Origin of the sequence: Erythrobacter sp., from assembly GCF_036351135.1 — a bacterium.
Classification (GTDB): Bacteria; Pseudomonadota; Alphaproteobacteria; order Sphingomonadales; family Sphingomonadaceae; genus Erythrobacter.
Genome location: NZ_JAZBON010000027.1, coordinates 282,121 through 334,310, shown reverse-complemented (window position 1 = coordinate 334,310; position 52,190 = coordinate 282,121). Strand labels below are relative to the sequence as shown.

65 protein-coding genes (1 of these 65 running past the window's edge) are annotated in these 52,190 nt (G+C 64.7%); 27 read left to right on the top strand and 38 right to left on the bottom strand.

Annotation, left to right across the window (positions count from 1 at the left end):
* Window positions 1-17 precede the first annotated feature (17 nt).
* Window positions 18-311 (top strand): 50S ribosomal protein L28, encoded by a 294-nt coding sequence (rpmB, locus tag V2I30_RS11285; RefSeq protein ID WP_330662256.1) that lies wholly within the window; start codon window positions 18-20, stop codon window positions 309-311.
* A 48-nt stretch (window positions 312-359) separates the two neighbouring features.
* On the opposite strand, the gene V2I30_RS11280 is transcribed toward rpmB, so the two are convergent.
* Genes V2I30_RS11280 through xseA form a run of 4 tightly spaced genes read right to left on the bottom strand, consistent with a single transcriptional unit; the run spans window position 360 to window position 4,169 of the window.
* Complete coding sequence (locus V2I30_RS11280; protein WP_330662255.1) at window positions 360-1,400, bottom strand: esterase-like activity of phytase family protein; 1,041 nt, start codon at window positions 1,398-1,400, stop codon at window positions 360-362.
* Window position 1,401: 1 nt separating this feature from the next.
* Window positions 1,402-2,340: a M23 family metallopeptidase gene (locus tag V2I30_RS11275; protein ID WP_330662254.1), complete on the bottom strand. Its 939-nt coding sequence runs from the start codon at window positions 2,338-2,340 to the stop codon at window positions 1,402-1,404.
* Between the two features lie 2 nt (window positions 2,341-2,342).
* Window positions 2,343-2,546, bottom strand: a complete 204-nt coding sequence (locus V2I30_RS11270; RefSeq protein WP_330662253.1) for a DUF2093 domain-containing protein — start codon at window positions 2,544-2,546, stop codon at window positions 2,343-2,345.
* Window positions 2,547-2,570: 24 nt separating this feature from the next.
* A complete protein-coding gene (gene xseA / locus V2I30_RS11265; protein ID WP_330662252.1) occupies window positions 2,571-4,169 on the bottom strand; it encodes an exodeoxyribonuclease VII large subunit in 1,599 nt (532 codons plus the stop codon).
* Between xseA and purD the strand changes: the two genes are divergently transcribed.
* The 3 genes from purD to V2I30_RS11250 all read left to right on the top strand — a co-directional run bounded on the left by purD (window position 4,168) and on the right by V2I30_RS11250 (window position 6,924).
* The gene (gene purD / locus V2I30_RS11260; RefSeq protein WP_330662251.1) at window positions 4,168-5,433 is read left to right on the top strand and encodes a phosphoribosylamine--glycine ligase; all 1,266 of its coding nucleotides are present in this window, start codon (window positions 4,168-4,170) and stop codon (window positions 5,431-5,433) included. The two genes, xseA and purD, sit on opposite strands and share 2 nt — an antisense overlap.
* Before the next feature lie 333 nt (window positions 5,434-5,766).
* Window positions 5,767-6,522, top strand: a complete 756-nt coding sequence (locus tag V2I30_RS11255) for a hypothetical protein (protein WP_330662250.1) — start codon at window positions 5,767-5,769, stop codon at window positions 6,520-6,522.
* 60 nt (window positions 6,523-6,582) lie between these two features.
* Complete coding sequence (locus V2I30_RS11250; RefSeq protein ID WP_330662249.1) at window positions 6,583-6,924, top strand: hypothetical protein; 342 nt, start codon at window positions 6,583-6,585, stop codon at window positions 6,922-6,924.
* A gap of 417 nt (window positions 6,925-7,341) precedes the next feature.
* On the opposite strand, the gene V2I30_RS11245 is transcribed toward V2I30_RS11250, so the two are convergent.
* The gene (locus V2I30_RS11245; protein WP_330662248.1) at window positions 7,342-8,346 is read right to left on the bottom strand and encodes an adenosine kinase; all 1,005 of its coding nucleotides are present in this window, start codon (window positions 8,344-8,346) and stop codon (window positions 7,342-7,344) included.
* A 156-nt stretch (window positions 8,347-8,502) separates the two neighbouring features.
* Here V2I30_RS11245 and V2I30_RS11240 point away from each other — a divergent pair, with 156 nt between their 5' ends.
* The 3 genes from V2I30_RS11240 (at window position 8,503) to V2I30_RS11230 (ending at window position 10,626) form a co-directional block, all read left to right on the top strand.
* Window positions 8,503-9,204 carry an EI24 domain-containing protein gene (locus V2I30_RS11240; RefSeq protein WP_330662247.1) on the top strand — a complete coding sequence of 234 codons (702 nt, stop codon included), beginning with the start codon at window positions 8,503-8,505 and terminating at the stop codon, window positions 9,202-9,204.
* A complete protein-coding gene (locus tag V2I30_RS11235; RefSeq protein WP_330662246.1) occupies window positions 9,201-9,599 on the top strand; it encodes a hypothetical protein in 399 nt (132 codons plus the stop codon). The genes V2I30_RS11240 and V2I30_RS11235 overlap by 4 nt, the downstream gene beginning before the upstream one ends.
* An 85-nt stretch (window positions 9,600-9,684) precedes the next feature.
* Window positions 9,685-10,626, top strand: coding sequence for a hypothetical protein (locus V2I30_RS11230; RefSeq protein WP_330662245.1), 942 nt, complete (start codon window positions 9,685-9,687; stop codon window positions 10,624-10,626).
* Window positions 10,627-10,629: 3 nt separating this feature from the next.
* Here the strand turns inward: V2I30_RS11230 and V2I30_RS11225 are convergent, their stop codons facing one another.
* From V2I30_RS11225 to V2I30_RS11165, 13 genes are all read right to left on the bottom strand, one after another.
* The gene (locus V2I30_RS11225; protein ID WP_330662244.1) at window positions 10,630-11,106 is read right to left on the bottom strand and encodes a hypothetical protein; all 477 of its coding nucleotides are present in this window, start codon (window positions 11,104-11,106) and stop codon (window positions 10,630-10,632) included.
* On the bottom strand, window positions 11,106-11,465 hold the full coding sequence (locus tag V2I30_RS11220) for a HesB/IscA family protein (protein ID WP_330662243.1): 360 nt from the start codon (window positions 11,463-11,465) through the stop codon (window positions 11,106-11,108). The genes V2I30_RS11225 and V2I30_RS11220 overlap by 1 nt, the downstream gene beginning before the upstream one ends.
* The gene (locus tag V2I30_RS11215) at window positions 11,465-11,959 is read right to left on the bottom strand and encodes an SUF system Fe-S cluster assembly protein (RefSeq protein ID WP_330662242.1); all 495 of its coding nucleotides are present in this window, start codon (window positions 11,957-11,959) and stop codon (window positions 11,465-11,467) included. The genes V2I30_RS11220 and V2I30_RS11215 overlap by 1 nt, the downstream gene beginning before the upstream one ends.
* Before the next feature lie 6 nt (window positions 11,960-11,965).
* The gene (locus V2I30_RS11210; protein WP_330662241.1) at window positions 11,966-13,213 is read right to left on the bottom strand and encodes a cysteine desulfurase; all 1,248 of its coding nucleotides are present in this window, start codon (window positions 13,211-13,213) and stop codon (window positions 11,966-11,968) included.
* Window positions 13,189-13,614 (bottom strand): hypothetical protein, encoded by a 426-nt coding sequence (locus tag V2I30_RS11205; protein ID WP_330662240.1) that lies wholly within the window; start codon window positions 13,612-13,614, stop codon window positions 13,189-13,191. Before V2I30_RS11205 ends, V2I30_RS11210 begins: the two co-directional genes overlap by 25 nt.
* A complete protein-coding gene (locus V2I30_RS11200) occupies window positions 13,611-14,366 on the bottom strand; it encodes a SufD family Fe-S cluster assembly protein (RefSeq protein WP_330662239.1) in 756 nt (251 codons plus the stop codon). The genes V2I30_RS11205 and V2I30_RS11200 overlap by 4 nt, the downstream gene beginning before the upstream one ends.
* Window positions 14,363-14,665 (bottom strand): hypothetical protein, encoded by a 303-nt coding sequence (locus V2I30_RS11195; RefSeq protein WP_330662238.1) that lies wholly within the window; start codon window positions 14,663-14,665, stop codon window positions 14,363-14,365. Before V2I30_RS11195 ends, V2I30_RS11200 begins: the two co-directional genes overlap by 4 nt.
* Window positions 14,662-15,417, bottom strand: coding sequence for a Fe-S cluster assembly ATPase SufC (sufC, locus tag V2I30_RS11190; protein ID WP_330662237.1), 756 nt, complete (start codon window positions 15,415-15,417; stop codon window positions 14,662-14,664). The genes V2I30_RS11195 and sufC overlap by 4 nt, the downstream gene beginning before the upstream one ends.
* Entirely contained in the window at window positions 15,410-15,943 is a 534-nt protein-coding gene (locus V2I30_RS11185) for an endonuclease domain-containing protein (RefSeq protein ID WP_330662236.1), read from the bottom strand. The genes sufC and V2I30_RS11185 overlap by 8 nt, the downstream gene beginning before the upstream one ends.
* Entirely contained in the window at window positions 15,940-16,167 is a 228-nt protein-coding gene (locus V2I30_RS11180) for a hypothetical protein (protein ID WP_330662235.1), read from the bottom strand. Before V2I30_RS11180 ends, V2I30_RS11185 begins: the two co-directional genes overlap by 4 nt.
* On the bottom strand, window positions 16,164-17,657 hold the full coding sequence (gene sufB / locus V2I30_RS11175) for a Fe-S cluster assembly protein SufB (protein WP_330662234.1): 1,494 nt from the start codon (window positions 17,655-17,657) through the stop codon (window positions 16,164-16,166). Before sufB ends, V2I30_RS11180 begins: the two co-directional genes overlap by 4 nt.
* On the bottom strand, window positions 17,654-18,088 hold the full coding sequence (locus tag V2I30_RS11170; RefSeq protein WP_330662233.1) for an SUF system Fe-S cluster assembly regulator: 435 nt from the start codon (window positions 18,086-18,088) through the stop codon (window positions 17,654-17,656). Before V2I30_RS11170 ends, sufB begins: the two co-directional genes overlap by 4 nt.
* Window positions 18,089-18,186: 98 nt before the next feature.
* Entirely contained in the window at window positions 18,187-19,113 is a 927-nt protein-coding gene (locus tag V2I30_RS11165; RefSeq protein ID WP_330662232.1) for a helix-turn-helix transcriptional regulator, read from the bottom strand.
* 317 nt (window positions 19,114-19,430) lie between these two features.
* Here V2I30_RS11165 and V2I30_RS11160 point away from each other — a divergent pair, with 317 nt between their 5' ends.
* The 5 genes from V2I30_RS11160 (at window position 19,431) to V2I30_RS11140 (ending at window position 25,402) form a co-directional block, all read left to right on the top strand.
* Window positions 19,431-20,498, top strand: coding sequence for a quinone-dependent dihydroorotate dehydrogenase (locus tag V2I30_RS11160; RefSeq protein ID WP_330662231.1), 1,068 nt, complete (start codon window positions 19,431-19,433; stop codon window positions 20,496-20,498).
* Between the two features lie 11 nt (window positions 20,499-20,509).
* The gene (gene ggt, locus V2I30_RS11155) at window positions 20,510-22,276 is read left to right on the top strand and encodes a gamma-glutamyltransferase (RefSeq protein WP_330662230.1); all 1,767 of its coding nucleotides are present in this window, start codon (window positions 20,510-20,512) and stop codon (window positions 22,274-22,276) included.
* A 232-nt stretch (window positions 22,277-22,508) separates the two neighbouring features.
* Window positions 22,509-24,308, top strand: coding sequence for an AMP-dependent synthetase/ligase (locus V2I30_RS11150; protein WP_442896932.1), 1,800 nt, complete (start codon window positions 22,509-22,511; stop codon window positions 24,306-24,308).
* Window positions 24,309-24,357: 49 nt separating this feature from the next.
* Window positions 24,358-24,681 carry a hypothetical protein gene (locus tag V2I30_RS11145; RefSeq protein ID WP_330662228.1) on the top strand — a complete coding sequence of 108 codons (324 nt, stop codon included), beginning with the start codon at window positions 24,358-24,360 and terminating at the stop codon, window positions 24,679-24,681.
* Between the two features lie 157 nt (window positions 24,682-24,838).
* Window positions 24,839-25,402, top strand: a complete 564-nt coding sequence (locus tag V2I30_RS11140; RefSeq protein ID WP_330662227.1) for a hypothetical protein — start codon at window positions 24,839-24,841, stop codon at window positions 25,400-25,402.
* A 9-nt stretch (window positions 25,403-25,411) separates the two neighbouring features.
* On the opposite strand, the gene V2I30_RS11135 is transcribed toward V2I30_RS11140, so the two are convergent.
* The 3 genes from V2I30_RS11135 to V2I30_RS11125 form a co-directional block, all read right to left on the bottom strand.
* Complete coding sequence (locus V2I30_RS11135) at window positions 25,412-25,921, bottom strand: hypothetical protein (protein WP_330662370.1); 510 nt, start codon at window positions 25,919-25,921, stop codon at window positions 25,412-25,414.
* A gap of 160 nt (window positions 25,922-26,081) precedes the next feature.
* Complete coding sequence (gene thiS / locus V2I30_RS11130) at window positions 26,082-27,068, bottom strand: sulfur carrier protein ThiS (RefSeq protein WP_330662226.1); 987 nt, start codon at window positions 27,066-27,068, stop codon at window positions 26,082-26,084.
* An 85-nt stretch (window positions 27,069-27,153) separates the two neighbouring features.
* Complete coding sequence (locus V2I30_RS11125; protein WP_330662225.1) at window positions 27,154-27,561, bottom strand: MerC domain-containing protein; 408 nt, start codon at window positions 27,559-27,561, stop codon at window positions 27,154-27,156.
* Between the two features lie 213 nt (window positions 27,562-27,774).
* Between V2I30_RS11125 and V2I30_RS11120 the strand changes: the two genes are divergently transcribed.
* The 4 genes from V2I30_RS11120 (at window position 27,775) to rpsI (ending at window position 30,330) form a co-directional block, all read left to right on the top strand.
* Window positions 27,775-28,803 (top strand): COX15/CtaA family protein, encoded by a 1,029-nt coding sequence (locus V2I30_RS11120; protein WP_330662369.1) that lies wholly within the window; start codon window positions 27,775-27,777, stop codon window positions 28,801-28,803.
* Window positions 28,800-29,132: a divalent-cation tolerance protein CutA gene (gene cutA / locus V2I30_RS11115; protein ID WP_330662224.1), complete on the top strand. Its 333-nt coding sequence runs from the start codon at window positions 28,800-28,802 to the stop codon at window positions 29,130-29,132. Before V2I30_RS11120 ends, cutA begins: the two co-directional genes overlap by 4 nt.
* 170 nt (window positions 29,133-29,302) lie before the next feature.
* Window positions 29,303-29,782, top strand: a complete 480-nt coding sequence (gene rplM, locus V2I30_RS11110; protein WP_330662223.1) for a 50S ribosomal protein L13 — start codon at window positions 29,303-29,305, stop codon at window positions 29,780-29,782.
* Entirely contained in the window at window positions 29,782-30,330 is a 549-nt protein-coding gene (rpsI, locus tag V2I30_RS11105; RefSeq protein ID WP_330662222.1) for a 30S ribosomal protein S9, read from the top strand. The genes rplM and rpsI overlap by 1 nt, the downstream gene beginning before the upstream one ends.
* 118 nt (window positions 30,331-30,448) lie before the next feature.
* Here rpsI and V2I30_RS11100 read toward each other — a convergent pair whose 3' ends face one another.
* The 3 genes from V2I30_RS11100 to V2I30_RS11090 all read right to left on the bottom strand — a co-directional run bounded on the left by V2I30_RS11100 (window position 30,449) and on the right by V2I30_RS11090 (window position 31,890).
* A complete protein-coding gene (locus tag V2I30_RS11100; protein WP_330662221.1) occupies window positions 30,449-30,646 on the bottom strand; it encodes a hypothetical protein in 198 nt (65 codons plus the stop codon).
* Between the two features lie 160 nt (window positions 30,647-30,806).
* Entirely contained in the window at window positions 30,807-31,553 is a 747-nt protein-coding gene (locus tag V2I30_RS11095; protein WP_330662220.1) for a metallophosphoesterase family protein, read from the bottom strand.
* Window positions 31,554-31,608: 55 nt separating this feature from the next.
* The gene (locus V2I30_RS11090; RefSeq protein ID WP_330662219.1) at window positions 31,609-31,890 is read right to left on the bottom strand and encodes a hypothetical protein; all 282 of its coding nucleotides are present in this window, start codon (window positions 31,888-31,890) and stop codon (window positions 31,609-31,611) included.
* Window positions 31,891-32,116: 226 nt separating this feature from the next.
* On the opposite strand from V2I30_RS11090, the gene V2I30_RS11085 reads away from it, so the two are divergent.
* Entirely contained in the window at window positions 32,117-32,425 is a 309-nt protein-coding gene (locus V2I30_RS11085; RefSeq protein ID WP_330662218.1) for a UrcA family protein, read from the top strand.
* Window positions 32,426-32,547: 122 nt separating this feature from the next.
* Here the strand turns inward: V2I30_RS11085 and V2I30_RS11080 are convergent, their stop codons facing one another.
* The 3 genes from V2I30_RS11080 to fumC all read right to left on the bottom strand — a co-directional run bounded on the left by V2I30_RS11080 (window position 32,548) and on the right by fumC (window position 36,131).
* Entirely contained in the window at window positions 32,548-33,315 is a 768-nt protein-coding gene (locus V2I30_RS11080; RefSeq protein ID WP_330662217.1) for a LytR/AlgR family response regulator transcription factor, read from the bottom strand.
* Window positions 33,316-33,322: 7 nt separating this feature from the next.
* Window positions 33,323-34,570: a sensor histidine kinase gene (locus V2I30_RS11075; protein ID WP_330662216.1), complete on the bottom strand. Its 1,248-nt coding sequence runs from the start codon at window positions 34,568-34,570 to the stop codon at window positions 33,323-33,325.
* Window positions 34,571-34,688: 118 nt separating this feature from the next.
* A complete protein-coding gene (fumC, locus tag V2I30_RS11070; RefSeq protein WP_330662368.1) occupies window positions 34,689-36,131 on the bottom strand; it encodes a class II fumarate hydratase in 1,443 nt (480 codons plus the stop codon).
* Between the two features lie 266 nt (window positions 36,132-36,397).
* On the opposite strand from fumC, the gene V2I30_RS11065 reads away from it, so the two are divergent.
* From V2I30_RS11065 to V2I30_RS11045, 5 genes are all read left to right on the top strand, one after another.
* Window positions 36,398-36,979, top strand: coding sequence for a protein-L-isoaspartate O-methyltransferase family protein (locus V2I30_RS11065; RefSeq protein ID WP_330662215.1), 582 nt, complete (start codon window positions 36,398-36,400; stop codon window positions 36,977-36,979).
* 47 nt (window positions 36,980-37,026) lie between these two features.
* Window positions 37,027-38,478: a TolC family outer membrane protein gene (locus tag V2I30_RS11060; RefSeq protein WP_330662214.1), complete on the top strand. Its 1,452-nt coding sequence runs from the start codon at window positions 37,027-37,029 to the stop codon at window positions 38,476-38,478.
* Window positions 38,479-38,524: 46 nt separating this feature from the next.
* Window positions 38,525-39,061: a DUF2497 domain-containing protein gene (locus tag V2I30_RS11055; protein WP_330662213.1), complete on the top strand. Its 537-nt coding sequence runs from the start codon at window positions 38,525-38,527 to the stop codon at window positions 39,059-39,061.
* An 85-nt stretch (window positions 39,062-39,146) separates the two neighbouring features.
* Window positions 39,147-41,315, top strand: a complete 2,169-nt coding sequence (locus tag V2I30_RS11050; RefSeq protein ID WP_330662212.1) for a dipeptidyl-peptidase 5 — start codon at window positions 39,147-39,149, stop codon at window positions 41,313-41,315.
* Window positions 41,312-41,737 (top strand): (2Fe-2S) ferredoxin domain-containing protein, encoded by a 426-nt coding sequence (locus tag V2I30_RS11045; protein ID WP_330662211.1) that lies wholly within the window; start codon window positions 41,312-41,314, stop codon window positions 41,735-41,737. Before V2I30_RS11050 ends, V2I30_RS11045 begins: the two co-directional genes overlap by 4 nt.
* Before the next feature lie 8 nt (window positions 41,738-41,745).
* Here the strand turns inward: V2I30_RS11045 and V2I30_RS11040 are convergent, their stop codons facing one another.
* Window positions 41,746-42,057, bottom strand: a complete 312-nt coding sequence (locus tag V2I30_RS11040; protein WP_330662367.1) for a hypothetical protein — start codon at window positions 42,055-42,057, stop codon at window positions 41,746-41,748.
* 155 nt (window positions 42,058-42,212) lie between these two features.
* On the opposite strand from V2I30_RS11040, the gene V2I30_RS11035 reads away from it, so the two are divergent.
* The 3 genes from V2I30_RS11035 to xth are packed head-to-tail and all read left to right on the top strand — an operon-like array spanning window position 42,213 to window position 43,869.
* Window positions 42,213-42,641, top strand: a complete 429-nt coding sequence (locus tag V2I30_RS11035; RefSeq protein ID WP_330662210.1) for a CBS domain-containing protein — start codon at window positions 42,213-42,215, stop codon at window positions 42,639-42,641.
* Window positions 42,642-42,687: 46 nt separating this feature from the next.
* Window positions 42,688-43,017, top strand: coding sequence for a HesB/IscA family protein (locus V2I30_RS11030; protein ID WP_330662209.1), 330 nt, complete (start codon window positions 42,688-42,690; stop codon window positions 43,015-43,017).
* A gap of 42 nt (window positions 43,018-43,059) precedes the next feature.
* Window positions 43,060-43,869: an exodeoxyribonuclease III gene (gene xth / locus V2I30_RS11025; protein WP_330662208.1), complete on the top strand. Its 810-nt coding sequence runs from the start codon at window positions 43,060-43,062 to the stop codon at window positions 43,867-43,869.
* A 43-nt stretch (window positions 43,870-43,912) separates the two neighbouring features.
* Here xth and V2I30_RS11020 read toward each other — a convergent pair whose 3' ends face one another.
* The 10 genes from V2I30_RS11020 to V2I30_RS10975 form a co-directional block, all read right to left on the bottom strand.
* Window positions 43,913-44,560 carry a cell wall hydrolase gene (locus tag V2I30_RS11020; RefSeq protein WP_330662207.1) on the bottom strand — a complete coding sequence of 216 codons (648 nt, stop codon included), beginning with the start codon at window positions 44,558-44,560 and terminating at the stop codon, window positions 43,913-43,915.
* A gap of 208 nt (window positions 44,561-44,768) precedes the next feature.
* Window positions 44,769-45,104, bottom strand: coding sequence for a DUF1491 family protein (locus V2I30_RS11015; RefSeq protein ID WP_330662206.1), 336 nt, complete (start codon window positions 45,102-45,104; stop codon window positions 44,769-44,771).
* 24 nt (window positions 45,105-45,128) lie between these two features.
* On the bottom strand, window positions 45,129-45,602 hold the full coding sequence (locus tag V2I30_RS11010) for a PaaI family thioesterase (protein ID WP_330662205.1): 474 nt from the start codon (window positions 45,600-45,602) through the stop codon (window positions 45,129-45,131).
* Window positions 45,592-46,053: a PTS sugar transporter subunit IIA gene (locus V2I30_RS11005; protein ID WP_330662204.1), complete on the bottom strand. Its 462-nt coding sequence runs from the start codon at window positions 46,051-46,053 to the stop codon at window positions 45,592-45,594. Before V2I30_RS11005 ends, V2I30_RS11010 begins: the two co-directional genes overlap by 11 nt.
* 184 nt (window positions 46,054-46,237) lie before the next feature.
* Window positions 46,238-46,828, bottom strand: coding sequence for a ribosome hibernation-promoting factor, HPF/YfiA family (gene hpf / locus V2I30_RS11000; RefSeq protein WP_330662203.1), 591 nt, complete (start codon window positions 46,826-46,828; stop codon window positions 46,238-46,240).
* Between the two features lie 52 nt (window positions 46,829-46,880).
* The gene (gene dnaQ, locus V2I30_RS10995) at window positions 46,881-47,579 is read right to left on the bottom strand and encodes a DNA polymerase III subunit epsilon (RefSeq protein ID WP_330662202.1); all 699 of its coding nucleotides are present in this window, start codon (window positions 47,577-47,579) and stop codon (window positions 46,881-46,883) included.
* A 47-nt stretch (window positions 47,580-47,626) separates the two neighbouring features.
* Window positions 47,627-48,229 (bottom strand): dephospho-CoA kinase, encoded by a 603-nt coding sequence (coaE, locus tag V2I30_RS10990; protein WP_330662201.1) that lies wholly within the window; start codon window positions 48,227-48,229, stop codon window positions 47,627-47,629.
* Window positions 48,226-49,092, bottom strand: a complete 867-nt coding sequence (aroE, locus tag V2I30_RS10985; RefSeq protein WP_330662200.1) for a shikimate dehydrogenase — start codon at window positions 49,090-49,092, stop codon at window positions 48,226-48,228. The genes coaE and aroE overlap by 4 nt, the downstream gene beginning before the upstream one ends.
* Window positions 49,089-49,712 (bottom strand): Maf family protein, encoded by a 624-nt coding sequence (locus V2I30_RS10980; protein WP_330662199.1) that lies wholly within the window; start codon window positions 49,710-49,712, stop codon window positions 49,089-49,091. The genes aroE and V2I30_RS10980 overlap by 4 nt, the downstream gene beginning before the upstream one ends.
* Window positions 49,709-50,554: a pyruvate, water dikinase regulatory protein gene (locus V2I30_RS10975; RefSeq protein ID WP_330662198.1), complete on the bottom strand. Its 846-nt coding sequence runs from the start codon at window positions 50,552-50,554 to the stop codon at window positions 49,709-49,711. The genes V2I30_RS10980 and V2I30_RS10975 overlap by 4 nt, the downstream gene beginning before the upstream one ends.
* Window positions 50,555-50,888: 334 nt before the next feature.
* On the opposite strand from V2I30_RS10975, the gene hemE reads away from it, so the two are divergent.
* On the top strand, window positions 50,889-51,908 hold the full coding sequence (hemE, locus tag V2I30_RS10970) for a uroporphyrinogen decarboxylase (protein WP_330662197.1): 1,020 nt from the start codon (window positions 50,889-50,891) through the stop codon (window positions 51,906-51,908).
* Between the two features lie 9 nt (window positions 51,909-51,917).
* On the top strand, window positions 51,918-52,190 hold the 5' portion of the coding sequence (locus tag V2I30_RS10965; RefSeq protein ID WP_330662196.1) for a CopD family protein. Its footprint extends 171 nt past the window's final position; only the first 273 of its 444 coding nucleotides appear in the window; it begins with the start codon at window positions 51,918-51,920; the stop codon falls past the right edge of the window.

The following is a 52,190-nucleotide window of genomic DNA, read 5'->3' as shown; positions in this document are numbered from 1 at the left end:
GAGCAGGATATATCGACATGTCGCGAGTTTGCGAACTGACTGGCAAGGGCCGCCAGGTCGGCAACAATGTGAGCCACGCCAACAACCGGACGAAGCGCGTCTTCCTGCCCAATCTGCAGAACGTGACGTTGCTGAGCGAAAAGCTCGATCGCAGCTTCAAGTTCCGCGTGTCGACGCAGGGCCTGCGCAGCGTCGAGCATAATGGCGGGCTCGACAATTGGCTGCTGAAGACGCGCGACGACAAGCTTTCGGCCCGCGCGCTCAAGGTGAAGCGCGAGTTGAAGAAGGCGGCGGCTGCGGCTGCGGCCTGACCGCGCTCGACTGGTGGGGCGGGCGGACGAGACCCGCGCCGCGATCCTTTACTGAACATGCAAAGGCGCGCCGGGCGATCGGCGCGCCTTTTTCATGGCTGCTCGGCCTCGCGGATCGAACACCAGCTTGGCCAGCAGCGTCCGCTGCAAGGCGGAAAAATTGTCGTCCGAGATCAGCCATATCGCGATCCGCCCGTCATCCTGCGGCGCGATCGCCAGCCCCTCGTAATTCTCGCGCGGGAGGATCGCATCGAGGTCGAGCAGGAGGCGCGCGCGCCAGACTGTCCGCTCAGCCGGGTCCGCAGGCGGCGGGTCGGCGATGGCCAGCGCGCTGGTAAAGGGCGGCAGCCCCCAGGCCGTGTCGCGCAGCAGCATCAGCAGGCGTCCATCGGGCAGCTGCGCCATATCGGTAACTGCGAAGCCGGCTGTCGGAACGGCGAAGGGCACGGGCTCCGGCGCGCCGCCCTCGACCGGATCGCCCGGATAGATCAGCGCTTCGTCGCGCCCTTCGGGAATGCCGACGAACCGCCCGTCGGCAAGCCGCACCAGCGCTTCGAGCCCGCCATTGTCGTACCAGTCGACCTCGTCCTCCAGCAGCCGCACCCCCTCCGGTTCGCTCGGCAGCGAGAAGCGGTGGATCGCATGGGTGTTTTCATAGGCGAGCCAGTAATCGCCATTCGCCGGATCGCGCGTCGCCGCCTCGATATCCCAGAGCTGCCATTGCAACCGATCCTCGCCCACGATCATGCGTGCAATGTCGGTGGTTTCCGGCGCGGATCCGGGGGCGAGCGGGGGCACATCGGGCAGCGTGAAGGTCAGGCGGAAGCCGCGATCGGAAAAGGCGCGCAGTCGCCGCTCGCCGAGCATGAACATCGCCGAATAGCCCCCGAATTTGAGCGAGGCCGGGGCTTCCAGATGCCATACGCTCGCGCGCTGCCAGGCGGGATCGGCTGTCGCAGCCGCGCCGGCGATGCGACGCATGTCGAGCTCGCGCGGGGCGTCGGCGGGGACGGGGGTGCGAAGGCAGGTGCCCGGCGCGCAGAGGAGGGCGAGGGCGCACGCCGCGGCGAGGCGCCGATAGCTGCGCATGTCAGTCCATGGGACCTGCAAGCAGGATGGGATCGAACCGCGCGTCGTTCCATTTGAGGCCCCAATGCAGATGCGGACCGGTCGATCGGCCCGTCGATCCGACATCGCCGATATGCTGGCCCTGACGCACCGCCTGCCCCTCTTCGACGACGATCCGGTTTGCATGCAGGAATGCGCTGTTCAGCCCATGCCCGTGATCGATGATGATAAGGCCGCCCTCCAGGCTGAAGCCGGTGCGCGCCAGCACGACGACGCCGTCTGCGGGCGCGACGAAAGGCGTGCCGGTGTCTTTCGCGATGTCGATCCCCGAATGGAAGCTGCCCGGTTCGCCGCGATAGATACGCTGCCGCCCGAAGCGGCCCGATATGCGCCCCTCAACCGGCCAGATGAAATCCTGTTTCCAGCCATCCGCGTCAGTTTCGATCGCCCGCGCCGCGACGATGGCGTTGTATTCGGGTTCGCGCTGGCGCCAGTAGGCTTCCGGATCGCGCAATTTGCGGCGCGCCGCATTGACCCGCTCGATATCCCACGCGCGCTCGCTGATCCGCAGGGTTTCGCGCACGGTCCGTCCGCTTTGGAGCGTCGCGGTCAGGTCGAGGCGGCGCGGCGAATCGCGATCGAACGCGGCGAAGAACGCGCCGTTCTCTGCGATCTCCACCTCCTGTTCGCCGAGCCGTGCGCTCACCGTCGTCGCGGGCACGGTGCCGCGGATGAAGCCGCCCTGGGTCAGCTCGCCCTCATATTCGAAGCGCGGATCGACCGGCTCGGGATCGGCTACTCGCTGCGGCGGCGGCAGCGGGGCGGGCGCGGTGGGCTCTGCTGCCGGCGAGCCTGCGGCGGTCGATGTGCCGGTCGCCGACGGTTCGCCCGGGAGGCACCCGGCGAGCACGGTCAGCATCAGCGCCGCGGCCAGGCGGCGCGCAAATGTACCAAAATCCACGCTCAATCGTCGCCGAGCAGCCGCCGGGTGGCGATTTCGGCCGAGGCATAGGCCTCCTGATGCGCGGCGCTCCAATAGCGCAGATCCTCGAGCGGGATAACCTCGCCCGATACCGCGCACAGCACGTGGCTTCCCGGGCGCAGGACGCGAAAGGTGGAGGCTCCGTACTGGAGCTTGGCGGCTTTATCGCTGGTCGACATCAACATGGGCGCCCCCTTAGCATTGCCCGGTCAGCCGAACAAATCATCCTGCGCATCTTCGGCCGGGGGTTTGCGGCGAGCGGGTCGCGGTCGTCTTGCGGCGGGGGGTGCGGGATCACCGGTATGGACCGGCAAGCTCCCGTCGCCGAACTCCAGCATCAGGCGCTCTCGTTCCGCAGCTTGGCCACGCGAGGTCACCACCGCGCCGTCCTCACCCGTTACCATAGCATAGCCGCGCTCCAACGGTTTACGGGGATGCAGCTGCTCGGCGAGCCGCGCCAGCGCGTCCACCCGCCCGCGCCCCTCGGCGATGCGGCGGTTCAGCGTTGCGGGATCGGGGCGCTGCCGGTCGAGCCTACCCGCGAGCTCCGCCAGCTTGCGCTCCAGTTCGCGCGGGGCGGTGCGGGCGAACCGCTCCAGTCCTTCGCGCGCCCGTGCGATCGGCTGGTCCAGCACCCGCCGGGACAGCCTGACCTGGCCGAGCCGTTCCCGGCGCAGCATGACGGCTCGGCCCAGCAGCGGCGGATTGAGCCGCCCGCCTATCCCCGCCAGCCGCTCGCGCCCCGCCGCCGCGCGGTCGATCAGCCCGCGCCGCAGCCGCTCCGCCGCCTCGTCCAGCCGTTGTCCCTGCGGCCCCAGCAACGCCTCGATCCGCGGCATCCGCCCGGCGCGCGCTTCGAGCCTCTCGCGCCCCAGCGCCTGCAGCCTTTGCACCGCCTGCCGCTGCCGCGCGGCGTAGTCGGCGAGTGTCGCGGCAAGTTCCGCGCGCACCGGCACCGCCATCTCCGCCGCCGCGGTAGGCGTCGGCGCGCGGCGGTCGGCGGCGTAGTCGGCCAGCGTCGTGTCGGTCTCGTGCCCCACCGCCGAGATCACGGGGATAGAGCATTCGGCGATGGCGCGCACCACCGCCTCCTCGTTGAAGCTCCACAGATCCTCGATCGAGCCGCCCCCGCGCGCGACGATGACCACGTCGGGACGTGCCACGGGCCCGCCATCCTCCAGCGCCGAAAACCCCCGGATCGCGCCCGCCACCTGGTCGGCCGCGCCCTGCCCCTGCACCAGCACCGGCCAGACGACGACATGGCTGGGGGAGCGGTCCGCCAGCCGGTGAAGAATGTCGCGAATCACGGAGCCTGTGGGCGAGGTCACCACCCCGATCGTGCTGGGCAGGAACGGCAGCGCCCGCTTGCGCTCGCTCGCGAACAGCCCCTCCGCCTCCAGCCGCGCGCGCGTCTTTTCCAGCAGCGCCAGCAGCGCGCCCTCGCCCGCCATTTCCAGCCGATCGATCACGATCTGATATTTCGAGCGCCCCGGATAGGTCGTCAGCTTGCCGCTCGCGATCACCTCCAGCCCGTCCTCGGGCATGAATGCCAGCCGCCCGGCATTGCCGCGCCACATCACCGCGTCGATCACCGCCTTTTCGTCCTTCAGCGCGCAGTACATATGCCCCGACGCCGCCCGCTTCACGCCCGACAATTCGCCGCGCAGCCGGACATGGCCGAACCGTTCCTCGACCGTACGCTTGAGCGCCTGCGAGATTTCGCTGACACTCAATGGCTCATCGTTGTCGTCCGCCCGTCCGCGCGCTACCAGCCCTGGCAAATCACTGTTGGAAGGCGGAGAGGCCATGAATATCCTGCTATTGGGTTCGGGAGGGCGCGAACATGCGTTAGCGTGGAAGCTCGCGCAATCCCCGTCGCTCGGGAAGCTCTATGCCGCGCCCGGAAATCCGGGCATCGCGGCCGAAGCGACCTGCGTGGCGCTGGATGCTGGCGACCACGAGGCGGCCGTCGCCTTCGCGCGCGAAAAGGATATCGGCCTGGTCGTGATCGGCCCCGAGGCTCCGCTGGTGGACGGTTTGGCGGATACCCTGCGTGGCGCCGACATCCCCGTCTTCGGCCCCTCGCGCGCCGCCGCGCAACTCGAAGGCAGCAAGGGCTTCACCAAGGATCTGTGCGCCGAGGGCCATATCCCCACCGCCGCCTATACCCGCGCCAGCTCGCTCGAAGAGGCGCGCGATGCGTTGGCGCGGTTCAAGCCGCCCTTCGTGCTCAAGGCGGACGGTCTCGCCGCGGGCAAGGGCGTGGTGATCGCCGACGATCTGCCGCAAGCCGAAATGGTGCTCACCGACATGTTCGCAGGCGATCTGCCGGGCAGCGAGGTGGTGATCGAGGAATTCCTCGAAGGCGAGGAAGCGAGTTTCTTCGCGCTGTGCGACGGCACCACCGTGCTCCCCTTCGGCACCGCGCAGGATCACAAACAGGTCGGCGAAGGCGATCGCGGCGCCAATACCGGCGGCATGGGCGCCTATTCGCCCGCCCCGGTGCTGACCGATGAATTGCAGGCCCGCGTGATGGACGAGATCGTCCGCCCCACCGCTGCCATCATGGCCGGGCGCGGCATGCCCTATTCCGGCGTGCTCTATGCCGGCCTGATGCTGACCGCCGATGGCCCCAAGCTGATCGAATACAATTGCCGCTTCGGCGACCCCGAATGCCAGGTGCTGATGATGCGCTACCAGGGCGATCTCGCCGCACTGATGCTCGCCTGCGCGAAAGGCGAACTCGCGGGCGAGGAGGCGCGGTTCGCCGAGGAGACCGCGCTGACGGTGGTGATGGCGGCGAAGGGCTATCCCGGCACGCCGGAAAAAGGCGGCGCGATCGTGCTGAACGACGCGGAAAGCGGTGGTGCGAAGGTCTTCCACGCCGGCACCGCGATCAAGGACGGCGCGCTGGTGGCCAATGGAGGCCGCGTGCTGAACGTCACCGCGATGGGCCCGGACGTGACGCGGGCGCAGCAGGCAGCCTACGCGGCGGTGGAGCGGATCGATCTTCCCAGCGGGTTCTACCGCCGCGATATCGGCTGGAAGGAAGTGGCGCGGGAGGGGGAGTGATCTTGGCACTTATGGTTTTGCCATTGAAAATCGCTAACTTATGCACATATCATCAAGTGATTTCTCATATGCTCTTGACAACGCGAATCGACGGATTCAGTTTGTTTTCCTAGTCAATAACAATTGACTCTTAGCGTTCGCGTTGATAGCGGCCCGCCGCTCGGAAGGACGATAACGTGTTGCGCAATTTGATTGATAAGCTTTTTTTGGGAGGGTACGAGGCTGCTGACCGCGACTCAGCTGCTCGCGTTGTCGCGCGCTATACTCGTGGAAACACGTCGATTCAGTTTCGGCGTTATCTGACCGATAAGAAACTGGAGCGTCTTCGTACCGATGGTGACCGAGCCGCAGGGCGGCTTGCCCGCCGCGCCGAACGAGCAAGCATCTGAGCTGTTCCCATTTGGCGATATTCTCCGAGACATCGCCAAACAGTGGAACAAAGCCGAAAATGCGATTAAACGCGCAGAGCAGATCTGCGACGAAGTAGCGCATCCCGCGGTGACCGAGCTTCGCTACGCCGGACGCCGGATGGTCGACGCATTGGATGCTGCACACCATGACGGCAATCGTGAAAAAATTCTGGCGCTTTTTGAAGACGCGCGGTTCTGTTGTTATCGCGCTCAGCACGACGCCATTGATGCCGCTATGTCCAAGATCGCCATTGATCTGGATAACCTAACGGGTAAGCTGGGCTTCGACGCCGTTATTTCCGCATACCCAGAATTTCGCGAGTTCTACACGGAGTTTGCTGTAGCTCGAAAGAAGATCGCAGATTCTCGTCGCAACAGAGGCAGTCGCAATGATGTGTACAGAGCTCTCACAGCTACTGACTTGCCGAACCTTACGGATCGATATGAGAAGCTGATGGCGGCCCGCCCAATTGCGAAATGGAACGCCTTTAAGATAAAAGTTGGCGGTTTTTGGACTGTCCTCATCGGCATTGCAGCGATTGCCGGGGCAATATTCGTTGGATTAACTTGGTATGGTCCGATCGGTACCGAGTCCGCTGATCGCTCGCAAATTGAAGCACCGTCGAGTGCGCTCCAACCACCGGTCTCGACACCTACCTCAAACGATAGCGCGGGATAGTCTTTCGCAAATTTGATGTCGATCAATGAGCGGATGCTGCGGGCGGATTATGAGGGTGGTATGAAACACACCCCCCTCCTCGCCGCCCCGTTCGCCATTCTCGCGCTTGCCGCCTGCACCACTACGCCTACGCCTGAGCCCGAGCCGCCGGCTTTCGTCGAGGCGGCTTGCGGGGGGTGTCATGGGGTTCAGCCGCCTTACCTCTCGCCCAATACCCGCGCGCCGAGCTTTGCCAGCATCGCCAATCGCCCGGGCGTCACCCGCGCGACGATCCGCGCCTGGCTGATCGATGCGCACAATTATCCCGAGCAGATGGATTTCGACCTGACCCGCGAACGGGTCGACGAGGTCGCGGCCTACATGATCACCCTGCGGCGCGCGGACTACGTGCCCGAGCAGTGAGTTTTCCTACAGCGGGGCGCGGGTGGTAGGAGTTCGCCTGCTCTTTCCCATCGTCAGACCTTCCCCGATCGCACTTGGCGTAGCTTTACACCTACGCGCTGCCAGTGTGTCGCTTTGCGTGGCATAAGGTGACACTGCGCGCCGCCTAGAGTGACGGTTTCGTCTAAATGGGCGACACTTTGGCGCCTTAAGTGACGTTTTTGCGGCGTAAGGTTACGGATAGGGTGTTTTGCCCCTGGACCGTGTTCCACCTGTTCCATGCTGTTGGAAACTAGCTGTTGCGCGAGTCCCAGCCCTTCGACTGCCTGCAAGCCAGGCGCTCAGGATGAACTGCCCGCTTGGCGGGCAGGCTGGGACCTCCCGCGGCTTCGCGCCAGTCAGCACAAGGTCCCAGCCTTCGCTGGGACTCGCAAACCCTCAAGCGCTCCTCGCCATCAGCGCCTGCATGTCGGCCTCGGGTCGCGGGCCGTAATGCGAGATCACCTCGGCGGCGGCGACCGCGCCGCGCTTGAGGCAGATCTCGAGCGGCTCGCCGCGTGCATGGCCCGAGAGGAAGCCCGCCGCGAACTGATCGCCCGCGCCGGTCGTGTCCACCACCTTGTCGACCGGCTCGGCGGCGACTTCGGCGCGTTCTCCACCCGCGATCGCGACGGCGCCTTTCGCGCTGCGGGTCGCGACCAGCACCGGCACCTTTCCCGCAACCGCCGCAAGGCCAGCTTCGAAGTCATCCTCACCGGTCAGCGTCGCCAGCTCGCTCTCGTTGACGAACAGGATGTCGATCACGCCGTCCTCGATCATCGCGCGAAAGTCGTCGCCATGCCGCTCGATGACGAAGCTCTCCGACGCGGTGAAGGCGACCTTGCGGCCCGCCTCGCGCGCCACCTCGATCGCGCGGCGCATGGCGCGGCGCGGCTCCTCGGGATCCCACAGATAGCCTTCGAGATAGAGGATCGCGCCGCTCGCGATGAGGTCTTCGTCGAGCGCGGATGCCGGCAGGTACTGGCCGGCGCCGAGGAAGGTGTTCATCGTGCGCTCGCCATCGGGCGTCACGAAGATGAGCACCCGGCCCGTCGCCGGCTCGCCGTCGCGCGCCGGCGTGTCGAAGTCGATGCCGGTCGCGCGCATGTCGTGGCGGAAGACCTTGCCCAGCTGATCGTCGGCGACCTGGCCGATAAAGGCGCATTGCAGGCCGAGCGTCGAAAGCCCCGCCAGCGTGTTCGCCGCCGACCCGCCCGAGAGCTCGCGCGCCGGCGGCATCGCATCGTACAATGCATCGGCGCGCGCCTCGTCGATCAGGGTCATGCCGCCGCGGTTGAGCTCAAGCTCCTCGATCAGCTCCTCTTCGCACGAGGCGATGACATCGACGACTGCGTTGCCGATAGCGATGACGTCGTAGCGGGGATCGGAAGCGCTTGTGTTCACGGGCGAATGTCCTGTCGTTGCGTGTGTCTTGTGGTTTGCGAAGCGCGCCTAGCCCGGTGCCGGCATGCCGCCAAGGCGAAACTGCCTGATACAGGGCGAGCACGCCGCTCCGCCTTGCGTTTGACACCGCTGCCGGCCCTGCGCACAGCGGCGGCGATGACCGCAACCCTCTCCGCCCTCGCCAAGGCGATCGGCCAGCTGGCCGACCGCGCGGTGCTGGCGGTGTTGCTGAAGTCGCTCGGGATCACCGTCTTCGTCTTCGTCGGGCTCGGTGCCGGACTCTTCGTGGCCTTGCGCGCCCTGTTCGAAAGCTATGGCCTTGTTGGCGGCGGTCTCGCCGGCGCAGCGGGCGCCGCTTTGCTCGCCATCCTCGCCTTCTGGTTGCTGTTCCGCGTGGTCGCGCTCGCCGTCCTGCAGTTCTTCGCCGAGGACATCGTGATCGCGGTCGAGCGCCGCCACTACCCCGACAGGGTGGACACGGCGCGGGCGATCGGCCTCGGCGAGGAAGCGCGCAATGCGCTGCGCAGCTTCGCGCGGACCGTCGCGGTCAATCTGATCGCACTGCCTCCTGCCCTGGCGCTGATCGTGACCGGGATAGGCGCGGCGCTCGTGTTCTTCGCCGCCAATGCCTGGCTCCTCGGCCGCGAGCTGACCGACATGGCCTGGTTGCGGCACAGAACCGAGCGCGCTGCGGGCAGTCCGGTGCCGCGCCATCAGCGCCTGACACTGGGGCTGGCGGTGGGCGCGATGATGATCGTGCCCTTCGTGGGTCTGCTCGCCCCGGTTGTCGGAGCGGCGGCCGGGACCCACCTCGCCCACCGCGCGTTGGGACGGCAAGGCGAGGGAGGGGCATCATGATCAGGACCGGCAAGGCTGCTGCGCTGGCTGGCGGAGTCCTCGCCCTCTCCGCCTGCGTATCCGCCCCTGCGCCCGCCCCCGCCACCACCGCTGCCGCACCGGCCCCGCGTGTGGCAAGCGTCGCTCCGCCGGTAGATCTTGCGGGCATTATCGGCGCGCCTGCGTCCGCGCTGTCGCGGCGTTTCGGTGAGCCGCGGATCGACATGGTCGAAGGCGACGCGCGCAAGCTTCAATTCGCTTCGGGTGCTTGCGTGCTCGACATCTACCTCTACCCGCCTGCCCCCGGCGCCGCGCGGCAAGCCTCGCATGTCGAAGCGCGCCAGCGGCAAGGCGGCGCTGCGACGGACCGCCGGCGCTGCATCGCCGAGGTCGAACGCGCCGCCCGACGGCGCTGAGGCCACGCAGCAAGGGCGAGCGCGGTAACCCGGTCTTAAGCACATCATGCGAAGGCTGACCCTGCATCAAGGGGTATGCCAGATCATGACCACGCAATTCTTCGAACTCGCCCGGCGCGCATCGCACGACGGCAACGTCACCGTTGAAGAGGTCCTCTCGCTGCGCGCGAAGGGCTGGGGCGACGGCGTCATCTCGCGCCTCGAGGCCGAGGCCCTGTTCGCGCTGAACGACGCGCTGGACGAGCGCGGCGAGGAATGGACCGACTTCTTCGTCGAGGCGGTGGTCGACTTCGTGCTCAACGGCACGCAGCCGCGCGGTCAATGCGGCGAGGAAGAAGCGCGCTGGCTGATCGCGCAGGTCGATCGCGACGGCTGCGTCGAAAGCATGGCGGAGCTCGAGGCGATCGTGAAGATCATCGAACGCGCCGAGAACGTGCCCGTCCGGCTGAAGGACTTCGTGATCGGCCGGATCGAGAAGGAAGTGCTGAGCGGAGAGGGCCCGACCCGGTGCGGCGGCGAGCTGTCTTCGGTCCACATCACCGCCACGGAAGCGGAAATCCTGCGCCGCATCGTCTTCGGCAGCGGCAGCCACGGACCGGCGCATGTCAGCCGCAGCGAAGCGGAAATGCTCTTCCGCCTGAAGGACGCGACTCTCGCCGAAGACAACGCGCCCGAATGGGATGAGCTGTTCCTCGATGGGGTGAGCAACTACCTGAAAGGCTTCGCCCTCGCCAACGCGCAGCTGGACCATGACCGTGCGAAGGAGCTCGACGCCTTCATGAACGATCACAGCGTCGATGTCGGCCGCTTCCTCAATCGCATGGCCGAGGAGCTACCGAATGCCGTGAACCACTTTGGCAAGGTCTTCGGCAAGAAAAAGACCGGCCAGTTCGAAGCGCAGGCCGCAGCGGGTGAAAAGCTGACCGACAGCGAGCAGGAATGGCTCAATGCAATGATCGACAAGGATGGCCGGATCGACGATCTCGAACGCCGTCTTATCGCGCGGATCATCGAAGACGGCGAATAGGTCTCACCCTTCGAGCGCAGCGAAATCCGAATGCGCGAGTTCGCGCCAGCGCTTTTGCCGGTGGGCGTAGAACCGCTTGGCATAGGCGGTGATGAACGGGGTGAGCGCGCTCGCCTCGATATGCACTCGGTCGGTATATTGCGTGCCCTCTCCCGAAAGATGCGGACGGATCACGATCCAGTGATCCCAGCGTTTTATCATCGGGCCGTAGCCGTTGTCGCGCAGCAGTTTCGTAACCTCGTCGGGGCTGGCGGGCAACTCGATACCGATGATTTGCCACCCGATCGGAACGATGCCCATAAAGCGCATTTTGGCGCGGTGCTGCCCCACTTGCCACCGCTGATGATCGAACCCTTTTGGATACCGGAAGCGAATGAGCGGCGCCGCGACGTAATCGAGCAGGCGCGGAGTCATCACTCGGCGCCATACAGTTTCCGGCGGAGCCGCGATATGCGTCGTCAGCTCGACCGTCGTCGCCATCAGACCATGAAACTCTCGCCGCAGCCGCAGGCACCCTTGGCGTTGGGGTTCTCGAACACGAAGCCGGCGGTGAAATCATCATCGCGCCAATCCATCGTCGAACCCACGAGGTAGAGCACGCTGGCGCCATCGATATAAAAGGTGCCGCCCGGTGTTTCGATCTTCTCGTCGAATTTGGCTTCCTCGGTGACGTAATCGACCGAATAGGCGAGCCCCGAACAGCCGCGGCGCGGGGTCGAAAGCTTGACGCCGATCGCATCGTCGGGCGCCTGGCTCATCAGATGCGCGATACGCGCCTCGGCGCGCTTGGTAAGCACGACCGCGGCCTTGGGGGCGGGGCGGGTTTTCGTATCGGCCATCAGAGCATTCCCAGTTCGAGCCGCGCCTCGTCGGACATCTTCTCGGGCGACCAAGGCGGATCCCAGACCAGCACGACCTCGGCATCGCGAATGCCGGGGACGGAAGCGGCGCGCAGTTCGACTTCGCCGGGCATGGTTTCCGCAACCGGACAATGCGGCGTGGTCAGCGTCATCGTCACCGTCGCATCGGCCTCGTCGTCGACCTCGACGCCGTAGATCAGGCCGAGATCGTAGATGTTCACCGGAATTTCCGGGTCGTAAATTTCCTTCAGCGCCTCGATCACCGCCTGTTGCAGATCGCCGCCCGCCCCCGCTTGCGGCGGTTCGGCGGGTTGGTGCGCGAGGAACCCTTCCAGATAGTCGCGCGTCCGCTTCGCAGGCGCCTCATCCGGGTCCACCGCATCCTCGACCCGGGCGCGCGGGGGCTTCGTCAACACCTCATCACCCGGCGCGGGCGCGGCGATGTAATCCTTCTTTTCGGTGTCCGAACTCATGGTTGATCAGCCTTTTCCAAAGATCCGCCTCGTCCGCCCGATCCCTTCGATCAGGGCGTCGATATCGGCTTCGCTCGAATGAACGGCAAAGCTCGCGCGCGCGGTGGCGGGAATGTCGAGATAGTCCATCAACGGCTGCGCGCAATGGTGCCCCGCCCGGATCGCGACGTCGCCATCGTCGAGGATGGTGCCGAGATCGTGCGGATGAATGCCGTCGATCAGGAAGCTGACGATGCCCGCGCCGTCGTCCGGGCCGAACAAGGTCACATCGTTCATCCGGCCAAGCTCGCGGCGCAACCTCTTGGTCAGCGCCGCCTCGTGCGCGTGGATCGCCTCGCGCCCGATTGCATCGACGTAATCCGCCGCGGCAGCGAAACCGATCGCTTCGACGATCGCGGGTGTTCCGGCTTCGAAACGCTGGGGCGGGACGTCGTAGGTGGTTTTCTCGAAAGTCACGCGCTCGATCATCGAGCCGCCGCCTTCCCAGGGCGGCATGTCGGCGAGGATATCGCCACTCGCCCACAGCGCGCCGATCCCGGTCGGTCCGTAGAGCTTGTGTGCGCTGAAGACGTAGAAATCGCAACCCAGCGCAGCGACGTCGACCGGCATGTGCGGCACCGCCTGACATCCGTCGAGAAGCAGTTTCGCACCGACCGAATGCGCGATGTCCGCGGCGCGGCCCACATCGAGCACGCTTCCCGTCACGTTTGAAACATGCACGAAGGCGATCAGCTTGTGCCGCGGCCCGATCATCTTTTCGGCAGCGTCCAGATCGATCCGGTGATCTGCCGTCAGCGGCACGACATCGATCTTGGCACCGGTCGCTTCGGCGATCATCTGCCAGGGGATGATGTTCGAATGGTGCTCGAGCGCGGAAAGCAGGATGCGATCGCCAGGCTTCAGATTCGCGCGCCCCCAGCTATTGGCGACAAGATTGATCGCCTCGGTCGCCCCACGCGTGAACACGATCTCGTCCTCGCGCCCGCCGATGAAGCGCGAGATGCGCTGTCGCGCCTCCTCGTAACTGCGCGTCATGTCGGCCGAGCGAGAATACACACCGCGATGGACGGTGGCGTAATCCTTGCCCATCGCGCGCACCACCGTGTCGATCACGGCTTGCGGCTTTTGCGCCGTCGCCGCCGTATCGAGATAGTGCCACGGCGCGCCGCCCGGCGTCGTCAGACCCGGAAAATCGGCGCGCAGATCGAGCGTGGGCGGTTCGGCGAGCGCTACGGGCAAGTGTCGGTCGTCCATGTATCTGTATTGGGTCCGTTCTGGCACATGCGGCGCAGGCCGGCTGCGACCGCTTCCCACGCATTGCCGTCGGCCTTCAACTCGATTCGCCACTGGATCGCCTTGACCGTCGGATTTTCGATCCCGTCCACCGTCGCGATGACGACCTTGTGGTTTGGAATATAGGGGCTACGTCCTTCCTCGAACTGCGCCTCGCGCACCGGCAGATCGAGCTGGCGAACATAGAACTTCGCCATTTCCACCGGCTCTTCGTAGGTCACGGCGTAGCGTTGCATGGGCACGAATTCGCTCGCGGGAAGCGTCAGCGCGCTTTGGCTTTCGTTGGCCGATACCATCGCCGCGCCGCCCATCGTCAACGCGATCGCCGAGAGGGCCGTGCGTATGCCTCTATTCGTCGTCATATTCTGTCTCCCAGTGTGCCCAGCGCCGCTGCGATCAGCCGCTCGCGCTCGGGCTCATCATCCAGTCCCACGAAAGCATCGCCTATAAAGGCCTGAACAAGCAAGCGCCGTGCCTCTTCGGGCGAGAGTCCGCGCGCTGCCATGTAGTAGCGCGCTACTTCGTCGAGCTGCCCGACGGTGGCGCCATGCGCGCATTTGACGTCGTCGGCATAGATCTCGAGTTGGGGCACCGCATTGGCGCTGGCGCCTGCTTCAAGCAGCAGGGCCTTGAAATCCTGCGCGGCGTCGGTTTGCTGTGCGTGCCGGGCGACCTTGATCTCGCCGAGGAAATTGCCAGATGCTTCGCCCCAGTGAACGCTGCGCACCGTCTGGTTGCTGGTCGCGCCCGGTTCCTCGTGGCGTGTGGTCGTCACGAATTCGCGCACCGCGCTGCCGCCACCGATGGTCACCCCGCCGAACTCGAAATGCGCGGCATTGCCGAGGGTCACGTCCGCTTCGAGTCGGGTGAAATCCGTCCCGGCGCAGACGACGAACAATTCGGCCCGCGCGCCTTCGCCGAGCGTCAATCGCAGGCGGCGAAGGTCGGGCGCATCGCCGCCGATGACCAGCACCTGGCGCCATGTGTTGCCGGCCTCCACCGCGATCTCGCGCCAGTCGGCCAGCGTTTCGAGTCCGAGGCGAGCGAGCGCGTCGGTGTCTGAATAGCGCCACGCTTCGTCGCGGCGGGTGGGAAGAGTGGAGGAGATGCTCATTGCGAACCCCGCTTCGTCGCGCGTTCGAACCGGCGCACCAGCCGTCCGCGCTCCTCGCGGATACAGGTGTCGACCTCTGCCTGATTGCTCGCCCCGTCACGCACGCATTCGGTCACCGCGCGGCAGAAGCGATCGTCGAGCTTTGCACGGCCTGTCGACTTGCTGAGCGAGCAGTGCCAGCTGCCCTCGCGGTCCTGGCCGACGCTGACCGTAACCGAGCGCAAATTGCCCAGCACGACGATCTCGGGGATCGGCTCGGGCGCCGGTTGCACGGAGAGAAGAAGAGCGGAAAGGATCATGCCGCTGCCTCGGCCATCACCGCGTCGTACCCTTCGTCCTCGAGGCGATGCGCCAGGTCCGCTCCGCCCGTCCGGACGATCCGGCCATCTGCGAGCACGCTCACCTTGTCGGGCTTCACCACGTCGAGCAGGCGCTGATAGTGCGTGATCAGCAGCACGGCCTTGTCAGGTGAACGCATAATCGAATTGATGCCCTCGCCCACCACGCGCAGCGCGTCGATGTCGAGGCCGGAATCCGTCTCATCCAGCACGGCGAAGGCAGGGTCAAGAATGCCCATCTGCACCATCTCGGCGCGCTTCTTCTCGCCGCCGGAAAAGCCGACATTCACCTGCCGCTTGAGCATCTCCATGTCCATTTTGAGCAGGCCCGCCTTTTCCTTTGCGAGCTTCAGGAAGTCGCCGCCGGAAAGGGGTTCCTCGCCGCGATATTTGCGCTGCGAATTGAGCGCCTCGCGCAGGAACTGGACGTTGGAAACACCTGGGATCTCGACCGGATATTGAAAGCCTAAAAACAGGCCTGCGCCGGCGCGCTCGTGCGGCTCGAGATCGAACAGGTCTTGCCCGCGAAACTCGACCGAACCGCGCGTCACCTCGTAACCCGGCTTTCCGCCCAGCACGTGCGCGAGCGTCGACTTGCCCGCGCCGTTGGGGCCCATGATCGCATGGACTTCGCCCGCGGGCACTTCGAGCGAAAGGCCCTTGAGGATCGGTGTGTCGCCCACATTGGCGTGGAGGTTTTCAATCTTAAGCATTGTCGAGTTTCCTGCGATTGGGTCGCGAGTAATTCTGGTTGGGGTTGGCCTCGCGGTGGGCGCGCGCAGCCTCTTTCTTGTCTTCGATCCGCATGCGCATGCCGGCGGTGATCCGCTGCAGCACGGCGTCCATGTTTTCGAGAATATCGCTGGCCTTGATCCGCATCACGCGAATGCCGACCGCCTCGAGGCTCTTGTCCCGGCGCGTGGCCAGCTTTTGGGCGAGAATTTCATCGGCTCCATCTTCGTCGATCATGATCGCCATGCCGAGATTGTGGCAGTTAAAATCGACGATAGCGCTACCGACGACGGCGAACCGCCTGAAGGTGTAGCGGCCTAGATCCGCATCGGCGAAACGCTTGGCCAGCGCCTTGTTCGCAGGCGAAGCAAACCGCCGCAACTCCCGCGCCCGGTCGTGCAGCTCGTCGAGGCGCTTGTCCGAGATCTTCCAGCCCCGTCCCTTCTTGTTGAGGGTCGGTTCCGCGTCGGACGTGTCCTTAAGGCCGAGGGTTTTGCGGTCGGTCATTTTGTTGCATCTTCCGGTCTGTAGGTAATCAACCTCCAAAATGCCCAAAGCGTCAGTGCGGGTGCTGCGTAGTAAAAGGCGGTGGAGAGTAAGAATTCGAATGCAGCCAAATCGGTATCTGGCAAGAAGCGTATCTCTCCTGCAAAGCCGGCCGCAAATCCCCAAACTAGTATCCAGCCAATCGAGCCGCATATAGCTACAATAGCATAGTCGGGCTTACTCACCCCACGCTCCCCTCGAGCGAAATCGCCAGCAGCTTCTGCGCCTCAACGGCGAACTCCATCGGCAGCTCTTTCAGCACGTCTTTGGCGAAGCCGTTGACGATCAGCGCCATCGCCTCTTCTTCGTCGAGCCCGCGCTGCATCGCGTAGAACAGCTGTTCGTCGCTGATTTTGGAGGTGGTCGCCTCGTGCTCGATCTGTGCGCCCGGGTTCTTGACCTCGATGTATGGCACCGTGTGCGCCCCGCATTCGTCGCCGATCAGCAGGCTATCGCACTCCGTACGGTTACGCACGCCTTCGGCCTTCGGGCCGACGCGGACGAGGCCACGATAGGTGTTGTTCGACTTGCCCGCCGAAATACCTTTCGAGATGATCGTCGAGCGCGAGCCGGCGCCGTTGTGGATCATCTTGGTGCCGGTGTCGGCCTGCTGATAGTTGTTCGTGACCGCGACCGAATAGAATTCGCCGACGCTGTCCTTTCCGTTGAGTACGCAGGAGGGGTACTTCCATGTCACCGCGCTGCCGGTTTCGACCTGCGTCCAGCTGATCTTGGAACGATCGCCCTGGCAAAGGCCGCGCTTGGTGACGAAATTGTAGATACCGCCCTTGCCTTCGGCGTTGCCGGGATACCAGTTCTGGACGGTCGAATATTTGATTTCGGCGTCTTCCATCGCGACCAGCTCGACCACCGCGGCGTGCAGCTGGTTCTCGTCGCGCATCGGCGCGGTGCAGCCTTCGAGATAGCTGACGTAGCTGCCCTTTTCGGCAACGATCAGCGTGCGCTCGAACTGCCCGGTATTCTCGGCATTGATGCGGAAATAGGTGCTCAGCTCCATTGGGCAGCGCACGCCCTCGGGAATGTAGACGAACGTGCCGTCGGAAAAGACCGCGCTGTTGAGCGTCGCGAAATAATTGTCGCGCTGAGGCACGACGCGGCCCAGCCACTTCTTCACGAGCTCGGGATAATCCTTAATCGCCTCGCTGATCGACAGGAAGATCACGCCCGCTTTCTTGAGCTCTTCGCGGAAGGTGGTTGCCACGGAAACGCTGTCGAACACCGCATCGACTGCAACCTTGCGCGCACCCTTCACCCCCGCGAGAACCTCTTGTTCTGCCACGGGAATACCCAGCTTGTCGTAGACCGACTTGATGTCCGGATCGAGCTCGTCGAGCGAGTCGAGCTGCGGCTTCTTTTTCGGCGCAGCGTAATAATAGGCGTCCTGATAATCGATCTTCGGAAAGCCGACCTTCGCCCAGTCGGGTTCTTCCATCTGCTCCCACAGGCGGAAGGCTTTGAGGCGCCAGTCGAGCATCCATTCGGGCTCGCCTTTCTTGGCGCTGATAAAGCGGACCGTGTCTTCCGAAAGCCCCTTCTCGGCGAATTCGGTCTCGATATCCGCGGACCAACCATGCTCGTATTCGGCAGCCTTTGCAGCTGCGTCCTTAGCATCCTGGTCCATTTCCGGGGTCTGGAGGTCGATCTGATCGGTCATTCCGCGGGTTCTTTCATCGCGTGAGTTATGGTCGGGGTAGCGCGCAGATGGTCGAGCGTGATCTCGGCCAGCGCGCCGCGCAGCTTTCGGTTGATGATCGGCCAATGCGACTTCATCGTGCAGCGCGCTTCGTGGTCGCAGTCGCGATGATCGACACAGGCGGTCAGCGCGATCGGGCCTTCGACCGCCTCGACGATATCGGCAACGGTAATCGCGGCGGCCGGGCGTCCCAGCTGCAAGCCTCCGCCTACGCCGCGCATCGAGCGCAGCAGACCTGCCGCCGTCAGCTTGGATACGAGGCGTTGGACCGTGGGCACCGGCAGGCCAGTCTCGCGCGCGAGTTCCGCCGCGCTCACACGCCCATCGCCACAATGCGTCGCGGCCTGGCTCATCGTGATGACGGCATAATCGGCAAGGTTGGAAAGGCGCATGGTCGCGCTGGAAAATCCGCTTGTTGCGACCGATTCTTAAATCGGACTGATTGAGTCGGATTTTAAATACGCTTCATTCGCTCCGATTTCAAGGCGGATCAGGTCTTTAGCTCGCGCAGATTCTTCGGCGCGATCATCTCGCTCAGATAGGGCGTGTCCGCGTCCTTCAGCCGTGCCGGCGTGCGTCCGACGAAGCGCGTTATCTCGCGAATCATATGCGACTGATCGAAGAATGCTTCGCCCAGCTGCGCCTCGTATTCCTCGCTCAGCACGGGGAAGGACAGCAAGGCGGCGGCGCGAAGCGCGCGATATTTGCGCGCCAGCGCCTGGGGCGGCAGTCCGAAATAGCGCTCGGTCAGGCGTTGCACCTGCCGCTCGCAATAGGCGGCGCGTTCGACCAGGTCGGCGACCGAGGGATTAAAGGAGGCGCCGAGCCAGGCATTGACCGTCTTGATGAGCTCGGCATGGCGCGGATTGACCGGGCGTACCGACCGTCCGACGAATTCGGCGATGGCAAGCGCGCAGTTGCGACCGCTCATTTCGCCGGCGCGGTAGGCGGCGTTGAGCCGATCGCCGAGTGCGCCCGCCTCTTCCCCGAGCACCTCGCGCGCGTCGCGCAGCCTGTCGCGATGCTCGCCGGCATGCAGCCCAGTCAGCGCCGCCCAGCCCAAGGGCGTGAGCGCCGCGCCGACTGCGTGAAACGGACCATCGACGACGATCGGATGCGCGGTGGAAAGCGGTGTGAGGACTGCAACCTCGTGGTTGGGATCGCGGTGGCCGCCGGAGAATTGCATCTCTCCGCGACCGCGCGGAAAGATCGCGAAATGGCCGATGGAGGCGGGCTGGATGTCGCGGATTTGGGGCTCGTCGCAGCGGAAATGGTAGAGCGTGGTGATGTAATCGCTGACGGCCGCGGGCGGCGCGATGTAATTGATCGCGATCAGCGCGCTCTCGGTCAGCTCGAGGAGCGAATCGTCCGATCCGTCGGTTTCGCTGCCGGGCGGGGTCTGCATGTCGTGCATCATCGCGGACAATCGCCTTTCGCGCTTGCCAGATCCATGCGTCCCTATGCGTATCCCGCCTCCTGAGAAGTTAAAAAAAGGGCGGTTCCTATGAGGGAACCGCCCATTTGAGTTGAGGAACTCTTTGCATTGCTGCTCCGAGCCCTTCGGGTCGCGAGTGATTCTCTAGTCCTGGCTTGCGGCGAATAATTGTATGCATACGACAACTCGCGGCGCGGGAAGCGAAACCGAGCAAATTGAGCGGTCTATCGCGGGGCTCTGACGCGCTCGGTAAGCGCGTCGCCCTCGACGTGAGGTCGCTTGTGCGTTTAGGCGAGCACATGATTCGCACCCCCCGCCTGTTCGACCTCCTGCGGCCCGCGCTGTTCGCGCTCGAACCCGAACGCGCGCATCGCCTCGCGATCGGCGCGCTGAAGGCGGCGCAGGCGGCGGGATCCCGGCCATCCGGGCGCGCGGACGATGCGCTCGCGATTACGGTCGCAGGGCTCGATTTTCCCAATCCGGTGGGGGTCGCGGCTGGGTTCGACAAGGACGCCGAGGTGCCCGATGCGCTGCTCGCGCTGGGCTTCGGCTTTACCGAAGTCGGATCGCTCACGCCGCTGCCGCAACAGGGCAACCCCCGGCCCCGCCTGTTCCGACTGGTCGAGGACCGGGCGGTGATCAATCGCATGGGGTTCAACAATGGCGGTGCCAAGGCGGCAACCCATCGCCTGCGCGCGCGGCATGGGCGAGGTGGGATCGTCGGCATCAATATCGGCGCAAATAAGGAATCGCCCGACCGGATCGACGATTACGCGACCATGGCGCGGGCGATGACACCTCTTGCCAGCTATCTTGCCGTCAACGTGTCGAGCCCCAACACGCCCGGCCTGCGCGCACTTCAGGACGAGGGCGCGCTGGCGGCGCTGATCGACGGCGTGATCGCCGCGCGCGACGAGGTCGCTGGGGTGAACGTGCCGCCCGTCTTCCTGAAGGTCGCCCCCGATCTCGAACCCGCCGATATCGACGCCATCGCCCGCATGGCGATCGATCGCCAGCTTGGCGCGTTGATCGTCTCGAACACCACGATCTCGCGGCCCTTGCTGCGCTCGTCCCATGCCGGGGAAGCGGGGGGGCTTTCGGGCGCGCCGCTACACACGCTCGCGCTCGAAAGATTGCGCGATTTTCGCAAGGCGACCGGCGGCGGCGTGCCGCTGATCGGGGCCGGCGGGATCGCCTCGGGTGAAGACGCGTGGGAGCACATCCGGGCGGGCGCCAGTCTGGTGCAGCTCTATTCTGCGCTGGTCTATGACGGGCCGGGCCTAGGCGCGCGGATCGTGCGCGAGCTGGGCGCGCTGATGCGGCGCGACGGGTTTTCGAGCATTGCGGAGGCGGTGGGAAGCGAATAGCGATGCGGGCCATGTTCAAGCCCCTCGCCGCCCTGACGTCGTTCGCCTTGTTTCTCACCGGCTGCGTCGCCCAAACCACACCTGCACCGGTTGCCGCCCCGCCCACGCCCGATCCGGCACCCGCTTTTGCCGGCGCGGTGACCACCGCCGATCCGCGCGCCACCGCGGCGGGCGAAGCGATCCTCGCCAAGGGCGGCTCGGCGACCGATGCGGCGATCGCGGTCATGCTGGCGCTGACCGTGGTCGAGCCGCAAAGCTCGGGTATCGGCGGCGGCGGGTTCCTGGTCCATGCCGGGCCGGACGGCGTTACCACCTTCGACGGGCGAGAGACTGCGCCCGCCTCGGCGACACCCGCAAGGTTCCTCGATGAGGACGGCGAACGCCTGCCCTACGAAACACGCGTGCTTTCGGGGCTCAGCGTCGGGGTACCGGGCAATGTCGCGCTCGCAAAGCTCGCGCATGAAAAATACGGCAAGCTGCCGTGGATCGACCTTTTCGGCCCGGCATATACGCTCGCCAGTCGCGGCTTTCAGATGAACCGGCGCCTTCACGCCTCGCTCTCCGGACGCGCCGAACGCGCGGGGCTTACCCCCGAAGCGCGCGAGGTCTTCTATGCACAGGGCGACGAACCGCTGCCCGTCGGGAGCACGGTGGTTCCGCGCGCACTCGCTTTCACGCTCGAGGCGCTGGCGAAGGACGGGCCGGAATTCTTCTACGACTACCTTCCGGGCGAACTTGCCGCCTATGTCGCAGCCGCCACGCCTCAAGACGGGGCGATGAGCGAGGCCGACGTCAGTGCCTATACGGCGAAGGTTCGCGAGCCGGTCTGCTCGCTCTATCGCGGCTATCGCGTCTGCGGGATGGGGCCACCATCCTCCGGCGGCGTCGCTGTGTCGCAGATGCTGGGACAGCTCGAACGGTTTGATCTCGCCGCGCTCGGACCCGACAGCGCGCGCTTCTGGCACCTGTTCCTCGAATCGCAGCGCATCGCCTATGCCGACCGCGAGCTTTACCTCGCCGATGCGGATTTCGTCGAAGTCCCGGTCGAGGGGCTGATCGATCCCGCCTATCTCGCGCAGCGCAGCGCGTTGATCGATCCGTCAGGCGCGCTCGCCAGCGTCGAGGCCGGCACCCCGCCCGGCGCCCCGCTCGCCCGCGCCGATGGCGACGAACCGCCCGAAAGCGGAACCACCCATTTCGCGATCGTCGACGCGCAGGGCAATGCGGTGAGTTACACCTCGACCATCGAGGGTGCCTTCGGCTCGGGCCTCTATTTCCGCGGGTTCTATCTCAACAACGAGTTGACCGATTTCAGCAGCAGCTTCGAGAAGGACGGCAGGCCGGTCGCCAACCGGGTCGAAGGCGGCAAGCGGCCGCGTTCCTCGATGGCGCCGACCATCGTGTTCGACCCCGCGGGCGAGGTCTTTCTCGTCATCGGCGCGGCGGGCGGACCGACCATACCGGTCCAGGTCGCCCGCTCGATCATCGGCGTGATCGATTTCGGCATGAGCGCGAAAGAGGCGCTAGCCCTGCCGCTCTTCATGTCCTTCGGCGAGGTCGCGATCGCCGAGGAGGGCAGCGTGATTGAGGACATCGCGCAGGAGCTCGAAGCCCTGGGGCACGCGCAAATCCGCTTCATCTCGCCGCGCGGCAAAACGAATGCGCTCTTGCGCACGCCGCAGGGCTGGGAAGCTGCCGACGATCCGCGCATCGCCCCGCTGCTTTCCTACGAACCCGTAGCGGGCGAAGCCGAAGCGGGCGCGGCCGACGCGCCGTGAACCGCCCGATGTCCGCATCCCCGACTATCCAAGAGGCGGGGAACATCGCCTGCCGCTACGGCATTGATACCACAGCGCGCCATCACAAGAAGCGCGCGAGCCATCGCGCGGGGCTGACCCGGTGGATGGTATAACCGCGCCCCGACGCGGGCGGGAAGAGGAGTTTGTGACGATGCACGCCCCCACGACGCCCCCAAAAACGCGGCCGGTGGTCAATCCGATGGACGATTCGATGCTGCAGGATATCGACCGCGCGCAAAATCTCGTAGAGTTGTTCCTCAAGCGGGCAGAGGAGAAGGGCGAAGCGCCGTTTCTCGGCCGCAAGGCGGACGGCGAATGGCGCACCCAGAGCTGGCGCGAGGTTGCCGATCAGGTCTGCCTGCTCGCCGAAAGCCTGCGCCATATCGGCCTCAGCGAAGGGGACAGGGTCGCCCTAATCTCGGAGAACCGCCCCGAATGGTGCATCGTCGACCTCGCGATCATGGCGGCGGGCTGCATCACGGTGCCGACCTACATCACGAATACCGAACGCGATCACGCACATATCCTCGACAATTCAGGCGCGCGCGCAGTCATCGTTTCGAACGAAAAGCTGCTGAAACCCCTGGTCGGTGCGATCGGACGGACCGGCAATGTCGATTACGTGATCGGCATCGAGGATCTGCATCGCCAGCAATCGGGCAGTTTCGAATATCACGCCTGGGACGATCTAATCGCCGGCGATCCCCCGGCCGCGCGCGCTGCCGTGGAAGCGCGCATCGCCGGGATCGACCGCGGCGACACCGCCTGTTTGATCTATACGAGCGGTACCGGCGGCGCGCCGCGCGGCGTGATGCAGCATCACGGCATGATCCTGTGCAACGCGGCCGGGGCTGCGGAAATCCTCATCAACGATTTCGGCCTCGGCGACGAACGCTTCCTGTCCTTCCTGCCATTGAGCCACGCCTACGAACATACGGGCGGGCAGTATCTGCCAATCGCGGTGGGGGCGGAGATTTTCTATTCCGAGGGGCTCGAAAAGCTCGGATCCAATATCGAAGAGGTGCGCCCGACCTTCATGGTGGTCGTCCCGCGCCTGTTCGAAGTGCTGCGCACGCGCATCATCAAACAGGTGGAGAAGCAGGGTAAACTGCCGAATTTCCTGATGGATAATGCCTTGAGGATCAGCGAGAATTCGCGCGACGGACGCATCCGCACGCGCGACCGACCGCTCGACATGCTAATCGAGCGCACCCTGCGCCCCAAGATCCGCGCCAGGTTCGGCGGGCGGATGAAGGCGATGGTGTCGGGCGGCGCACCGCTCAATCCCGAAGTCGGCAACTTCTTCCAGGCGATGGGGCTCACGATGCTACAGGGCTACGGCCAGACCGAAGCCGGCCCGGTCATCAGCTGCAACCGGCCTAAAGTCGGGCTCAAGATGGACACGGTCGGACCGCCGCTGCGCGGGGTCGATGTGCGCATCGCCGAGGATGGCGAAATCCTGTGCGCGGGCGAGCTCGTCATGCACGGCTATTGGCGTAACGAAGCGGAGACAGAGCGGACCATCCAGGACGGCTGGCTGCATACCGGCGATATCGGCCTCATCGACGATGCGGGCCGGATCAAGATCACCGACCGCAAGAAGGACATGATCGTCAACGACAAGGGCGACAATGTCGCGCCGCAGAAGATCGAGGGCATGCTGACGCTGCAGCCCGAGATCGCGCAGGCGATGGTGAGCGGCGACAATCGCCCCTATGTCGTCGGCCTGATCGTACCCGATGCTGAGTGGGCGCTCGAATGGGCGCGCGCGAATCACGAGAAATTCGACATGAAGGCGCTGCAGGATCTCCCCGCCTTCCGCAACGCCGTGCGCGCCGCGGTCGATCGCACGAATGCGGAGCTGTCGGTGATCGAGAAGGTCCGCCGGTTCGCCTTCGCCGACGAAGCCTTCGCGATCGAGAACGAGGAAATGACCCCCAGTATGAAGATCCGCCGCCACAAGATCCGCGACCGCTATCAGCAGCGGCTCGACAGGCTTTACAGGGGATGACACCCGTTATCGCCCGACAACTCGCACGCGAACGCACCGGCATGGCGCGATGGCTGTCCGGGGGATCGCGACCTTCGCATTGGTGATGACGATCCTTGGCACCTTACGCTCGCGCCCCGATGCCGTGCCGGCCGCAGTCGCGCTGGTTATCAGCGCGGGTTACTGGTTCACCGCATCGACGAGCTTCGCCAATCCGGCGGTGACGCTCGGGCGCAGTTTCACCGACACCTTCAGCGGGATTGCCCCTGCCAACGCACCGGGCTTTATCGCCGCTCAGGTTGCAGGCGCGCTGGCCGCGTGGCTCATGGCGCATTTTGTCTTCGGCTGGCGCGCATCATACCGTGACGATGCAAGTTATTCTGGCCAACTTTAACGCCCAAGTGGCAGCTTATAGTGCCTGAATATTTTCGGGGCGGAAGCTCAACCCGCTGCAAGCCCAATGGGCAGCGTACGGTCATGAGTCCGATTGATCGGTTCCCTAACATTGGTTTGATTTGAAACGGCACATTGACCTTTGCCGCTCTTATCCCATGATAAAGCGCAATCATTTTAATACAGCTCTCCCCCTTGCAACGCTGATTCTTGCTTTCTCGGGATGTGCCACCTCGAGCGGTTCCGGAGATAGCCCGCAGCTGCGAAACAGTGCAGCGAATGCATCGGCCTCAACCAGTCTACCGGTCGTGCTCACTCTGCAGGCCGAGACCGGGGCCTTCGACGATCCGCTCGCATTGCTCGATACGCTGTCGCGCTATTCGTCAGTTGCGCGCGTGGTGGTGGACCACGGCCGCGACGGGGCTCAGGCAAGTGACGTGAGCGTCGCGCTCGTCTTCCCGGACCGCGAGGAATTCAGTCGCTGGTACGGTGTCGAGGCACCGGATTTCCTTGAACGCCTCGGCAACGAAGCGACGATCTGGCAAACCTCGTGGAAAGACAAGGCTTTGCTCGAAACTGCCGGAATGAACGATCTGGCGACGATGGCGGAACACTTCAGCGTGGTTTATGAAAACTCCGGGTCGACCGAGGATGGCGACGCCGACATAGACGCCGTAACCACCATTTGCGCAGATGGAGCGATCTGCAAGCCGAGCAACTAACAGGCGCTGTCACGCCACTTCTACGTCCTCGACATATTCCGGGAAGAAACGCGGCGCGCGCTGCGACCATGCGGGGGCGGTCGCCGCGGCTTCGCTGATCGATTGGAGGAGGAGCTTGCGCTGGGCCGGGCGGATCAGAGGTAGTGCGGCGGCGGCGCAGAAGATCGCGGGGAGGTAGGGCCGCGCCTCGGCGCCCAGCAGCCGCTCGTAGAGAAAGCGGAAGGCGGAAAAGCTTTCGAGGCGTTCCTGTTCGAGATCGAAGGCGGCGATCCGGATCATTTTGCCCACGAAATGCTCGATCTCGCCGATCGTGCCTTCGGTTGGGATGGTGCCGCGCAATACCTTCAGGTCCTGATAAGCGACATATTGCCGGCGGATCGCGGTGTTCTCCGCCTCGCTTCGGCCCCATAGCCGAAAGGCATCGCAGCGGGCGAGGCCGATATCGAGGCTGCGCTTGATGTACCGCTGCTCGCAAGCTGCGAAGCTCGCGAATTCGCGCATCTCGCCGATGCTTGCCATCGAAGTGCTTGCCAGTGTCACGCCGGTCTCCCTGTTGCGTTAGCGACAGTGGCGCCACGTGGTTAACAAGCCGTAAGCGGGGCCTGGAAAATTGCCGCGGGGCCCGCGCGCGAGTCAGCCGGGTAACAGATGGCGCCGACGATCTGGCGGCGCTGCGCGCTTAGATAAGGCCGGCGAGCGGGGAGCTCGGATCGGCGTATTTGCGCCGGCCCATGCGCCCGGCGAGATAGGCTTCGCGGCCGGCCTCGACCGCGAGCTTCATCGCATGGGCCATGCGGACGGGGTCTTTGGCCTCGGCAATCGCGGTATTCATGAGGATCCCGTCGCAGCCCAACTCCATCCCGACCGCCGCATCGCTTGCCGTGCCGACGCCGGCGTCGACCAGCACCGGCACATTCGCGCCTTCGACGATCAGGCGAATCGTCACCTGGTTCTGAATGCCGAGCCCCGATCCGATCGGCGCGCCGAGCGGCATGATCGCGACCGCGCCCGCCTCCTCGAGCTGCTTCGCCGCGATCGGATCGTCGGCGCAATAGACCATCGGGAGGAAGCCCTCCTTCGCCAGCACTTCGGTCGCCTTCAACGTCTCGCGCATGTCGGGGTAGAGGGTGCGCGCTTCGCCGAGCACTTCGAGCTTGACGAGATCCCAGCCGCCTGCCTCGCGCGCCAGCCGCAGCGTGCGCACTGCGTCCTCGCCGGTGAAGCAGCCTGCGGTGTTGGGAAGGTAGGTGACCTTCTTGGGATCGATGTAGTCGGTCAGCATCGGCGCCCCCGGATCGCTGACATTGACCCGCCGCACCGCGACGGTGACGATCTCGGCTCCGCTCGCCTCGAGCGCGGCGGCGTTCTGCTCGAAATCCTTGTATTTGCCCGTGCCGACGATCAGCCGCGAGGTGAAGGTGCGCCCTGCGACGCTCCAACTGTCGCCTTCCGACCCTTCTCCGCCGCCGACGAAATGGACGATCTCCAACCGGTCGCCCGCCTGCAACGCCATTTCGCCGAGCTGCGAGCGCGGACAGATCTCTCCGTTGCGCTCGACTGCGACCTTTTCGGGCGCGAGGCCGATCTCACGCACCAGCGCTGCAATCGTGGGAGCCGCGGTGTCGTGCGGCGCGCCGTTGAGAGTGATCGACCGTGTTTCGCTCATGCCCCCCATGCCATACTTTGCGCGCGGCGACGTGCAAGCATGACGTCTTGCTTTCGCAGCCCGCAGGCGGCGGGCGGTAAAAGGATCAGCGCGAAAGGCGTGCCGTGCCGCGCAGATTCAACGCATGGCCCAGCGCCACCAGCGCCACGCCTGCTATGGTCAAGAGCAGCTCGCCATTGCCATGCGGGGAGAACAACGCGCTAACCATTAGCGCGAGACCTGCGGCGGCCACAATCAACGGCTCGACGCGGCGATGCCGCAAAATGCCCCAGCCGATCGCCGCAGTCGCGATCAGCGTCGCCAGAACCAGCCCGGTTTCGTGTATCGCCGGCTCGAGCAGGAAATGTCCACCCACGCCCAGCCCTGAAACGAGGACGATGGTCGCGAAGCAATGCAGGGCGCAAAACCCGGCAATGCCAATTCCGACACGGTCGAGCAGCCTGCGATTCGCGGCGGGGGAAGAAAGATCGCTCTGCATGTTCGGATCGGCCATATATGTTACAATGTATCATCAGGCAAGCCCGTTCCTGCTTCAGGCGAAAAAATAAGGACGCGGTGACGCCTCCCTGTCCAAGCGCCGCGGCAAATGCTCTTGCAACCCCGCCGGGTGCACCGCATTTAAGCTTTCGCCGTGGACACCGCCGCCCCCCTCCGCCCCGCCGCGCCTGGCGCTGCGACAGATGCGACCGCACCACGAGCGCAGCCGCTGACAATCGCGCGCTGGCTCGAATGGGTTGCGGGTTTCGTGGTTCTGATCGTACTTGTCGGCGGCATTACGCGGCTGACGGAAAGCGGTCTGTCGATCACCGAATGGGAGCTGGCGACCGGCATTTTGCCTCCGCTTTCGACCGAGGCTTGGCAGGCGGAATTCGCGAAATATCGTGCGACGCCGGAATATCGTCTCGAAGCGGGCCTCGCCGGCATGACGCTGGCCGATTTCCAGTTCATCTATTTCTGGGAGTGGTTCCATCGTCTGCTCGCCCGCTGCGTCGGCGTGCTCTACGCGGCGCCGCTGGCGTGGTTCTGGTGGCGCGGAGCCATCCCTTCCGGCTTCAAGCCGCGACTGATCGGGCTGCTTGCGCTCGGCGGATTGCAGGGGCTGTTCGGCTGGCTGATGGTGCAGTCGGGTCTGGTCGGCGATATGACCGATGTGAGCCATTTCCGCCTGTCGCTGCATCTGCTGACGGCGCTGCTCCTGATTGGCCTTCTGGTCTGGACCGCGCGCGACATGCGGCGGATTGCGAGCGATCCGGGCGCCGGCGCCGCGCCTCTGACCGGCCTTTCGGCAATCGTCGGCGTCGTGCTGTTCGTGCAATTACTACTCGGCGCCTGGGTGGCGGGCCTCAATGCCGGTCACGCCGCCTATGACTGGCCGCTAATGAATGGAAAGCTCGTGCCCGACTGGCAGTTCACGGGCAGTTTTTTCCAGGCGCTGGCCTACGACCCCTACCTGCTTCATTTCCTTCACCGCTGGTGGGCCTGGATCGCGGTAGCGGCGCTGATCGTGCTGGCGCGCCGGGTCCGCCGCGAGGATCGCTTCGCTTCGATCGCGGTCCACAGCGCCTTCGGATTGATGGTGCTGCTGGGAATTGCGACGGTGCTGAGCGAGGTGTCGCTCTGGATCGCCGCGGCGCACCAGCTGACCGGCGCGCTGCTGGTGGCCGCGACCGCGCGGGCGATGCATAGCGACGGCACCGCCCGCCAGAATGCGGTTCGCGCGGCCGCCGTAGCATGAGCCAAGGCGCGGCGCTGGTCTGGTGCCCCTTCCCCGATATCGAAGCCGCGCAAGACTGCGCCGCGCAATTGCTCGGCGAACGGCTGATCGCCTGCGCGAACATCCTTCCCGCCATGCAATCGGTTTACGAATGGGAGGACGCGATCGAACGCGGCGAGGAGGTCGGCGTCCTCTTCAAGTCGACCGCCGATCGGCTCGATCGACTCACGCAAAGACTGGGCGAGCTGCATCCTTACGACACGCCGGCGGTGCTCGGGTGGAGATGCGACAGCGCACATCCGGCCACGCTTGGCTGGCTATCGCAAACGCTGGATCAGGGCGCACAGTAACGCCCCGCGCACGCCCGAACGCGCTTCGAGGTATTATTTTACCTCCTCGGCAAGGCCCACAATTGCTTGACTTTCGCAAGCAAGATCGACAAATGCGCGGCTCTTCGTCGTCGCGAATGAGCGGTCGGCGACACGAAATTTCACCGAATCAATCGAAGGACGCATCAGCCATGAAGGCGCTCAGCAAGCAGACCCGGGCGGTAAAACCGGCCGAGGTCGAAAAGAACTGGCACCTGATCGATGCAGACGGACTCGTCGTGGGCCGTCTCGCCGCGATCATCGCCAGCATTCTGCGCGGCAAGAACAAGCCGACCTACACCCCGCATGTCGATTGCGGCGATCACGTGATCGTCATCAATGCCGACAAGGTGAAGTTCACCGGCAACAAGGCCGAGACCAAGACCTATTACAAGCATACGGGCTGGGTCGGCGGCATCAAGGAAACGACCCCGGCCAAGGTGCTCGAGGGCCGCTTTCCCGAGCGCGTGCTGGAAAAGGCGGTCGAGCGAATGATTCCGCGCGGGCCGCTCGGCCGTGCGCAGATGAAGGCGCTTCATCTCTACAACGGCACCGAGCATCCGCATGACGGGCAGGACCCGCAGGTGCTCGACGTCGCTTCCATGAACCGCAAGAACAAGGTCACCGTCTGATGGCTGACACCGCTCAGGATAACGCGCAGGACACTGCCACCAAGGACAAAGTGTCCGATCTCTCCGATCTCAAGGACATCGCCGGCGACGCGCCCGAGGCGGATGCTGCCGAAATCGCCCAGAACCCCGCCGCGCCGCTGCGCGAGCAGGAGCTCGACGGGCAGGGCCGCGCCTATGCCACCGGTCGCCGCAAGGATGCGACCGCGCGTGTCTGGCTGCGGCCAGGCAGCGGCAAGATCACTGTCAACGGCAAAGATCAGGAAGTCTATTTCGCGCGTCCGACGCTGCGCCTGATCATCAATCAGCCCTTCGGCATCACTGATCGCTCGGGCCAGTACGACGTCGTCGTCACCGTCAAGGGCGGCGGCCTTTCGGGCCAGGCAGGTGCGGTGAAGCACGGCATCAGCCAGGCGCTGACGAAATACGAACCCGAGTTGCGCAGCACGGTCAAGGCGGCCGGCTTCCTCACCCGCGACAGCCGCGTGGTAGAGCGCAAGAAATACGGCCGCGCCAAAGCCCGTCGCAGCTTCCAGTTCTCGAAGCGCTAAGCTCCCGCGGAACGCATGGCGCGTTAATGATGGGCGGCATCCCGTGCGGGGGAAGCCGCCCTTTTTTTGCGTTGGTTTTCGGCAGCCCGCGTCTCGCCGGGGCCGCGTGGCACCCGCCCTATCTCTGAAGCAGCAGCAACGCCCAGCCAAGTCCGGTTCCCGCGAGGAACAGCGGCCATGACCAATACAGCGCATGCGGTCCGACCGCCATCAGGTGAATGTGCAACTGTCCGCCGCTCGACCCTTGCGAGCCGATGACGAGCGCGACGCAGCCGGTGAGGATCGCGCCCAGCACCATGGCTTTCATCAATTCCATCGCCTGCCCTCCAACCGATTGACCACGCGCCGCTGCGACGCGGCGCACGGCCGCAATTTATCGCCAACAAAACGTTACCGAACAAACCTCAGAGAAAGGTAAATGTACCGGGACGCACGTTAACGAGAGTACCGGCGATCAAGCGGAGGCGGGGGCCAGTTCACGCGGGGGCCAGTTTGCGCAATTGCGCATCGATCCGACCGCCGGGTTCGCAGGTCAGCGTCCAGTAGGACGGCGGCGCCCCGTGGCGCAAACGCGTCGACAACGTCCCGGCGCCAATTGTGCGCAAGCTGTTCCCGCCCCGCTCGCGAACCTCGTCAAACGGCGTATGCACATGGCCCGACAGGATCGCGTCGGCCCGACTTGCCGCAAGCGCGGCAAAAGCCCGCTCGCCCCCGATCGTCGGGTTGGACTTTGGACCCTCGGGGCCGAGCAGCGGATGATGCGCGGTGACGATCACGGTGCGATCGTCCGCTGGCAAGTCTTCCAGCGCCGCAAGCGTTTCTGCCAGGGCTTTTCGCGTGACGATCCCGTCCGACCAGGGGAAGCGCGGCTGCGCACGCACGGTCGATTTAAGCGGCACGAAAACGACGTCGCGCGAGGCAAGTTCGCCCGGCACCTTTTCGCGAAGGGTGCGGTAACGGCGATAGGGATCGGCAAACCTCTCGGCGAGGTTATAATAGGGCATGTCGTGATTGCCCGCCTGCAGGATGACCGGCACGCCGATGTCGGAAAACCAGCGCGCCGCGGCGTCGAATTGCGCATGGGTCGCGCGCTGCGTCAGATCGCCGGTACACACCAACGCGTCCGGCGTCTCGCGATCCACCGCTGCGGCCAGCGCGGCAAGCGCGCGCTCGTCCTCGACGCCGAAGTGCACGTCGCTGATATGGAACAGCCGGGTCGTCATCGCCCGAGCCCCAAAGCGCGGCAAGGTCGGCGTGACAAGCCGGAAAATAGGCCCGTCATATCCGCCGCGACAGGATCGCCCAAGCGGAAACGGCGTTGAGCGCGCTATAGACGGCATAGGCCCACACGAGCCCTGCCCAGCCATGGGCCACCAGCAGCATCGCTGTGAGCAGCAGGAAAAACTCCGCGACCATCGTCGATCGCCCGCCGAGCGCGCGCATGAAGCCCGGCATCGCCGCCAGCATCGGATGCCCGCTCCCCAGGACGGCGGCATGAAGCGCGAAATTCGCGATACCGAGACAGAAGACGACGATCAGGCTCACGCTCATGCATGACATTATGGCGAAATCGCTGGTCCGGGCAAATAGGCGGTTCGTCGGACTACAAATGTCATCGGTCATTTTGCCCGCCGCCAATCGACATGAAAACGCCCCTTGGTCGAGCATCGCATGACCCGCCTTCAGCCTTCGCCTATTTCTTCATGACAGCAAGGAGAGGCGGCATCCCCCGTTCGAACGCCCCCGATCGAACTCCGCCCCCCTTGCTCTAGGATGGAGAAAGATGATGAAGACCCTTGCAATTCTCGCGGCCGGAGCCGCCCTCACGCTCACGGCCGGAGCGGCCCTCGCCGACAACACGGTGCCCGTTTCGAAGTCGATCGAATATGCCGACCTCAACCTCGATACGGCAGCGGGCCAAAAGGCGCTCGAATACCGCATCAATTCGGCGGCGCGCGATGTGTGCGGCGCGGACGAAGTGCGTACGGGGACGCGGATCAAGTCACCCGAAATCTCTGCCTGTCTCGCCGATGCGCGCAGCAGCGCCAAGCGCCAGGTGGCTGCCATGATCGCGAAAGAAAAACGCGGCGGCTGAACTTCCGCGCGACCAGAGGTTCTGCGCTTTTCACTGGAGCGCAGGCGCTGCGGCTCGGACCCTACTCAGTCCCGGGGTCCGGGCCGCCTTTTTGACTGGCGATGTGACAGAGCCGGGCAGAATCAGCGCCCGGCCATCGCCTTGACCTTGGCGAGATAGGTTCGCCCGATGCGCAGCGCGTCCCCATTTTGCAATTCCGCCGACCATACGCCCAGCCCGTCGTGCCGCAGCCCGCGAATATTGTCACGCCGCAGGATCGTCGAGCGGTGAATGCGGATGAATTCGGCCGGATCGAGCCGCTCTTCGAGACCGGCGATCGTCTGGAGCAGGAGGTAGGAGCGCCCAGCGTCTTCCTCATCGCTCGCGTCGCCGACATGCAGCCGGACATAATCGCGCTCGGCATCGATCCGGTGCACCTGGCTGACCGCGATGCGCAGCAATTCGGAGCGGTGCGGCACCCACAATTCCTCGAGCCACTGGCTGGCGCTCGCCTTGCGCTCGCCGCGCCGGGCGAGTGCGCGCTCGATTGCGCGCTCGAGCCGATCGGGTGCGACCGGCTTCAGGACGTAGTCCACCGCCTCGAGATCGAAGGCCTCAACGGCGAAATGATCGTGCGCGGTGACGAAGATGACCGCCGGCGCGCCCTCGTTCTCGCTCAATCGGCGCGCAACGCCCAGCCCGTCGAGCTCGGGCATGGTCATGTCGAGCAGGACGAGGTCGGGCGCGAGCTTTTCGATCAGGCGCAGCGCCGCTGCCCCGTCGCTGGCGGTGCCGACGACGCGGATCGAGGGCATCTCGGCGCAGATCACCTGGATCCGCTCGACTGCAAGCGGCTCGTCGTCGACGATCAGGGTGCGCAGGGGATCGCTCGCACTTTCGGCTTCGGCCATGATGTTCCTACCTCTTTCTCGGCAAGGACAGCGGGATGCGCAGCTGCGTGCGATAGCCGCCCGGGATCGGCGTCGAGGTGAAAGCGATATCCGATCCGAACCGCGCCTCGAGACGGTCGCGCACATTGGCAAGGCCGATGCCGAAACCATGCGGCATTCCATCGGGCACGCCGGGGCCGTCGTCGCTGACGGTGACCACCAGCCGGTCGAATTCCTCATGCGCGGCCAGCGTGATTGTCACCGGACGGGCGACCGCGGAAACGGCGTATTTCACAGAATTTTCGACCAGAGGCTGCAGGATCATGCCCGGAATGCGCGCATTTTCAAGGTCTTCGGGCAGGTCGAACACGCATTTCAACCGATCGGGAAAACGCACCGCTTCGATGTCGAGATAGAGTTTCTGAAGATCGAATTCGTCCTTCAGAGCCACGTCGTTGGTCGGATCGTCGGCGAGACTGTGGCGATAGAACCGGCTTATGGTCTGGATCATCTTTTCCGCGCGCGCCGCCTTGCCGGTCATGACGAGGGCGGACAGCGAATTCAGCGTGTTGAACAGGAAATGCGGGTTGACCTGGTAGCGCAGCGATCTCAGCTCGGCAGCCTTAGCGGCGGAGCGGAATTGCTGCTCGCGCCGCTCGGCCGCACGTGCCTGATGCCCGGCAAGGAGCGCGAAATAGGTCGAGGCCCAGGCAAGTAGCAGAAAATAGCGCCCCAGCGCGATCTCGAGCACCCGGCGCCAGGGATCCTGCGTCTGTTCGGCGGACGCGATGATGAGCGACTCGGAATTCTTGAAGGTTGCCCGCTCATCGGCGGGGATCGCATCGACGGCGATGCCGGCGGGCAGATCGTAAAGGAGATTGCCCTCGTCGTCGAAGCGCAAGCCGCGTTCCTCGACGAAGCGCATCTCGATCTCCTTGAGGATGTCCTCGAAGGCGACATAGTTGATCTGCCCGATGGCGATGGCGACGGGGATCGCGAACAGGCTGGCCGCCCCGATCTTGATCCACAATGCCTGGCGATCGACCAGCCGGAGCATCGCCCACAGCACGATCGTCAGCCCGATCCCGGCAATGGTGACGAGCAGCCGGCGCGCGGCCATCTCCGCCTGCATGTCGAGCTCGAGCACCACGCCGCGCGCGGTCACCAGCAGGAAATAGGTTCCCCACAGGACGACCATCGACATCAGCACCGTACGAAACGGCACGCTGACCGCCGAAGGCTCGGCGGGGGTCTTCCTGGAGGCGTTCAGTAACATGATCGGAAGTGCGAAATAGCGCCTCGTCGCAGGAATCGCCAATCGGTCGTCGGCCTGGGTTCTCGTTTGGTCGAATGTTGCGCCGGCACGCAGCGCGCTACGCGACGTCGCCGATGCCTCAATCGCGCGGCGCGATCATGTCGCGCGGCACGATCCATTGCTCGAACTGCTCCTCGGTCAGCAGGCCGAGCGCGAGCCCGGCTTCCTTGAGCGTGGTGCCCTCGGCATGCGCCTTTTTCGCGATCTTCGCCGCATTATCGTAGCCGATATGCGGATTGAGCGCGGTGACCAGCATCAGGCTCTCGTTCATCAGCTGGTCGATCCGGGTGCGATTGGCCTCGATCCCGGTCACGCAATTGTCGGTGAAGCTGCGCGCTGCATCGCTCAAGAGGCGGATCGACTGGAGCACACTGTAGATCATCACCGGCTTGAAAACGTTGAGCTCCAGATGACCATGCGATCCCGCGACGCTGACGGTTACCGCATTGCCCATGACCTGCGCGCAGACCATCGTCAGCGCTTCGCATTGCGTCGGATTGACCTTGCCCGGCATGATCGAGGAGCCGGGCTCGTTCGCCGGCAGCGCGATTTCGCCCAGACCCGAGCGCGGGCCCGAGCCGAGCAGACGGATGTCGTTCGCGATCTTCATCGCGGAAACGGCGATGGTGTTTAGCGCGCCCGACAATTCGACCAAAGCATCATGCGCGGCGAGCGCTTCGAACTTGTTGGGGGCAGTCACGAAATCGTGACCTGTCGCCGCGGCGACCTCGGCGGCGAATTTCTCGGCGAACCCCTTCTTGGAATTGATCCCGGTGCCGACCGCCGTGCCCCCCTGCGCCAGTTCGAGCACGCGCGGCAGGGCGCTTTCTAGCCGGGCGATGCCGTATTCGATCTGCTTGGCGTAGCCCGAAAATTCCTGTCCCAGCGTCAGCGGCGTTGCGTCCTGCAGATGGGTGCGGCCGATCTTGACGATGTCGGCGAAGTCCTTCGCCTTTTCGTCCAGCGCGCCGTGCATGTGCTCCAGCGCAGGGACCAGGCGTTCGATCACTTCGCTTGCGGCGGCGATATGCATCGCGGTGGGAAAAGTGTCGTTCGAGCTCTGGCCCATATTGCAATGGTCGTTGGGATGGACCGGGTCCTTCCCGCCATGCGTGCCGGTGAGGATTTCGTTGGCGCGGCTGGCGATGACCTCGTTGGCGTTCATGTTGGACTGCGTGCCCGAGCCGGTCTGCCACACGCTCAGGGGAAACTGGTCGGCGAGCGTTCCGTCGATGACCTCGCCCGCCGCCTGAACGATGGCGTCGCCCAGCCGTTTGTCGAGCACCCCCAGATCCATGTTGGCTTTGGCGGCGGACTGTTTCTGGATGCCGAGCGCCTTGATCAGCGGGGCGGGCATGGTCTCGGTACCGATGTCGAAATTGGCGAGGCTGCGCTGCGACTGTGCGCCCCAATGCGCATTGACGGGCACCGCGACTTCGCCCAGCGAATCGTTCTCGATCCTGACCTGGCCCGTGGCGCCGAAAATCGCGCCGTCATTGTGCACGCCTGCGGTCTTTTTCATGTCACTCATCGAACCCCTCCTTATGCCGGTCGATCCGACCGCTGACCCTCGCTCATATTGCCCCATATGCCGCGCGCCGCGGCAAGGTCAAAGCCCATCTGCCGCGCATCTCTGCAGGTTAACGGCAAGGTGTGATGCGCGAATGCACGCCTGTCGGCGCCCGGTACCAGACCCACCGCTTATGGGCTTGGAAGTGCCGCCCCCCGTGGCTAGGAAGGATTGACGAACTGTATTAGATGGATAATACAGTCTATGGAATGATGACTATGGATCGCAAAAGCGCCCGTAAGGCGATGATCGACAGCCAGCTTCGCACCAGCGGAGTAAACGAGGAATTCGCGCTCGCTCGCATGATGGCGGTGCCGCGCGAGGATTTTCTGCCGGTGGAAAAGGCGGGCCTTGCCTATATCGACCGTTCGATCGCGCTCGGCGAAGGCGCGCATCTGGCGGCGCCGCTGTTCTACGGCAAGCTTCTGATCGAAGCGGTGCCGGATGCCTCGGACCGGGTGCTGATCGTTTCGGGCGGCACGGACTATTTGAAAGCTCTCGTCGAACCGATGGTTGGCGAGGTGACCAGCATCACCGCGCGCGAGGTCGTCGAAGGCTCGATCCCGGGCGGGGATTACACGCTCGTCTTTATAGATGGCGCGGTCGAGCGCCTGCCCGACGCGCTCGGCGAAGCGGTGGCGGATGGTGGGCGGATCGTGGGCGGTCTGCTGCTGCGCGGCGTCACCCGGCTGGCAAGCGGACGCAAAATCGCCGGTCAGATCGCGCTCGAACCGGTCGAGGACATCGGCATTCCAGTCCTCCACGCCTTCGACAGGCCGAAGAGCTGGTCCTTCTCGTGACCCGGCCGCCGAGTGTCTCCCGGCGTATGCGAACGCCGCGCGCCGCCATGGCCGCGGCGATGGCCGGCATTCTCGCCGCCCTACCCACGGCGGCGCAGGCGGACACTCTGCGGGAAGCGCTCGCGGCGGCCTACAACACCAACCCCACCCTCGCCGGCGCCCGCGCGAACCAGCGCGCGACCGACGAAGAGGTGCCGATCCAGCGCGCCCCGGGCCTGCCCAGCGTCAATATAACCGCGACCCATATCGAGTTCCTCCGCCAATCGGCCAACGCGTTTACGGCACCTGTCCGAAATCTCGGCGTAAACACGCAATTGCAGGTGCCACTCTATACGGGCGGCGCGGTGCGCAACGGCATTCGCGCGGCGAAGGAGAGGGTTGCGGCGGGGCAGGCCGATCTGCGAGCCACCGAAAGCGCGATCTTCAGCCAGACCGTGGCCGCCTATATGGACGTGCTGCGGTTCGAAGCGCTGGCTATGTTGGCGCAAAACCAGGTCGAAGTGCTTGACGTCACCTTTCAATCGACCAGCGACCGGTTCGAGATCGGCGATCTCACCATCACCGACGTCGCGCAGGCGCGCTCGCGTCTGGCCGTGGCGCAGGGCGATCTGCGCACCGCCTTCGCCAACCTCGTCACTGCGCGCGAGAACTACATCGAACTCATCGGCATGGCGCCCGACGACCTCCAGCCGCCCCCGCCTCTCCCCGGCCTGCCCGAAACGGTGGGCACGGCCGTCGTCACCGCGCTCGAGAACAATCCGGACCTCATAGCCGCGAAACAGCGGGCCGAGGCTGCCGGGTTCGACACCGAAGTCGCGGGCGCCGGCCGATTGCCCACGCTCGGTCTGTTCGCGAACAGCGATTATTCGAACTTCTTCGATACGCTGGGCGGCCCGATCGCCGCCGATTTCGTGCAGGAAGAGGTCACCGCCAATGCCGGCGTCCGCCTGACCATTCCGATTTTTCAAGGTGGCCTCCCCGCCGCGCGTCAACGCCAGGCCGGCGCGCGCGAGACCGCCGCGCTGGAGCAGGTCATCGTGACCGAGCGTGACATCATTCAACAGACCCGCGCCGCCTATGCCAGCTGGCAGGCCTCCAACGCCGTCATCGAAAGCTCGCAGGCCGCGGTCGAAGCTGCGGAGCTAAGCCTAGAAGGGGTGCGTGCGGGCAATTCGATCGGCGAACGCACCATCATCGAAGTGCTGAACGCCGAGCAGGAATTGTTGAATGCCCGCGCCCAGCTCGTCACCGCGCGGCGGAACGCCTATGTCGCCGGCTTCACGCTGTTGGCGGCGATGGGCAAGGCCGAGGCGCGCGATCTCAACCTCGACACGGGCGGCCCGCTCTACGATCCCACCGTCAATTACGAACGCGTGCGCGGACGCTTCTGGGACTGGGACCGCGACCCCCCGCCCGAGGCGACCTCAACCAGAACCGTTGACATCGAGGCGGACGACGACTTGATTGGCCCCGTTCTGGCGCCCGGCGAGCCGCAATGAGCTTCCGATTCGTGCGCCACCCGGGGGTGTAGAAGGGGTTGGTCCGATGGCCGATAGCGAAAATGGTAGTGCGGCAAACGCATCAGGCGGCGACGCCGCATCGGTCGAGGAAATTCTCGAATCGATCAAGCGGGTGATGGAGCGCGATCGGCCTGCCGCCAAGCCCGCACGATCCGGCGCCCCGGCTGCGGGTAATGCGCGCAATGGCGCTGCCAGATCCGGGACGGACGATACGAGCAAGACGGATGAGCACGGCGACCATCAAGACGCGGCCGACGAGGAGGTGCTCGACCTCGCCGATATGGAACTGCCTCAGGCCTCCCAGCCGAATGTCGAGATCGATATGCCGCTCGTGGGCGAAGAGGTCCGCGGCGCGATGCAGCAGAACCTCGCCGCGCTCGCCATGCTGTCCGAACCCGGGGCAAAGCCGCAGATCGTGCGCTCCGGCGAAACCTCGCTCGAGGGGCTGACCCGCGAACTGCTGCGCCCGATGCTGGCGGAATGGCTCGACAAGAACTTGCCGGGTATGGTCGAGAAGATGGTGCAAGCGGAGATCGCCCGCATTGCCGGTAAGCGCCGCTGAACCCGAAGCCATGTCGGCCCTGCTCAAGACGCGGCGGCCAACTCTTTTTCTGGAACCTGCCGGATATTCGCGTTAGCGCGCCTTCATGGGACGCCACATTCTGACATGCGCCGCACTCGCGGCCGCTCTCACCACGACCTTCCCCGTCGCCGCGCAGGACGCGCCGCCCGCGGATACTCTGAGCGAAAGAACCGCGATCCCCGGTCTCGACCGACCGCCAATGACCGCGCGCGACCTCATCACCATGCCGCGCCTCGGCGCTCCGGTGGTCTCCCGTTTCGGTCGCTACGCAATTTATGCGGTGACCTATACCGATGAGGAAACGCTCGAACGCGAGGCGCAGCATTATCTGCTCGATCTGCAGGTGCCGGGCGCAGAGCCGGTGTCGCTCGATCTCGGATTGTCCGGCCACTCGCTCGCTTTCGGTGCGGACAATCACCTCTATTTTCTCAGCGGCGATCATCCTGACGAATCTGCCGAGACGCGCCAGCGCCTATGGCGCGTAGCGTTGAAGGATGGCGGCTGCGTTTCGACGCCGAGCCTGCTCGCCGATATGGGACCCGCCGACATCGCCGGGTTCAAACTCTCGCCCGCAGGCGACCGCATCGCGCTGTGGGGCGAAGTCCAGCGTTCTTGCGAAAGCCTCGCCTGCGATCCGCCCGAACCGGCGACCGGCTCCGGCCGCCTCTATGACGGCGAGATTGGCTTTTATCGCCATTGGGACCACTGGGTCCGCCCGGACGTCTTCAACCGGGTTTTCGTCTATCCGCTCGAAAACGGCACCGTCGGCGGGGACGCGATCGCGGTCGATGGCGGCGATGCGCCCGGTGCGCTTATCGCGAACACGCCGACCCGGCCCTTCGGCGGCGGCGACGACATTGCCTGGGCGCCCGACGGATCGGCGCTCTACTTCACCGCCCGCCGCGCGGATGCGAACGAGCCGGGTTCGACCGATCTCGATATCTATGTGTCCGACCTCTCGGGCGCCGCCCCGATCGAACTCACCGCGGCGAACACCGCATATGACGCGAACCCCGCGCTCTCGCCCGACGGTCGCCACCTCGCCTATGTCGCGATGGCGCGCCCCGGCTACGAATCGGACCGCACGGTGGTCCATCTGCGCGATCTCACGACCGGAGAGACCCGCGCGCTGACCGCCGATGTCGACCTGTCCTTCGGCAATCTTACCTGGAGCCATGACGGCTCGCACCTGCTGGCGAGCGCCGCGGACGTGCTCGATACGCCGGTCTATCGCATCGATCCGGCAAGCGGCGCGGTGACCGAGCTCAACCTGATGGCCGGGAACGAGGCGCATATCGGCGCCTTTGCGCCGCTGCCGGGCGGGCGGCTGCTGTTCACGCGCGATTCGATCGGGGTGCCCGCCGAACTTTTCCTCGCCAATGGTAATCGCCCAGCCAAACCGCTGACCGATATCGTCACCAGCCATATGGGCGAGATGGCGACGACTAGGACCACCCGTTTCAGTTTCGAAGGGGCACAGGGCGACACCGTCTGGGGCCAGATCACGCGGCTCGAAAACCAGGAAGGGCCGATCCCCGCCATTCTCTACATCCATGGCGGGCCGCAGGGAACCTTCAACGACGTCTGGTCGAGCCGCTGGAATGCACGCGCGGTCGCAAGCCAGGGCTATGCCGTTATCTCGGTCGATTTCCACGGGTCGGCCGGATACGGCCAGGCGTTCAAGGATTCGATCAATCGCGACTGGGGCGGAAAGCCGCTTGAGGATTTGCAGAAAGGCCTCGCCGCCGCCCTCGCGGAAGACCCGCAGATCGACGGCACACGTGCCTGCGCCATGGGCGCGAGCTATGGCGGCTACATGGTCAACTGGATCGCGGGGCAATGGCCCGAGCGCTTCGACTGCCTCGTCCAGCATGACGGGCTGTTCGACATGCGCAGCTTCTATTACGCGACCGAAGAGCTGTGGTTTCCGCGCTGGGATTTCGGCGGCTCCTATGCCGAGGCGCGTGACACCTACGAGCGCTGGAACCCAGTCAACCTTGTCGACAAATGGCAGACGCCGATGCTGGTAATAGCGGGCGAGCGCGATTTTCGAGTGCCCTACACGCAGGGGCTGCAAAGTTTCACCGCGTTGCAGGAGCGGGGGATCCCCTCGCAGCTGCTGGTCTTTCCGGATGAGAACCACTGGGTGTTGGGCGCGGCCAACTCGCTGCAATGGCACGAAACGGTGTTCGACTGGCTCGATCGCTGGCTTGGCGAGGAGCCGCAAGAATGAGCAAGAATGGGCTGCGCGCGGCGCAAACGGCGCTCAAGAACAAGTATGGCGCGGGCGAGACCGCCATCGAGCGGCATATCGTGCTGTGCGCGCTTTCCGAGAAGCAGAAATGCTGCTCGCGCAAGGAGGGCGAGAAAGCTTGGCAATTCCTGAAGGACGAGCTCAAGAAACGCGGTCTTGCCGGGCCGAAGCGTGGGGCGGAGCATCGCAAGGGAGCGGGCGGGGGCGTGCAACGCAGCAAGGCCGATTGCCTGCAGATCTGCGCCGCCGGTCCGATCGCGGTCGTGTGGCCCGACGGGGTCTGGTATCACTCCTGTTCGCCCGAGGTTCTCGAACGCATCATCCACGAGCATCTGGTCGGCGGCCGCCCGGTCGCGGAATTCCGCCTTACCCCGCCCGCAAAAGCCGGCGCCCCCGCCTAACCGTCGGTCTAGTCCTCGTCCTTACCCCAAAGCTCGTCGCGGCTCGGCAAGCGATTGTCGACCGAATCGTCGTGCCCCGTACCGTGACTGAGGAAGACGAGCCCCATCAAAGCGCCGCCCAGCAGCATCGTGAAACTGATGCCGAGCGCCACCGCGATGTAAAAATGCACCGAAACCGCGCCATTATAGGCGTAAAGGAGGGCCAGCGCGAACAGCACCGTGCCCACCGTCACGCTCATCAGCAACTTCATGATCCGGCGATAGCGCGCCCAGGCGTGGGCGGCGTTTTCCGGATCGTCGAGGGGCGATTTGCGCGACATCGTCCTCACATGCGGATCGCCTAGCAGCAATGCAACGGCAAAGATCGCGGCGATGCCATGCAACGGGCGCAACTGCGTGCGGGTGCGCCTGAGGCGGTGAGACTCGCTTTTGAGCGCGAAAAGTGGCATTTTCAGCGGTGAGAGAGGATAAATTCATGACCATCGCCAAGATCATCGCCGATCGCCGCGCGCAGGATATCATCACCTGCGATGCCGAAACCCCCTTGAGCGAAGTCGTCTCGTTGCTCGCGACCAAGCGGATAGGCGCGCTTCCCGTGCTGCGTGCCGGTAAGGTCGCCGGGATCGTTTCCGAACGCGACGTCATCTACTGCCTTGCCGACAAGGGTCGCGAATGCCTCGATCTGCCGGTGGGCGAAATCATGACCTCGCCGGCGGTCACGGTCGAGCCGGCGACGCGGATCGACGATGCGCTTGCACTGATGACGCGGCGACGGTTCCGGCATTTTCCGGTAATTGAGGCGGACCGTCTGGTCGCCTTCATCTCGATCGGCGATCTTGTGAAGGACAAGATCGACGAGATCGAGCAGGAAGCGCAGGCGTTGCGCACCTATATCGCGAGCTGATCGTGGACCCCTTGCCGAGCGGCGGGTCAGTTTCTAAATTGGCGGTATGAGCGACAACCTCACCTTGACCCCGGCAGCGGCAAAACGCGTTCGCTGGATCGCTGACAAGCAGACGAGGCCTGCCATCCTGCGGCTTTCAGTTGAGGGCGGAGGGTGTTCGGGCTTCCAATACAAGTTCGACCTCGCCGAAGATGCGCAAGCGGGCGATGCGGTTAGCGAAACCGATGGCGTTCGCCTCGTGGTAGATCCGTTGAGCCTCGATCTGGTCGAAGGCAGTGTGGTCGATTTTGTCGAATCTCTGGGCGGGGCGGCTTTCCGCGTCGAGAACCCGCAAGCCGCGGCAGGTTGCGGCTGTGGGTCCAGTTTCGGCATTTAGGGCTTTCTTGCGTTTCGCCTGGCCGCGCGCCACAGCGGCGCGATGAAAATCGCCACTTACAATATCAACGGGATAAAGGCTCGCCTGCCCCGCCTGAAGGAATGGCTCGAGGAAACGCGTCCCGCAATCGCCTGCCTTCAGGAGATCAAATGCCAGGACAAGGATTTCCCCGCGGACGAGTTCGAGGCGCTTGGTTACGAGGCGATCTGGCATGGACAGAAAAGTTTCAACGGCGTCGCCATCCTTGCCGATGCGAAAGCAGGCTGGTCGGCGACGGAAGTGCAGCGCGGCCTCGGCATCGATGGGCCGAAGGAGGGCGAGGGCGAACAGGCACGCTATCTCGAAGTCGATGCGGCGAAAGACGGCAAAACCGCCCGCATCGTGTGCATATACCTCCCCAACGGCAATCCTCAGCCCGGGCCCAAATTCGATTACAAGCTCGCCTGGATGGACCGATTGCATACGCGCATGCAGCAGATCTGGGCCGACGAAGTGCCCGCGGCGGTGCTCGGCGATTTCAACGTCATTCCGCATGACGACGACGTCTTCTCGGTGCGGGCCATGGCGAAGGACGCGCTGATGCAGCCTGCATCGCGCGACGCCTATTTTCGGCTGCTTTCCGATGGCTGGACCGATGCGGTGCGCAATCACAATCCGCGCGGCGGGGTATGGACCTATTGGGATTACCAGGCGGGCGCATGGCAGCGTGATCACGGCTTTCGCATCGATCACATCCTGCTCTCACCCGAACTCGCCGATCGCCTGGAAGCGGTGGGGGTCGATCACGAGCATCGCGGCCGCGAAAAGGCGAGCGATCACGCGCCGACTTGGGCGGTTTTGCAAGAGGCTTGAACGGGTCGGCGAGCGCGGGTTGCGCCCGCCGTTCCCCCGCTAATCAGCGATAGAAGATATGCGTGTCGATCTGCGCGAGGCGGGTCTTGGCCCGGCTCCAGCGCGGCTTCACGTAATTGGCGTGGAAATAGACCGCGTCGGCGGCGTCCGATTCCCACAATTCCTCATGCGCGATCTTGGCGATCGCCTTGGCGCGCGTCCACGCGGCGCTGGCGGTCTTGATCCGCGGCATCCGGCCGCCGCGCACGAAAGAGAATTGCGAACGCTGGTAGACGACGCCGCAATAGCTGGCGGGCCAGCGGCGATCTTCCGCGCGATTGATGATGACCTCGGCGACGGCTAGCTGACCGTCGAGCGGTTCGCCGCGGGATTCGAAGTAGACGGCGCCTGCGAGGCACCGCATCTGTTCGCTCATCGCTGCGTCCGTGGCGACATCGCTCACCAACTCGCGCAGGGAGGAGGCGGCGGAAGGCGTTTCAGCGCTTTCGGGTGTTTCGTGCGCGATCGGCTGAACGACTTCAAGCGATGTGAAAGTGATGTCCTGCTCGGCAGGCGCTGGAGTGGCGACCGGCGCAGGATCGGTTTCGCCGGTATCCCGGGCGAAGGCTTCGGCCCCGTCGAGGCTCGAAAAACTGAATGCGGCACTGGCCGCGAGCGCGATGGCGCTCAGCGAATACGTCTTACGACCCATTACTGATGACTTTTAAGTGCGGTGAGCGAGCCCCGACGCAGGCGCGGACTTGTTTTCGCGATTTTTCGCTGTTGTTGATGTGGTCCGTGTAAGGCCTGCCGGCCGCTCCCCGTCTGCGTGCCGCCCACAAGGCCGAATTGCCTTGCCCCAACAGCCTGCGCACCTGGAAGCTGGCAGGCCAAATAGTCACAGATGAAACTAGGTCAAGCTATCGCGGCAAAAGTGCGATGAACCGTTCTGCATCGGCGATATCTACCTCGAGGATCCAGATATCGGGGTCCTGCCGCCTGCGACGATCGAGATATTCGTCGAATTCTTCCGGTTTTTCAGCATCTTGAGACTTGGTCGCAATGAAGGGTCGGGTCCCGTCAAGTTGCGGCATCCGCTCGAACAGCCGCGCGTCCGCCCCGCGATCGAGGGTTACGACAAGAACCGTGCCGGCATCCCTTTCGCCGCGTGCCAACACCATCGCCTGTCCGCCATTTGCTTCGGCCAGTCGGCGCAGGCTCGCCACTTCGAGATGGGCGGGGAGCCGCTCGCTCACGTAGGTTTTCTCATCGAGGCGCCACTATGCCCGATAGCCCGGCAGGCTGGAGAGCGCGATCCGCGAGCGCATGAAAGTGCCGGTCCCGCGCCCGATCTCATCGCCCTCTTCGTCCTCCAGGCGCGCCTCGGCGACGAACACGCGGCGCCGACCGCTGACCCAGCGCCCCTCGGCCATCACCGAGCCTTCGCGAACCGGCTTGCTAAAGTGCAGGTTGAAGCTGGTGGTCAGCAGGAAACGGTCGGTCGCCAGCGTGTTGGCCGCGTAGAAGGCGGCGTCGTCTAACATCTTGAAATAGATCGTTCCATGCGCCGCGCCAGCGGCGTGAAAATGCTCGCGCGTAATTGTAAATTCGAGACGCGAGCGCCCTTCCTCGACAATCGACAGGCGTGAGGCGAACAGCGAATTGACCGGCGCCGAATTGTAGAGCCGCTCCAGAGCGCGATAATGCCGATCGGCGCCGACGAGGCGGGGTGTCGTCGTCTCGTCAGGCCGCATCGCGCAGGAATTGGTTCGTCAGCACTGCATAGATCGCCTCGGCATCGGGCGCGTCGGCGAGTGCGCCGAGCATCGCATCGTCGCGCATCCGGCGCGAAATCGCGGCGAGCGCATGGAGATGTGTCGCCCCGGCATTCTCGGGCGAGACCAGCCCGAAGACGAGATTGACTGGCACCGCATCCGCCGCCTTGAAATCGACCGGCTGATCGAGCTTCAGAACGGCCAGCGTCGGGCGCCTGATCGCGCTGCTGCGACAATGCGGGATGGCGATGCCGCGCCCGAAGCCCGTGCTGCCAAGCGCCTCGCGCTGTTCGAGGCCTTCGAGCACATCCTCGCGGCCAAGCCCGTAGACGAGCGCGAACAGGTCGGCGAGTTCGGCAAGAATATCGCGCGCCGAACGCACTTCGGCAAGGCGGATCGCCTCGGGCACAAGAGCAATATTCACATCCATCCCGTCAAATTCCGAAAATTCCTGCCGCCTCACCCATGGCCTCTGCCCAAAGCGAACAAATCGGGCGAGATCATGGCGCGGTGGCTAAGGAAAACTCCGTAAACAATAGCCGCGCGCCGTCGGAGCAGCGCCCACACTTCCCAGCGTTCATGGGTCGGACTGGCCCGGCTGTCGTAGCGGCTCCCTACCGTCTAACCGTGGTCTCAAGGTCCTGTTGAGGCTCGACCCACCCGATCGAGCCATCTTCGCGGCGATAGACCATATTATGCCGCCCGGTTCCAGCATTTTTAAAAAAGAGCGCGGGCGTGCTGCGCAGGTCCAGCATCATCACCGCATCGGCCACACTGGTAGTCGGCACGTCGATCATCGTCTCCGCGATGATCGGCGGAGCGTCGGTAACGACGTCCTCTTCTTCGTCGCCCGAGGCGAAGATCGTATAGGCCGCCTCCTCCTGGGCGCGGACCTTCGTCGCGCGTTCGTGCCGGTCGTTCAGCCGCCGCTTGTAACGCCGCAGCTGCTTTTCGATTTTGGCCGCCGCTTCGTCCAGCGCGTGATGCGCATCGGATGCCTGCGCCTGCGCGCGCAGGATCAGTCCCTGCATGACGTGGGTGACGATATCGCAGGTGAAATTGCTGCCCGCCCCTTTGCCGAAGGTGACATGCGAGGACAACGCGCGCTCGAAATGCTTGTCGACGATCGCGCCCAGGCGGTCGCTCGCATGTTCCTGGAGCGCGGCCCCGGTTTCCACCTGATGTCCGGAAATTCGCATGTCCATCGTGGCCTATCCTCCTGTCATGTCATCCCGCGCGACAAGGCGACTGCCCGGTTCAGCGGGTCCAGATCGCCCGCTCAATCCCGGCAATGAATTCGGCGTGCCTCGCCAGCTCCACTGCGCTGGCCGCATGCAGACGCGGTTCGCGCCGGGGCCGTCCCGAACGGACATCGCGCGCGCCGTCCCAGCCTCGGGTCGGCGGCGCGCTTCCTTGCACTTCGTCGATGAGTTCAAGCCCGATCTGACGTCCGCCGGTCAGCTCGACATAGACTTGCGCCAGCAATTCGGCGTCGAGCAGCGCGCCGTGCTTCACCCGGTGGCTGCGATCGATGCCGTAGCGCGTGCACAAAGCGTCGAGCGACAGCTTGGCGCCGGGATGCTTGCGGCGGGCGAGGGCGACCGTATCGACCATCCGATCCATGCCGATGGCTGAGCGGCCGATGCGTTCTAGCTCGCTGTTCAAGAAGCCGAAATCGAAGCCTGCATTATGCGCAACGAGCGGCGCGTCGCCGAGGAATTCGAGCAGGGCGTCGACCGTTTCGGCAAAGAGCGGTTTGCCGCTGAGGAAATCGCTCGACAGGCCGTGCACCGCTTCGGCGCCGGCGGGCATGTCGCGTTCGGGGTTGTAATAGGCGTGGTAGGTACGGCCGGTCTCGACCCGTCCCACCATTTCGACACAGCCGATCTCAACCATGCGATCCCCCGTCTTGGGGTCGAGCCCGGTCGTCTCGGTATCGAAAATCACTTCGCGCATTCGTCGGACTATCGATCAGCCTCGGCGTAAGCGCAAGTCCCGCCGCGCTACATGCCCTGGTCCGCGCGTAAAGCGGCGACGAGCTGTTCGACCTGCGCGCGGGTCTGCGCCAGGCTGGTCCCGGTATCGATCACGTGATCGGCGCGCGCGCGCTTCTCCGCGTCGGGGGTCTGGAGGCCAAGTATATGTTCGAATTTCGCCTCGGTCATGCCGGGCCGGGAGAGCACACGCTCGCGCTGCGCCTGGGGCGGAGCGGAGACGACGACGACGATATCGACCGCTTCATGCCCGCCGCGCTCGAACAGCAGGGGAATGTCGAACAGCACCAGCGGGGCGCCGGCATGGCGTTCGAGAAAAAGCGCACGCTTTGCCGCCACCGCGGGGTGAACAATCCCTTCGAGTGCGGCGAGCTTCGTCTTGTCGGCGAAAACCAGTGCGCCCAGCGCCTCGCGATCGACGCCGTCGGCACTCGTCGAGCCGGGGAAGGCCGCCTCGATCCGCTCGACCAGCTCGCCGCCCGGCCCCTGCATCGCGCGGACCTCGGCATCGGCGTCGAACACCGGGACGCCCGCATCCTCGAACATGCCGGCGACAGTCGACTTGCCCATGCCGATCGAGCCGGTGAGGCCGATGAGAGTCGGGCGGCTCATCGCGTGAGCGCGGCCACCAACTGATCGTCGCGGGTGCGCAAGGGGGTGGGGCCGAACAGCAGCTCGAAGGCGCTTGCCGCCTGCCCGACCAGCATGGCCAGGCCATCGACGGTGGGATGACCCCGCGCACGCGCCGCCTGGAGGAAGGGCGTGTCGACCGGATCAGTGACGATATCGTAGGCGATCGCGCCGGGCGGGGCGTGGCTCCAGTCGAAAGCGAGCGGCGGGTGGCCCGTCATGCCGAGCGGGGTCGCGTTGACCACGAGATCGAGGCAGCCCTCGCGATCGTCGAAGGCAAAGTCCGTGGGAGCGGCGAAATGGTCGAGCGCCACGACGTGATGCTCGCCGGCGGGCGCGAGTTCGTCGAGCAACGCGCGCGCCTTGCCCGGATCGCGCCCCGCCAGCACCAGCGTAAACCCCTTGTCGGCCAGCGCAGCGACAATCGCACGCGCCGCGCCGCCGGTGCCTAGGATTCGCGCCATGCGATAGAGGTGGCGGCGCTCCAGCAGCGGAGCAAGCGGTTCGAGAAAGCCGGCGGCGTCGGTGTTGTGTCCCACCAGCGCACCCTCAGTGCCCCGCACCACCGTGTTTACCGCCCCCAGCGCCTGGGCCAGGGGATCGAGCCCGTCCAATAGCGGCGAGATCGCCTGTTTGTGCGGCATGGTGACGTTGCAGCCCGCCCAGCGCGGCCGATTGCGCCATTCTGTCAGATAGGAAGCGAGATCGCCGGGCTCGACCAAGTGGCGATCATATTCGCCGGCAAGGCGCATCTGGCGCAGCCAGAAACTGTGGATCAGCGGCGACTTGGACTGCGCGATCGGATCGCCGATGACGTGGGCGAGGGGGGAGCCGGCCTCGTTCATGCGGCAAGCACCCCTTGTTCGCGCAGGGCGCCCAGCACGGGCAGGAGCGGCATGCCGAGCACGGTGAAATGGTCGCCCTCGATCCGCTCGAACAGCTGAACGCCCGGTCCCTCGATCCGAAAACAGCCGACCGTATGGCCGATAGCGGGCCATTCGCGCGTCAGATAATCGTCGATGAAACGCTCGGACAGCTTGCGCACCACCAATCGCGCGCAGGCCGCGTGCGACCATTCGCAACCCGCCGCGCCCCCGCTCATCCGCACCAGTGCCGCGGCGCTGTGCAGTTCCATCACCTTCCCAGAAAAGAACGCGAGATGCGCGCGCGCCTCTTCGCGCGAGGCCGGCTTGTCGAACCGCCGGCCTTCGACCACGACCAGCGAATCGCTGCCCAGCACCAGCGCGTGCGGGTGATGGCGGGCGAGAGCCTCGGCTTTCGCGACGCTTAGGGCCTCGGCCACTTCGCCGCCCGGCGCACCCGCCATCCGCGCTTCGACCGCGCGTTCGTCGAGATCGGCAGGCACCGCCTCGTATGGCACGCCGGCGGCATCCAGCATCGCGCGGCGCGAGGCGGATTTGGAAGCCAGGATGAGGGCGGTGGTTTGCCCATTGTCGCCGCTCATATCGGCTTCGCCACGCCGTCGACCTTCCTCTGCTTGCGCTCGCGTTCCTGCACCAGCCGGATTATCGCCGCCGCGCTTTCCTCGATCGATCGGCGGGTGACGTCGATTACCGGCCAGCCGTTGTCGGCGAACATGCGGCGCGCGAATTGCAGCTCGGATTTCACCTTGTCGTTGTCAACGTAGGAGGTCTGCGCCTTCTCGTTCAGCGACAGGAGCCGGTTGCGCCTGATCTGGACCAGCCGCTCGGGCGCGGTCGTCAGCCCGACAACCAGGGGGTGACGCAGCCCGAACAGGGCATCGGGCGGCGGGCTTTCGGGGACGAGCGGAATGTTCGCAACCTTGTAGCCGCGATTGGCGAGATAGATGCTGGTCGGCGTCTTCGAGCTGCGCGAAACGCCGGCTAGGACGATATCCGCCTCCTCCCAATTCTCGTGCCCAACACCATCATCATGCGCAATAGTGTACTGGATCGCATCGACGCGGCGGAAATAATCCTCGTCCATCAGGTGCTGACGCCCCGGGCGTCCATGCGCTTCCTGCCCCAGCTGGGATTCGAGCGACGCGGTGACCTGATCGAGCACCGGCACCGCGGGAAGACCCAGATGCCGGCAATGTTCCTCCAGCCGAGCGCGGGTCTCTGGATTGACCAGCGTGAACAGCACGAGCCCCGGATTGTCGGCAAGATCGGGGACGATCCGGTCGAGATGCTGGCGCGAGCGGACCATCGGCCAGAAATGCCGGCTGACCTCGGGATCGTCGAACTGCGCCAGCGCCGCCTTGGCGATCATTTCGAGGGTTTCACCGGTCGAATCGGAGACAAGATGCAGGTTCAGGCGGTTCATGTTTCGAGTCGGAGATGGCGCCGCCGCAGCTTGTGGATAGGCACCTGCATAAACCACGGGAGAGGGACGTGGACAAGCATGGGAGCAAATTGGATGCCCGCTACGCCTATTCCAGTCCCGCTTTTTCTCGACATGAAACGTGGATGCGCGCCGGCATTGGGAAGATCGGGGATAGATCTCGCTTGACCTTGGACCGCGCGCGAGTCGAGCCTGTGGGAAATCACTAGGGCGGATCGGACAGGATCGGGAAAGCCCGGTAATTCCCGCTTTCCACATGCCCAACAGAAAACATCATTCCTTTTAAAATCATATTATATTTGTTTAAAGGGACGCCATGCCCGGTCCTTTGCTCGACACCCTGAAAGGTCATCGCCAGGACGTGGCGCCCGTATGGCTCATGCGCCAGGCGGGACGCTACCTCCCCGAATATCGAGAATTGCGCGCCGAAAAGGGCGGCTTTCTCGAGCTGGTCTATGACAGCGAGGCGGCGGCCGAGATCACCGTGCAGCCGATCCGGCGGTTCGGCTTCGACGGGGCGATCCTGTTTTCCGACATCCTGATCGTGCCGCATGCGATGGGGCAGGGCCTGGCCTTCCTCGCCGGCGAGGGGCCCAAGCTGAGCCCAACCTTGATCGACACAGAGCTGAGCGCGTTCACTGCTGCGCCCGAACGTTTCGATCCGATTTACGAGACCGTGCGCCGCACCCGTGCCATGATCGCCGAGGATGTGACCATGCTCGGCTTTGCTGGTTCGCCCTGGACGGTCGCTACCTATATGGTTGCGGGCGAGGGGTCCAAGGACCAGGGCCCCGCACGCCTGCTCGCCTATCGCGATCCGGCGCGGATGCAGGCGATCTGCGATGCTATCGTCGCGGTCTCGGTCGATTATCTGCGCGGCCAGATCGATGCGGGCGCCGAAGCCGTTCAATTGTTCGACAGCTGGGCGGGGAGCCTTGCTCCGGATGAGTTCGAACGCTGGGTGATCGCGCCCAATGCCGCCATCACCGCCGCGATCGAGGCCTCGCATCCCGAAACCCCGGTGATCGGCTTTCCCAAGGGGGCGGGGGCGAAGCTGCCGGCCTATGCGCGCGAAACCGGAGTCGATGCGGTCGGCCTCGATGAAACGCTCGACCCGGCCTGGGCGCATCGTGCGCTGCCCGAAGGCATGCCGGTGCAGGGCAATCTCGATCCGCTGCTGCTCGAGGCTGGGGGCGAGGCGCTGGCGCCGCGGGTGCAGGCCATCCTGAACGCCTTCGAAGACCGACCGCACGTCTTCAATCTGGGTCACGGCATCGGCCAGTTCACCCCGATCGATCATGTCGAGGCCTTGCTGCGCGCGGTGCGGGGGGAGTAGCTGGGAGCGATGCAATCCGCCCTCCTCGAGATCGCGATCTGGCTCAAGATCGGCCATGTCACCTTTATGGTGTTCTGGCTCGCGGGGCTTTTCATGCTGCCGCGCCAATGCATCTATATGCTCGATCACGCGCCGGGGTCTCCGGGCGAAACCAAATGGGCGACGAGGATGGGCAAGCTGCGCCGTATTATCCTGACGCCGAGCTTGCTGGTGGTCTGGGCGCTGGGTTTGGTCATGGCCTATGCTTATGGCTATTTTTCTGACGGCTGGCTGCATGTGAAG

Excerpts from the sequence above, each read along its gene's own strand:
- rpmB (WP_330662256.1), top strand. The coding sequence starts at position 18 with ATGTCGCGAGTTTGCGAACTGACTGGCAAGGGCCGCCAGGTCGGCAAC.
- V2I30_RS11280 (WP_330662255.1), bottom strand. The coding sequence starts at position 1,400 with ATGCGCAGCTATCGGCGCCTCGCCGCGGCGTGCGCCCTCGCCCTCCTC.
- V2I30_RS11270 (WP_330662253.1), bottom strand. The coding sequence starts at position 2,546 with ATGTTGATGTCGACCAGCGATAAAGCCGCCAAGCTCCAGTACGGAGCC.
- purD (WP_330662251.1), top strand. The coding sequence starts at position 4,168 with ATGAATATCCTGCTATTGGGTTCGGGAGGGCGCGAACATGCGTTAGCG.
- xseA (WP_330662252.1), bottom strand. The coding sequence starts at position 4,169 with ATGGCCTCTCCGCCTTCCAACAGTGATTTGCCAGGGCTGGTAGCGCGC.
- V2I30_RS11255 (WP_330662250.1), top strand. The coding sequence starts at position 5,767 with ATGGTGACCGAGCCGCAGGGCGGCTTGCCCGCCGCGCCGAACGAGCAA.
- V2I30_RS11250 (WP_330662249.1), top strand. The coding sequence starts at position 6,583 with ATGAAACACACCCCCCTCCTCGCCGCCCCGTTCGCCATTCTCGCGCTT.
- V2I30_RS11240 (WP_330662247.1), top strand. The coding sequence starts at position 8,503 with ATGACCGCAACCCTCTCCGCCCTCGCCAAGGCGATCGGCCAGCTGGCC.
- V2I30_RS11235 (WP_330662246.1), top strand. The coding sequence starts at position 9,201 with ATGATCAGGACCGGCAAGGCTGCTGCGCTGGCTGGCGGAGTCCTCGCC.
- V2I30_RS11230 (WP_330662245.1), top strand. The coding sequence starts at position 9,685 with ATGACCACGCAATTCTTCGAACTCGCCCGGCGCGCATCGCACGACGGC.
- V2I30_RS11225 (WP_330662244.1), bottom strand. The coding sequence starts at position 11,106 with ATGGCGACGACGGTCGAGCTGACGACGCATATCGCGGCTCCGCCGGAA.
- V2I30_RS11220 (WP_330662243.1), bottom strand. The coding sequence starts at position 11,465 with ATGGCCGATACGAAAACCCGCCCCGCCCCCAAGGCCGCGGTCGTGCTT.
- V2I30_RS11215 (WP_330662242.1), bottom strand. The coding sequence starts at position 11,959 with ATGAGTTCGGACACCGAAAAGAAGGATTACATCGCCGCGCCCGCGCCG.
- V2I30_RS11210 (WP_330662241.1), bottom strand. The coding sequence starts at position 13,213 with ATGGACGACCGACACTTGCCCGTAGCGCTCGCCGAACCGCCCACGCTC.
- V2I30_RS11205 (WP_330662240.1), bottom strand. The coding sequence starts at position 13,614 with ATGACGACGAATAGAGGCATACGCACGGCCCTCTCGGCGATCGCGTTG.
- V2I30_RS11200 (WP_330662239.1), bottom strand. The coding sequence starts at position 14,366 with ATGAGCATCTCCTCCACTCTTCCCACCCGCCGCGACGAAGCGTGGCGC.
- V2I30_RS11195 (WP_330662238.1), bottom strand. The coding sequence starts at position 14,665 with ATGATCCTTTCCGCTCTTCTTCTCTCCGTGCAACCGGCGCCCGAGCCG.
- sufC (WP_330662237.1), bottom strand. The coding sequence starts at position 15,417 with ATGCTTAAGATTGAAAACCTCCACGCCAATGTGGGCGACACACCGATC.
- V2I30_RS11185 (WP_330662236.1), bottom strand. The coding sequence starts at position 15,943 with ATGACCGACCGCAAAACCCTCGGCCTTAAGGACACGTCCGACGCGGAA.
- sufB (WP_330662234.1), bottom strand. The coding sequence starts at position 17,657 with ATGACCGATCAGATCGACCTCCAGACCCCGGAAATGGACCAGGATGCT.
- V2I30_RS11170 (WP_330662233.1), bottom strand. The coding sequence starts at position 18,088 with ATGCGCCTTTCCAACCTTGCCGATTATGCCGTCATCACGATGAGCCAG.
- V2I30_RS11165 (WP_330662232.1), bottom strand. The coding sequence starts at position 19,113 with ATGATGCACGACATGCAGACCCCGCCCGGCAGCGAAACCGACGGATCG.
- V2I30_RS11160 (WP_330662231.1), top strand. The coding sequence starts at position 19,431 with ATGATTCGCACCCCCCGCCTGTTCGACCTCCTGCGGCCCGCGCTGTTC.
- ggt (WP_330662230.1), top strand. The coding sequence starts at position 20,510 with ATGTTCAAGCCCCTCGCCGCCCTGACGTCGTTCGCCTTGTTTCTCACC.
- V2I30_RS11150 (WP_442896932.1), top strand. The coding sequence starts at position 22,509 with ATGCTGCAGGATATCGACCGCGCGCAAAATCTCGTAGAGTTGTTCCTC.
- V2I30_RS11145 (WP_330662228.1), top strand. The coding sequence starts at position 24,358 with ATGGCTGTCCGGGGGATCGCGACCTTCGCATTGGTGATGACGATCCTT.
- V2I30_RS11140 (WP_330662227.1), top strand. The coding sequence starts at position 24,839 with ATGATAAAGCGCAATCATTTTAATACAGCTCTCCCCCTTGCAACGCTG.
- V2I30_RS11135 (WP_330662370.1), bottom strand. The coding sequence starts at position 25,921 with ATGGCAAGCATCGGCGAGATGCGCGAATTCGCGAGCTTCGCAGCTTGC.
- thiS (WP_330662226.1), bottom strand. The coding sequence starts at position 27,068 with ATGAGCGAAACACGGTCGATCACTCTCAACGGCGCGCCGCACGACACC.
- V2I30_RS11125 (WP_330662225.1), bottom strand. The coding sequence starts at position 27,561 with ATGGCCGATCCGAACATGCAGAGCGATCTTTCTTCCCCCGCCGCGAAT.
- cutA (WP_330662224.1), top strand. The coding sequence starts at position 28,800 with ATGAGCCAAGGCGCGGCGCTGGTCTGGTGCCCCTTCCCCGATATCGAA.
- rplM (WP_330662223.1), top strand. The coding sequence starts at position 29,303 with ATGAAGGCGCTCAGCAAGCAGACCCGGGCGGTAAAACCGGCCGAGGTC.
- rpsI (WP_330662222.1), top strand. The coding sequence starts at position 29,782 with ATGGCTGACACCGCTCAGGATAACGCGCAGGACACTGCCACCAAGGAC.
- V2I30_RS11100 (WP_330662221.1), bottom strand. The coding sequence starts at position 30,646 with ATGGAATTGATGAAAGCCATGGTGCTGGGCGCGATCCTCACCGGCTGC.
- V2I30_RS11095 (WP_330662220.1), bottom strand. The coding sequence starts at position 31,553 with ATGACGACCCGGCTGTTCCATATCAGCGACGTGCACTTCGGCGTCGAG.
- V2I30_RS11090 (WP_330662219.1), bottom strand. The coding sequence starts at position 31,890 with ATGTCATGCATGAGCGTGAGCCTGATCGTCGTCTTCTGTCTCGGTATC.
- V2I30_RS11085 (WP_330662218.1), top strand. The coding sequence starts at position 32,117 with ATGAAGACCCTTGCAATTCTCGCGGCCGGAGCCGCCCTCACGCTCACG.
- V2I30_RS11080 (WP_330662217.1), bottom strand. The coding sequence starts at position 33,315 with ATGGCCGAAGCCGAAAGTGCGAGCGATCCCCTGCGCACCCTGATCGTC.
- V2I30_RS11075 (WP_330662216.1), bottom strand. The coding sequence starts at position 34,570 with ATGTTACTGAACGCCTCCAGGAAGACCCCCGCCGAGCCTTCGGCGGTC.
- fumC (WP_330662368.1), bottom strand. The coding sequence starts at position 36,131 with ATGAAAAAGACCGCAGGCGTGCACAATGACGGCGCGATTTTCGGCGCC.
- V2I30_RS11065 (WP_330662215.1), top strand. The coding sequence starts at position 36,398 with ATGGATCGCAAAAGCGCCCGTAAGGCGATGATCGACAGCCAGCTTCGC.
- V2I30_RS11060 (WP_330662214.1), top strand. The coding sequence starts at position 37,027 with ATGGCCGCGGCGATGGCCGGCATTCTCGCCGCCCTACCCACGGCGGCG.
- V2I30_RS11055 (WP_330662213.1), top strand. The coding sequence starts at position 38,525 with ATGGCCGATAGCGAAAATGGTAGTGCGGCAAACGCATCAGGCGGCGAC.
- V2I30_RS11050 (WP_330662212.1), top strand. The coding sequence starts at position 39,147 with ATGGGACGCCACATTCTGACATGCGCCGCACTCGCGGCCGCTCTCACC.
- V2I30_RS11045 (WP_330662211.1), top strand. The coding sequence starts at position 41,312 with ATGAGCAAGAATGGGCTGCGCGCGGCGCAAACGGCGCTCAAGAACAAG.
- V2I30_RS11040 (WP_330662367.1), bottom strand. The coding sequence starts at position 42,057 with ATGTCGCGCAAATCGCCCCTCGACGATCCGGAAAACGCCGCCCACGCC.
- V2I30_RS11035 (WP_330662210.1), top strand. The coding sequence starts at position 42,213 with ATGACCATCGCCAAGATCATCGCCGATCGCCGCGCGCAGGATATCATC.
- V2I30_RS11030 (WP_330662209.1), top strand. The coding sequence starts at position 42,688 with ATGAGCGACAACCTCACCTTGACCCCGGCAGCGGCAAAACGCGTTCGC.
- xth (WP_330662208.1), top strand. The coding sequence starts at position 43,060 with ATGAAAATCGCCACTTACAATATCAACGGGATAAAGGCTCGCCTGCCC.
- V2I30_RS11020 (WP_330662207.1), bottom strand. The coding sequence starts at position 44,560 with ATGGGTCGTAAGACGTATTCGCTGAGCGCCATCGCGCTCGCGGCCAGT.
- V2I30_RS11010 (WP_330662205.1), bottom strand. The coding sequence starts at position 45,602 with ATGCGGCCTGACGAGACGACGACACCCCGCCTCGTCGGCGCCGATCGG.
- V2I30_RS11005 (WP_330662204.1), bottom strand. The coding sequence starts at position 46,053 with ATGGATGTGAATATTGCTCTTGTGCCCGAGGCGATCCGCCTTGCCGAA.
- hpf (WP_330662203.1), bottom strand. The coding sequence starts at position 46,828 with ATGGACATGCGAATTTCCGGACATCAGGTGGAAACCGGGGCCGCGCTC.
- dnaQ (WP_330662202.1), bottom strand. The coding sequence starts at position 47,579 with ATGCGCGAAGTGATTTTCGATACCGAGACGACCGGGCTCGACCCCAAG.
- coaE (WP_330662201.1), bottom strand. The coding sequence starts at position 48,229 with ATGAGCCGCCCGACTCTCATCGGCCTCACCGGCTCGATCGGCATGGGC.
- aroE (WP_330662200.1), bottom strand. The coding sequence starts at position 49,092 with ATGAACGAGGCCGGCTCCCCCCTCGCCCACGTCATCGGCGATCCGATC.
- V2I30_RS10980 (WP_330662199.1), bottom strand. The coding sequence starts at position 49,712 with ATGAGCGGCGACAATGGGCAAACCACCGCCCTCATCCTGGCTTCCAAA.
- V2I30_RS10975 (WP_330662198.1), bottom strand. The coding sequence starts at position 50,554 with ATGAACCGCCTGAACCTGCATCTTGTCTCCGATTCGACCGGTGAAACC.
- hemE (WP_330662197.1), top strand. The coding sequence starts at position 50,889 with ATGCCCGGTCCTTTGCTCGACACCCTGAAAGGTCATCGCCAGGACGTG.